The organism is Pseudomonas cyclaminis, from assembly GCF_015163715.1.
GTDB lineage: Bacteria > Pseudomonadota > Gammaproteobacteria > Pseudomonadales > Pseudomonadaceae > Aquipseudomonas > Aquipseudomonas cyclaminis.
Map to the genome: position 1 here is coordinate 1 of NZ_JADDUM010000040.1, position 57,671 is coordinate 57,671.

Consider the following 57,671-nt stretch of genomic DNA (forward strand, 5'->3'; position numbering starts at 1 on the left):
ATGTTTGATAAGAGGGGCTTGCCCCGATTGCAGTGTTTCAGTCAGCTCATCTGTAACTGAACACCGGTATCGGGGGCAAGCCCTCCCACATTTTGACCAGGTTTCTTCAGGAGAAAGCCAGGTTATTTACCTGGCGTCAGGGTCAACCGAGCTTTCCCATACACCTTCTCGAAGTTCTGCGGCTGCATCGGGAAGCTCAGGTATTGCGCCTTGAGCGACGGGTCGATGCCATTGGCGTAGCTCGGGCTGGCCGGGTTGCCGGATTGGCCGATGCCGCCCTGGCCCATCATCGGTTCCGGCTGGCCGAAGTCGACGATCATGCGCAGCGCAGGGACTTGGGTGGTATTGAAGTCCTGGCCCCAGCTGTAGGGCGCGGGGTTCAAGGTGTTGTGGTCGCCGCCGGACGCCAGCGGGCCACGGATGACTTGGCCGGCGGTGTTCTTCCAGGCGGTGCTGTGCAGCTTGCCCCACTGCCAGGCCTTGTGATCGGCGCCCAATTGGCTGTCGCCGGCGGTGATTGCGGCCGCGAGGCTGCGGGCGAGGATCGCCGGTTTGTCTTCTTTTTGCGGTGTGCGCACGTCGTCCCAGAACGGACTGTCTTCGCGGCTCAGCAAGTGGTCCGCCTGGGCGGCGTAGGACAGGTTGGCGTTGCTGACGAAGGCCTTCCAGCTGGCGCTGTTTTGCGGGCCGAGTTCGTCGAGGAAGATCTGCCTGGTGCTTTCCTGCAGGAACAGCTCATAGAGCGCAGCGTCGGCAGACGTCGCAACGAGGCGACCGTCAAAGGCCATCAGGCGATTCAACGCTTCGCGCGCCTTGACCTGTTCGGTCGCGGGCAATCCATCTATCGCCTGCTTCAGCGGCTGGGCCATGCCTGGGGCCTGGAACATGCTCTTGAGCTTGGCGGCGAAGGTGGTGGTCTGGTCGTATTGCATGGCGATCATGCTGCGGCTGTCATGCTTGCCGGCATTGGCCAGTTGCGCCAGGCGCTCGCTGCGCTCCGGGGCATCCCAGGAGTTGGACAACTGCATGCCGTAGCCACGCGGCGCGGTGCGCTGGTTGGCGGTGCCGATCCAGCCTTGGGCCGGGTCCTGGTCATAGGGGTGCAGCATTGCGTCGGCGTAACCGTCCCAATCAAAGCGCGCATCCCAGCCCGGCGACGGCAGCAAACCTTCGCCTTCGCGGCGGTTGGGAAAGCGGCCAGTGACCTGCCAGCCGATATTGGTGGCGTCGGCAAACACCATGTTCAACGCGATGGCGCGAATCTCGCGGGTTGCGTCCGAGGCCTTGCCGACGTTTTGCGCACGGGACAGGTCGAAAAACGCATCCAGGCTCTTGTCATCTTTAAAGTCGGCTGTTTGCAACGCCAGGCCCAGACCGCTGGTGAGCGCCTGGCTGCTGTTGAGCAGGGCGCCGTGACGGGTTTCGTAGACAACTTCGCGAATTGAGCGCTGGCCCTTGACGAAGAAGGTCTCGTTGCGCACGCCGGCCGGCAGCCATTTGCCATTGTTCTCGTAGTACAACGCGTTGCCCTGGCGTCTGACCTTTTCCAGGAACAGGTCCTGTGTGTCGCCCTTGACCGTGCTCATGCTCCACGCGACTTTGCCGTTGAACCCGGACAGCAGCGTCGGCAAGCCGGCAATCGAGGCGCCGACGGCCTGGTATTTCGGGGCACGGATCTGCACGTAGCTCCATGGCGACGGCGCTTGCGGTTGGGCGGCCAGGTCGTTGGCCAGCAGGCTCTTGCCACTGCGGCTGCGCTGCGGGCCTATGGCCCAGTTGCTCGATGTGGTCACGGCCAGGGCATTGAGGCTGCCCAGTTGCTGGGCCACGCTATCAAGCCCGGCCAGACCGGTGATCTGGCTGAAATTCACGCCCTTGAGTTTCTCGGCCTCGGCCAGTGGGATCGGCTCGTCCGGCGCGCTTGGGGTGAGCCAGGCGAGTTTGTCGACGCCGACTTTTTGCGCCAGCACCAGGGAGGCGATTTCTTCCTGCAGGTTGGCCGACTCGCTGAAATTCAGCAGGCAGAACAACAGCGCCGAATCTTCCGGCTTCCAGTACTCGGGCTTGTAGCCGGTCTGGGCCAGGTCCGGCGGCAGCTTGTCGCGGTAGCGGAACAGGTAGGCGTTGACGCCACGGGCATACACTTCGAAGAACCGCTTGAGCCGCGGCGACGAGGCGTTGTACAGCTCGCCGGCGCTTTTTTTCAGGTTGACCGCACGCATGAAGCGGTCGACATCCAGCACCTCTGGGCCGGACATTTCCGCCAGGCGGCCCTGGGCCAGCAGGCGCAGGCTGACCATCTGGGTGATGCGGTCACTGGCGTGCACATAGCCAAGACTGAACAGCGCGTCGTGGAAAGTGTTGCTTTCAATCAGCGGCATGCCTTGGGCATTGCGGCGCACCGACACGTTTTGTGCCAGGCCTTTGATCGGTTGCACGCCCGCAACGGGCGGCAGGGTGTCCTGGGTGCTCTGGAGCTGGCAACCGGCCAGGCTTAATGCACTGGCCACTGCCGCGGCAACGCCGAACCGGGGAAGAAAATGTGAGAGGGCTGGCGAGGCCATGGCAAAGCTCCTGCGGGGGGTAGCGTCAGTAAAGGCGCTACGTTAGTGAGCGCGGCGAAGCGACGCAAGCAGGAGTTTTGGGTTAAGCGTTAGATCTTGATACTGGCTCGGGTCATGTGGGGCGTGGTTGCTCCCACATGGAGATTTTCAGTGTGGCTCAGGCCCCGTGGCACTTCTTGAATTTCTTCTCGCTGCCGCATGGGCAAGGGTCGTTGCGGCCAACATCCTTCAGCGCGTTGCGCACGGGCTCCTGGTGAGCGTGGCCGCAGTTCGGGCCGTGGACATGGCCGTGATCGTGGTCATGGTGACTGTGATCGTGGTCGTGATCGTGGTTGCAGTCAGGACCATGGACATGGGGTTGCTGAGTCATCGATGTCGCTCCGGAATAAAATCGCCGGGGATTATCACGCCATTGTGGGCGACCTGCACGTCATAACCGATGAATAATCCGGTTTTGAGCTCGCCTTCCAGGCGATAGGGCACGGGTTGGTCGGGTTTTTTCAACAATTGCACCACATCGCGTATCTGCGGCCAGAGGTTGGTGCGCACCGAGACTTTAAAAAAAGCGTGGCCTCGGGGAGGCACGGTGAGCCACTCGTTGGACTCGCCTTCGGTCAGCACAAAGTCGTCCAGGGTGACCTTGTAGACCAGGCCGCGCACGGTCAGGTCGGCGTCGTCGCGGTTGTCCACGCGAAAGTACAGTTTGAATTTCTGCTCCAGCAACTTGGCCCGCACCACTTCGACCTTTACCAGGGAGATGTGGGGCGGCGGCGAGTCGTCCTCGAACCACGACGCACAGCCGCTCAGGCCGAAGGTTAACGCCAGCATCAAGCTGTAGATCCGGAGCATGGCGTGGGTCCTTGTAGGATTAGAAGTAGCTGGAACAGCACTTCTTGAATTTTTGCCTGCTGCCGCACAGGCACGGGTCATTGCGTCCGGCCTTCACCTCAACCGTGGGGTCGATGAAGTACCAGCGCCCATCATTCTGTACGAAAGAAGACTGTTCGCGGTGGCTATGTTCGCCGGTGCTGTCGTGCCAGCGCGCAGTAAAGGTCACGAAGGCATGTTCGGGCTGGCCGCCGAACACTTCCGAGCTTTCCACCTCAAGGCCGAGCCAGGTGCTCTGGGCGCTCCAGGCGCTGATGGCGTTGCGGTCCAGACCTGCTTGTTGCGCGGGCAACGTGGTCGCTACCAGATAGTCCACCAGGCCCAGCACATAGGCGCTGTAGCGTGAGCGCATCAACGCGCTGGCGCACGGCGCCGGATGGCCGGCGTGATAATGGCCGCAGCAGGCATCCAGCAGGTTGCCACTGCCGCAGGGGCAAATGGATGTACTCATTGGGTTACCACCAATACTTTCCGAAATTTTCCGGGTTGGCCCAGAAGCGGGCGTTGAGCCAGTCCGGCACCTGTTTATAGTCAAGCAGATCGTAGGTAAACAGCGTCAACACCTGTTCATCGCGCTGGAAACGCTCGCCGGCCTGCAGGGCCAGGGAGAAAAAGTCAGTGTCCTTCCAGTCGCAGGCACCCAGGTCCACCAGTACCGCAATGCGGCTGGCGTTGAGGTTGCGAATACCGCCGAGCAGGGTCAGGCCCAGCGGCTTCGACAGGTGCTCCAGGCAATCGACCACCAATGCCAGGTCAAAGCGCTGCGCCGCCAGTTCTGCGGGCAACGGCCCAGGCGTAGCCACGGACACTTGGGTGTCGGGGTGCGCCTCCTTAAAGGCATCCAGCGCCGGGAACTGGCTGGCGCCCAACAGCAACAGGCGTTTGGGCTGGTGCAGATCGAGCAGGGCGGCCAGGGCTTGCTGGGGGGTACGGGCAGAAATACCAGCGGTCATCAGAGATCCTCACATCAGGACCGTAGAGACTAGCGCGGCTGAGCGTGCGGGCCTAGAGCGGGCGATGGCGAAAAGTCCTACGCTGGTGATCATCCTCAATGAATACGGGGGTGTGGTGCAGTGGCAAAGATCATCGCGTAAATCCCGGCCTTCTCAAGTTTTTTGAACCTTCACTGGCAAATCGCCGGTAGAAGTCGTTACTGTGCGTCCAAAGAAAAATTTGAAAACATTCAGGAGCCCCATGATGCGTAAGGTTTTTCTGTTGGCCCTGTTGGTCAGCCCCGTTGCCCTGGCCCAGAGCGTCAGTGTCGAAACCAACTCGTTGATGCGCCTGCCCAGCAGCACCAGCGTGTTGCAACTGGAGCGTCTGGAGGTCGCGGACTACGGCACGTTGCTGATCCCGGCGACCATCAGCCAGGTCAACGTCGATGAGCTGCACCTGGGCCGCGACGCACGCATCGCTATTGTCCCCGGTGCTGTCGGGCTGCAATTGCAGGTGGGTCATGCGCAACTGGAGCATGGCAGCCAGATTACCTCACGCGGCGCGCCTGGCACCCATGAAAAACCGGCCAAGGCCGGACGAGACCTGACCTTGCGCATCAACTCGCTGTCGGCTGAAGAACTGTCGGTGGATGCCCGTGGCGGCGCCGGGGCCCAAGGGTATGCCGGGCTTGATGGCGCCAACGGCGTGGACCCTGGCTGCACCTGGGGCTCGGCAGGGCGCGGTTTTAATGGGGATAACGGCGGTGATGGCCTGCCGGGTGGCGCGGGCGCACAGGTACGCGTGGAGTTGCCGAAAGACTTCCCGGCTGAACATATCAAGGTCTGGGTGGACGGCGGCGCCGGTGGGTTGGCCGGTGTAGCAGGCAAGCCGGGCAAGGGCGGGGAATCCAAAGGCTGCCTGGTGTACCGCGCCGATGGTGGCGAAAAAGGCCGGCCTGGATTGGAAGGGCAGCCGGGGCCGGTTGGGCCGGCGGGGACTGTGACCATCCAGCGGCTTTGAGTCGAAAGGTCTGACGCCATCGGGGGCAAGCCTCCTACATTAGATGTATTCCAAATGTGGGAGGGGGCTTGCCCCGATTGGCGATGCAGGACTCGTCTCAGAACATCGGCCTAGCCGAAGCAATCGCCACCACCAGCAGCCCCACAATCAAGTTAACCCCCACCAACTTTCGGATCTGCCCCAGCGCAGCCGCGCCCGCCGGCCAATCCTGTGCCGCCACTGCTGCCTTCAACTGCGGAAACTTCAACGCCTGGATGCGGATAAACAGCGCCGTCATCACCAGATACAAGCCCATCATCACCTGCACGTAACGCGGTGCAGTCTCGAACCCGCTGAAGCGCAGGTGCAGCAGGCCGACACCGCTGATCGGCAAAATCAGCACCGCCACCCACACCCATACGAAAAAACGTTGAAACACATTCGCCCACAGCGTCAGCCGGGCAGGGCCCTCAAGTGCCGCCACAGCGGCGGGGCGCAGGATCATCCAGGCGAAAAACATTCCGCCCACCCATACCAGGGCGGCCAATACATGCAGGGTGTAAGCGAGGCTAAACGCGGTCATTGTGGTACTCCGTTCTGCGCGGGATTAATTAGCGGGGTATGATAGCGGCCGATCCGAACCACTGAAAATTTATCCAGCGTTTTTTGCGCCCGACTATCCATGATCAGCACTGAACTCAAAACCACGATCCAGGGCGCCTACTCGCGTTTTCTCGAAGCCAAGAGCCTGAAACCGCGCTATGGCCAACGCCTGATGATCGCCGAAGTTGCCAAGGTCCTCGGGGATATCGACACCGACGACGAAGGTCGCCGCGAGGGTGACCCTGCGGTCGTGGCCGTCGAAGCCGGCACCGGTACCGGCAAGACCGTGGCCTACAGCCTGGCCGCGATCCCTACCGCCAAGGCCGCGGGCAAACGCCTGGTGATCGCCACCGCCACCGTCGCCCTGCAAGAGCAGATCGTCTACAAAGACCTGCCTGACCTGATGCGCAACAGCGGCCTGAACTTCACGTTCGCCCTGGCCAAGGGTCGCGGCCGCTACATGTGCCTGTCCAAGCTCGACGTGTTGTTGCAGGAAGGCCACGCGCAGACGGCCACGGCGTCGCTGTTCGAAGAAGAAGGCTTCAAGATTGAGGTTGATGAAGTCAGCCAGAAGCTGTTCACCAGCATGATCGAGAAACTCGCCGGCAATAAATGGGACGGCGACCGCGACAGTTGGCCCACCGCCCTGGAAGATGCCGATTGGGCGCGCCTGACCACCGACCATAGCCAATGCACCAACCGCCATTGCCCGAACTTCGGCCAATGCGCCTTCTACAAGGCACGCGAGGGCATGGGCAAGGTCGACGTAATCGTCACCAACCACGATATGGTCCTGGCCGACCTGGCCCTGGGCGGCGGCGCTGTGTTGCCGGACCCCCGCGACACGCTCTATGTGTTCGACGAAGGGCATCACCTGCCCGACAAGGCCATCGGCCACTTCGCCCACTACACGCGCCTGCGCTCCACCGCCGACTGGTTGGAGTCCACCGCGAAGAACCTCACCAAATTGCTGGCCCAGCACCCGCTGCCCGGTGACCTGGGCAAGCTGATCGAGCAGGTGCCAGAGCTGGCGCGGGAGATCAAGACCCAGCAGCAGTTCATGTTCAGCGCCTGCGAGCAGGTTGCCGACTTCAAGCCCGGCGAAGATGTGGAAGGCCGTGAACGCCCTCGCCACCGCTTTGTCGGCGGGATGATCCCCGAGCATATGCGCGAAATGGGCATTGAGCTGAAGAAGGGCTTTTCACGCCTGACCGATCTGTTCACCCGTCTCACGGATCTGCTCAAGGAAGGCATGGATGGCGAGGTCAATATCGGCATCGCCAGCAACCAGGCCGAGGAATGGTACCCACTGTTCGGCAGCCTGTTGTCCCGTTCCCAGGGCAACTGGGAGCTGTGGACCGCGTTTACCGTCGAAGACCCGGAAGACAACCCACCGATGGCGCGTTGGCTGACCTTGTCGGAAAGCGGCGCGCTGTTTGATATCGAGGTCAACGCCAGCCCGATCCTTGCCGCCGAAATGCTGCGGCGCAACCTGTGGAACGTGGCCTACGGCTGCCTGGTGACCTCGGCCACGCTCACAGCCCTGGGCACTTTCGACCGCTTCCGCATGCGTGCCGGGCTGCCGAAAAAAGCCGTCACCGCCGTTGTGCCGAGCCCGTTCCACCACGCCGATGCCGGTGTGCTGCGGGTGCCGGACCTCAAGGCCGATCCTCGGGACGCGCCGGCCCACACTGCGGCGATCATTCGTGACTTGCCGGGCCTGGTCGAAGGCTCCCGGGGCACGCTGGTGCTGTTCTCCTCGCGCAAGCAGATGCAGGACGTGTTCGACGGCCTCGACCGCGACTGGCGCAAGCAAGTGTTTATCCAGGGCAACCTGTCCAAGCAGGAAACCCTGAACAAGCACAAGGCGCGCGTCGATGGCGGCGACTCCAGCGTACTGTTCGGCCTGGCGAGCTTTGCCGAGGGTGTCGACTTGCCGGGCGCGTACTGCGAGCACGTGGTGATCGCCAAGATCCCGTTCTCGGTACCGGATGACCCGGTGGAGGCCGCGTTGGCCGAGTGGATCGAAGCGCGGGGCGGTAACCCGTTCATGGAAATCTCGGTGCCGGATGCTTCCCTGAAGCTGGTGCAGGCCTGCGGGCGCTTGCTGCGTACCGAAGAAGACCGGGGCACCATCACCTTGCTCGACCGTCGTTTGGTCACCCAGCGCTACGGTAAAGCTATCCTTAATGCTTTACCGCCGTTCCGGCGCGAAATTTCTTAAGCCACCGTGGGCGGATTCGCCCACTTCGTGGTCTATCTCATCAATGTCATCAGGCCATTCACCGGCCGTCTGGGAGAACCTTGCTCGTATGATTCGCACGCTGCCCGCCCTTTTTGCCCTGCTGTTCACTGCGCCCTTGATGGCCGCGCCTGCTGGGCAACAAACCCTGTTCAACTTCGTCCGGCCTGCCGATGTGGTCAAGGTGGCGACCCAGGACGCCAGCCTGCCGCAATACAACGCCGAGCAAACCCCCGAAGGTGAGGTGTTGCGCCGCATCACGTTCAACCCGGCGGCCGAACCCAGCCTGGTGCTCAGCCCGCAGACCGGCGTGTGGGACTGGTCGCAGTCCGGCGCCATGAGCCTGCGTATCCAGAGCGCCATGGACTGGGCGCTGACCCTCTACGTCAAGGTGCAGAGCAGTGACGGCAAGACCTTGGTCAGCCGCATCGACCTGCCTGCCGGCCCGGCCCAGACCCTGCTGATCCCGCTGCAAGCCAACACGCCACTGAGCCAGGGCATGAAGGCCGGCCCGCCAATGCCGATCACCGTGGACGGCCAACGCGTATTGCTGGCCGGCAGCGCGGGGGAAATCGACCGCAGCCAAGTGGTTTCGGTGACGCTGTCGATGATCAAGCCCAATGCGGCCCAAAGCATTCTGCTGGAGCGCTTTGGTGTGCAGGACAGTGAGCCGGTTTTGAAGGCCGCCTACAGCGAACTGGTGGACACGTACGGGCAATCCACCCGTGCGCGCTGGCCGGAGAAAGTCAGCAGCGACGAGCAACTCAAGGCCGCCGCCGCCAAGGAGCAAGCCCAGCTCCAGGGCTGGCTGGCTGCGCGGGATAAATCCGCATTGGACAGGTTTGGTGGCTGGAACAAAGGCCCTGCATTCAAGGCCAGCGGCTTTTTCCACACCGAAAAGCGTGACGGCCGCTGGTACCTGGTGACGCCGGAGGGGCATCCGTTCTATTCCTTGGGCGTTAACACCGTGGCTGCGGACAACAGCCAGACCTACGTGGCGGGCCGCGAATGGATGTTCGCGGCATTGCCCAAGGCCGGTGAGCCTTTGGACAAGTATTACGGCAGCGGCGATAACCGCACTGGCAACGGCTCCGGTGAAGGTCGTAGCTTCGGTGCCGGGCGTTGGTACGATTTCTACGGTGCCAATCTGCAGCGCGCTTACGGCGGCGAAGGCTTCGACCAGAAGCGTTGGGTGACCCACACTCTTGATCGTCTGCAAGCTTGGGGTTTCAACACCGTAGGCAACTGGAGCGCTGGAGAATTGGCCCGCGCCGACCGTGTGCCGTACACCTTGCCGTTGTCGATCGTCGGCGATTACGCCAGCATCAGCACCGGCACGGACTGGTGGGGCGGCATGCCCGATCCGTTCGACCCGCGCTTCGCCATGGCCACCGAGCGTGCCGTGGCCATCGCCGCCCGCGATCACCGTGACGACCCGTGGTTGATCGGCTTCTTTGCCGATAACGAACTGGCCTGGGCGGGTCCGGGTGATGATCCGAAATCCCGTTACGCCTTGGCCTACGGCACGCTGCGAATGACCACTGACGTTCCGGCCAAACGTGCGTTCCTCAAGCAGTTACGCGACAAGTACCGTAACGAAGACGGCTTGTCGAAAGCGTGGGGCATCGAATTGGCGGGCTGGGAGCTGATGGAAGATCCAGGTTTTGAGCCACCCATGCCAAACCCGGAGCACCCGGAAATCGAGGCGGACTTCAAATACTTCCAGAAAACCTTCGCCGACGCCTACTTCAAGACCATCTCCGATTCCCTGAAATGGCACGCGCCGAACCAGTTGCTGCTGGGCGGTCGTTATGCGGTGAGCACCCCGGAAGCTGTGGCGTCGTGCGCGCAGTACTGCGATGTGCTGAGTTTCAACATGTACACCCTCAAGCCCCAGGACGGTTACGACTTCGCCGCGTTGCGCGCACTGGATAAACCGGTGCTGATCACTGAATTCAACTTTGGCTCTGCCGACCGAGGCCCGTTCTGGGGCGGTGTGACCCAGTTGGCCAGGGAAGAAGATCGCGCTGCGGCGTACGCCAACTTCCTCAAGCAGGCCATGGCCGAACCGTCGATTGTCGGCGTGCACTGGTTCCAGTACCTGGACCAGCCAGTGACCGGCCGTTTGCTGGACGGTGAAAACGGCCACTTCGGCCTGGTGGGCATCACCGATGTGCCTTACCAGGGGTTTGTCGACAGCGTGCGTAAAAGCAACCTGGCGACGGTAGAACAACTGGGTAAGGAAGCAGAAAAGGCCAAGGCGGCCAGCGCGGTTCGTGAGGGCGAAGGCGGTAAATCCGGGCATGACGGCAAAAGCGCGGGGCAGGGCGCCGGGCATGCCGGTGGGCACGCCGGAAACGGTCATTGATTGAAGGCTGACGGGTTCACAAAACCCACAAGGGCTGGAACAATGTCGGCCACTTTCCATGGTGTTTTTCGAGGCGGCTTACGTGCAGATTCAGGGTCATTACGAACTCCAGTTCGAAGCGGTACGTGAAGCGTTTGCCGCGCTGTTCGATGACCCGCAGGAGCGTGGTGCCGGGCTCTGCATTCAGATCGGCGGCGAAACCGTGGTCGACCTGTGGGCGGGCACGGCCGACAAGGACGGTGCCGAGGCCTGGCACAGCGATACCATCGTCAACCTGTTCTCCTGCACCAAGACCTTCACCGCCGTCACGGCCCTGCAATTGGTGGCCGAGGGCAAGTTGCAGCTCGACGCCCCCGTGGCCAGGTATTGGCCGGAATTTGCCGCTGCCGGCAAGGAAAGCATCACGCTGCGCCAGTTGCTCTGCCATCAGGCCGGTTTGCCGGCGATTCGCGAGATGCTGCCCACCGAAGCCCTGTACGACTGGCAATTGATGGTCGACACCCTGGCCGCCGAAGCACCTTGGTGGACGCCAGGCCAGGGCCATGGCTACGAAGCGATTACCTACGGTTGGTTGGTCGGCGAATTGCTGCGTCGCGCCGACGGGCGTGGGCCGGGTGAGTCGATTGTGGCGCGGGTGGCACGGCCGTTGGGCCTGGACTTTCACGTGGGCCTGGCAGATGAGGAGTTTTATCGTGTTGCCCATATTGCACGCAGCAAAGGCAATATGGGCGATGAGTCCGCGCAACGTTTACTGCAAGTAATGATGCGTGAGCCCACCGCCATGACTACACGGGCATTTGCCAACCCGCCGTCTATTCTGACCAGTACTAATAAACCTGAATGGCGACGCATGCAGCAGCCCGCGGCTAATGGTCACGGTAATGCACGCAGTCTGGCGGGTTTTTACAGTGGTTTGTTGGACGGTAGTTTGTTGGAAGCCGACATGCTTGAAGAGTTGACCCGTGAACACAGTATCGGGCTGGATAAAACATTATTGACACAAACTCGTTTTGGCCTGGGCTGCATGTTGGATCAACCGCAGTTGCCCAACGCCACGTTTGGCCTGGGCCCACGGGCTTTCGGGCACCCGGGCGCTGGGGGTTCGGTCGGCTTTGCCGATCCTGAGCATGATGTAGCGTTTGGTTTCGTGACTAATACATTGGGGCCTTATGTACTTATGGACCCCCGTGCACAGAAGTTGGTCGGAATATTGGCCGGTTGTCTGTAAACCCCTTGCTGTTTCACGTTTTTTTGTTACAAAGGCAACTATAAGAAGACGCTGAACGAAATTTTGTAACTTTAAAGTTCTGTAAGCGTCTGTTTAACGGGTCATCCAGACCCCCGTTTCTTTTCTCATTTTGTGGATATCTCATGTTATCGAACAAGTCCTTGGCACTGGCGCTTTGCCTCACCATTACTGGCTGCGCACAAACTCCACAGAATGATGCCGAGGGTGGGCATTGGTGGTCATTTGGATCTGATAAGGCGGCTACCAAGGACGCAGTGACCCAAACCGACGCCAAGCCGGATGCCAAACCTGCGGCTGGCGCCAAGCCTGCCGCACCTGTAGCTGCTGCACCTGCACCCGCACCCGCATCTGCTCCGGCAGCCAAGGCTGACACTGGCTCCAGCTGGTGGCCGTTCTCCTCCAAAAGCGCCGACGAAAAAGCTGCCGATGCCAAGGCTGCCGACCTGAAAGCCGACCTCAAGGCCGCCACTCCGGCACCTGCCGCCGCGCCAGCCGTGGCCAAGACTGACAGCGAAACCCATTGGTGGTGGCCGTTCGAAAGCAAACCCAAGCCATTGTCCAAGGTCGACGTGACCAACGTGCCGATGCCTGATCCTAAAATCACCCAGGCCTGGTTGGACGACTATGAGCCGCGCCTGCGCGCTGCCATCAAGGACAGCAACCTGCAACTGGAACGTCGCGACAACGTGCTCGTCGTGATTGCCCCGGTCGATGGCTCCTACAACCCGAAACGTCCAGCCATGCTGCTGCCGGTTACCCTTGGCCCGTTCACGCGTGTTGCCAAGGCTGTTGAAGCCGATCCAAAGACCGCCGTACTGGTTCTGGGTCACGTAGACGCCACCGGCACCGCCCCGGCGAGCCAGGCGTTGAGCAAGGAACGCGCACAATCCATCGCTTCGATTTTCAGCCTCAGTGGCTTGAAGCAGGATCGCCTGATGCTGCGTGGCATGGGTGACCTGATGCCACGTGCGGCCAACGACAGCACCCAGGGCCGTGCGCTGAATCGTCGCATGGAAATTATGTTCACTCAGCGTACAACTATGTTGGCGCTGCTGAGCAAGTACAACTCGGGCAAGACGCCGCCTGTGGCTGAAATGGTTGCGGTACAGAACGTACCTGCACCGGCTCCTGCTGCCAAAGCACCGGCGAAAAAAGCCCCGGCCGCCAAGAAAGCTGCCGCCAAGCCAGCCGCTAAAAAGGCGCCGGCCAAGCCAGCTGCCAAGAAAGCGGCCCCGGCCAAGGCCAAGGCTGCTGCACCGGCGAACGACCAGGCCAAAAACTGATCCGCTGAACCAGAAGGATAAAGCCGCATGACCCAGGCATTGGCCGATATGCGCCGTGACTACACACGGGACGGTTTGAGCGAGGCCCAGGCCCCGGCCGAGCCGTTTGCGTTGTTCCACCAGTGGTTTGCCGACGCGGTGAAAACCGAGCAGCCACCGGTGGAAGCCAATGCCATGACCCTGGCAACGGTCGACCAGGACGGTCGCCCGCACTGCCGGATCCTATTGCTCAAGGGCCTGGATGCGCAGGGCTTTACCTTCTTCACCAACTATCAGAGCGCCAAGGGGCAACAGCTCGCGGCGCGGCCGTTCGCAGCCATGACGTTTTTCTGGCCGACCCTGGAACGCCAGGTGCGCATCGAGGGCCGGGTGGTCAAGGTCACGCCGCAGGAGTCGGACGCTTATTACCAGGTCCGCCCTTTGGGCAGCCGCCTGGGTGCGTGGGCTTCCCCGCAAAGCCAGGTCATCCGTGACCGTGAAGAACTGCAAGACCTGCTCACGGCCACCGAACAGCGTTTCAGCGATACCCAGCCCGACTGCCCCGAGCATTGGGGTGGCTATCGTCTGCTGCCGGAGCGTATCGAGTTCTGGCAAGGCCGCGCCAGCCGCCTGCATGACCGCCTGAACTACCGCCTGCAAGGGACCGAATGGGCCCGAGAGCGCCTGGCACCCTGAGCGGCACCTTTCGTCACCTCACCTGAATGTTGTTCGCAGCACCGACGTCTCTAAGGGAGAGACTTCGGTCGCATGCGGCTGCCCGGCTACAATGATGAAACCGTCATGACATCTCTTGGCACAAGAACTGAGCTACCGTTTGTCGAGTTTTCTGGTGCGGGCAGTCTGTACTCAGGCTGAATGAAAGCAGTTTTCTGTGGTGCTTGCCGTGACAGGCGCCAAGCCGCAGCGTCTAATGAACACCTGTCCTTTGGAGTTGATGCTATGCGTAAGTCCGTTTTACTGGTTGCCTGCTTTACCACCCTGTCGCTGCTGCTGGGTGGCTGCGCCTCAAGTTTGACCGGCGATTCGTATTCCCGTGATGAAGCGCGTCGTGTACAGACCGTGCGCATGGGCACCATCGAATCCCTGCGTCCGGTGAAAATCGAAGGCACCAAGACCCCAATCGGCGCGCTGCCGGCGCAGTCATCGGCGGCGTTGGCGGCAGCGCCATCGGCGGCGGCCGTGGCAGCATCGTCACTGCGGTGATCGGTGCAGTCGCCGGCGGCCTGCTGGGTTCGGCCACCGAAGAAGGCCTGACTCGCACCCAAGGCGTGGAAATCACCGTTCGCGAAGACGATGGCAGCATGCGCGCCTACGTGCAGGCCGTGCAGGAGAATGAAATCTTCCGCATTGGCGACCGCGTGCGGATCATGACGGTGGATGGTACCAGCCGCGTTACCCGTTAAGCGGTAAGCAGCAGGCAAAGAAAAACCCCAGCCGGGTGACCGGTTGGGGTTTTTTGTGGGCGTTGTCCAAGGGGGATCAGGCTTTCTTGCGACTCGCCATCGCCGTCACCACATACCCGATACATGCCGCCAATATCGACCCGGTCAGAATCCCCATGCGATCCTCGCCGGCAAACTCGCTGACGCCTGGTACAAACGCCAGGGAGCCGACGAACAGGCTCATGGTGAAGCCGATGCCGCACAGGATCGCCACGCCGAAGACCTGGCCCCAGTTGGCGCCGTTGGGCAGTGTGGCGAGGCCTGTCTTGATAGCCAGCCAGGTGAGGCCGAACACACCGACGGTCTTGCCGATCAACAGGCCGGCGGCAATACCCATGGGCACGTGGTGGGTGAAGCTTTCCAGGCTGACACCGGTGAGGGATACGCCGGCGTTGGCAAAGGCGAACAGCGGCAGGATGCCGTAAGCCACCCACGGGTGCAGGGCGTGTTCGAGGGTCAGCAGCGGCGAGGGTTCGGCGTTCTTGGTGCGCATCGGGATGCAGAACGCCAGCGTCACGCCGGCCAGCGTGGCATGCACGCCACTCTTGAGGACACAGACCCACAGGATCAGGCCGACGATCAGGTAGGCCCAGAGCTTGATCACGCCGAGGCGGTTCATCGCGATCAAGGCCACCAGGCACGCGCCTGCGCCAGCCAGGGCTGCGCCAGACAAATCGGCGGAATAGAACACGGCGATCACGATGATTGCACCGAGGTCATCGATGATGGCCAGGGTCATCAGGAACAGCTTCAGCGACACCGGCACGCGTTTGCCCAGCAGCGCCAACACGCCCAGGGCGAAGGCAATGTCGGTGGCCATCGGAATCGCCCAGCCCGAGAGGGCGCTCGGGAAGTCCTTGTTGATCGCCCAGTAGATCAGCGCCGGCACCACCATACCGCCGATGGCAGCCGCGCCTGGCAGCACCACTTGTGATGGTTTGGACAGATGGCCGTCAAGCAGCTCGCGCTTGACCTCCAGGCCGATCAACAGGAAGAACAGCGCCATCAGGCCATCGTTGATCCACAACAAGGCCGGCTTGTCGATTTTCAACGCGCCGATCTGCGCCACCACTGGCACGTCGAGAAACGCACCGTACAGGTGCGACAACGGTGAGTTATTGATGATCAGTGCCAGGGCGGCAGCGGCGATCAACAACAGACCGCTGGCGGCTTCCAGCTGGAAGAAACGGGTGAAAGTGCTACGCAGAGCCAAGGGATGCTCTCCAATCCGGATTCAATAGGTGGGTACCCTAACCCGTACCGTTAGTTGTTAAAACAAAAGTTATATTCTTATTTGTTATAAGCAGCGGACCGGTTCAGTGTTGAGTTAGGGGCCGGGAATTGTGTGTCCAATTGAGTCGTTACTGTATCTGTGTCGAGTGTAGGAAAGATCCTAATATTGGCCTGGAAATCCTTAGAGAAACCCACCATGAGTGACCATCGTCCCTGGGCTCGCGAAGCCATTCGTATCATCGAAGCAGACTTCCAGCGCAGCGCTGACACCCACCTGATCCCCTTGCCGCTGCCGGGTTTGCCCGGTATCGAGTTGTACTTCAAGGACGAGTCGAGCCATCCCACCGGCAGCCTGAAACACCGCCTGGCCCGCTCGCTGTTTCTGTATGCGCTGTGCAACGGCTGGCTCAAGCCCGGAGCACCGGTGATTGAGGCCTCCAGCGGTTCCACTGCGATCTCCGAAGCTTACTTCGCACGGCTGCTGGGCCTGCCGTTTATCGCGGTGATGCCCGCCACCACCTCCCAGGAAAAAATCGCGCAGATTGCTTTCTATGGCGGCAAGAGCCATTTGGTGCAGGATCCGACGCAGATCTACGCCGAATCCGAACGCCTTGCGCAGGAAAGTGGCGGTCACTTCATGGACCAGTTCACCTATGCCGAACGCGCTACTGACTGGCGTGCGAACAACAACATCGCCGAGTCGATCTTCCAGCAGATGCGCTTTGAGCAGCATCCCGAGCCGAGCTGGCTGATTTCCAGCCCCGGCACCGGCGGCACCACGGCGACATTGGGCCGCTACGTGCGCTATCGCCAGCACTGCACCCGTGTGCTGTGCGCCGATGCCGAGCGTTCGGTGTTTTTTGACTATTACCAGACCGGTGATGCCAGCCTGCGCCTCGATTGCGGCTCGCGCATCGAAGGCATTGGCCGGCCACGGGTCGAGGCGTCGTTTTTGCCGAAGGTGATCGATGCGATGGTCAAGGTGCCGGACGCGCTGTCACTGGCAGCCATGCATTACCTGGCTGAGCGGCTGGGGCGGCGAGTCGGTGGTTCCAGCGGGACTAACCTGGTGGGTGCGCTGATGGCGGCGCAGCAGATGAAGGCTGCGGGGGAGTCGGGTTCTATCGTGGCGATCTTGTGCGATGGCGGGGAACGATACGCCACGACCTATTACGACCAGGCATGGCTGGCAGGGCAGGGGTATGAGTTGGCCGGGTTGATGGCGGCCGTGGCGGCCAGTGTGGAGCGGGGCGAACCGTTGCCGGCCAGCGTCTGCGCGCAAATATCTGACCCGACGCTCATCCAAATGTGGGAGTGGGGCTTACCCCTCCCACATTCAATTTGCGGTGTTATCAGGCCTGGATGCCGAGCATATCCCGCGCCAACGCTTCGGCAATCCGAATCCCGTCAACGCCTGCCGACAGAATCCCACCGGCATAACCGGCGCCTTCACCGGCCGGGAATAGACCCTTCACATTCAAGCTCTGCATCGATTCGTCACGGGTAATCCGCAGCGGCGATGAGGTGCGGGTTTCGATACCGGTCAAGACGGCGTCGTGCAACGAGTAGCCTTTGATCTGCTTTTCAAAGGCCGGCAGCGCTTCGCGGATAGCTTCAATAGCAAATTCCGGCAGCGCCAGCGCCAGATCGCCCAAGGACACGCCCGGTTTGTAGGACGGTTCCACACTGCCGATGGCGGTGGACGGCTTGCCGGCGATGAAATCACCCACCAGCTGTGCCGGGGCCTCGTAGTTGCTGCCGCCGAGGATGTAGGCGTGAGATTCCAGGCGTTCCTGCAACTCGATACCCGCCAGTGGGCCGCCTGGGTAATCCACTTCCGGCGTGATGCCGACCACGATGCCGGAGTTGGCATTGCGCTCGTTACGCGAGTACTGGCTCATGCCGTTGGTCACGACGCGGTTCGGCTCGGAGGTGGCCGCCACCACGGTGCCGCCGGGGCACATGCAGAAGCTGTAGACCGAGCGGCCATTCTTCGCGTGGTGCACCAGTTTGTAATCGGCGGCGCCCAGCTTCGGGTGCCCGGCGTATTTGCCCAGCCGCGCAGCGTCGATCAGCGACTGCGGGTGCTCAATGCGAAAGCCCACCGAGAACGGCTTGGCCTCCATGTACACGCCACGGCCGTGGAGCATGCGGAAGGTGTCGCGGGCGCTGTGGCCCAGGGCCAGGATCACGTGCCTGGACAGGATCTGCTCGCCGCCATCCACCACCACGCCGTTCAACTGGCCGTCTTCGATCAACACGTCCGTCACGCGTTGTTCAAAGCGCACTTCACCGCCAAGGGCGATGATCTGCTCGCGCATGTTTTCCACCACGCCGGTCAGGCGGAATGTACCGATATGCGGTTTGCTGACGTAGAGGATTTCTTCCGGCGCGCCGGCCTTGACGAATTCGTGCAGCACTTTGCGGCCGTGGAATTTCGGATCCTTGATCTGGCTATAGAGTTTGCCGTCGGAAAAGGTGCCGGCGCCGCCTTCACCAAACTGCACGTTGGACTCGGGGTTGAGCACGCTTTTGCGCCACAGGCCCCAGGTGTCCTTGGTGCGCTGGCGCACTTCCTTGCCGCGTTCGAGGATGATCGGCTTGAAGCCCATTTGTGCCAGCAGCAGCCCGGCGAAGATACCGCACGGGCCAAAACCGACGACGATCGGCCGCTCAACCAAACCTTCGGGGGCCTGGCCGACAACTTTGTAGCTGATGTCCGGCGCCGGATTGACGTTGCGGTCATCGGCAAACTTGAGCAGCAGGGCGGCTTCACCCTTCACGTCCAGGTCGATGGTGTAAATGAAGCACAGCTCCGACGTCTTCTTGCGGGCGTCGTAGCTGCGTTTGAACAGGGTGAAATCGAGCAGGTCATCACTGGCGATGCCCAGGCGCTGCAAGATGGCAGGCCGCAGGTCTTCTTCGGGATGGTCGATGGGCAGCTTGAGTTCGGTGATTCGTAACATGACAGGATCCGGTGTGCGGCGTTCGGTGAGGCCGGCGGTTTTGCAAACCGGCGATTATAAGCCCCAACCGTGGTTTCCCGTCATGCTAAAAAGCGCAGGATGCGATCAATCGTCCCGCGAACCACCGAAAGCCGCGCAGCCACGCTGGACTTGACCGTTGATCCGCAACTCGGCGGTCATGTGTTGCAGGCTGCCACTGACGCTGTCCACGCAGCGTTGCGGGGCCACCCACAGCTCGACGTGCTGGTTGTTGGCTTCGGTCATCAGGTTGAAGCGCCCGTCACCGATCTGCTCCTCTACATACGGCACCGCCAGTGGCGGCTGGCCTTCGCGCTCAAGCACCATGCCCTTGGCGGTGACGTTCATCGCCCAGGCGGGCTTGTGGCCGTTGGCGCGCAGGGTCATGCGCTTGAAGTCCGGGTCGTCGCAGGCGGAGGTCGAGCGCTCTACGCGATAGAGTTGTTGCAGGTCCACGCTGCCCTGAGTGCCACTGGCAACGCCGGAGAACTTGCCGCGCAGGTCGGCAAACAATGCACCTTGCTGACCGGCCAGGGAGGCCGCTTCCTGCAGGATGCTGGTGCCACCGGTGTCGTTGATCACATAGTTGCGTTTGTCGTTGCACGGCTGGAACAACAGCTTGCCACCGACGGCCGTGAGTTCACCCTGCATGCGGGTCAGCCCTGCGAGAGAGGGCTTCGCCGGCTCGCTTTCGAACATCTGGCAAGCGGCGAACAGGGGAAGCAAGGCAAGCAGGGCGAGGGTACGGGCGGCACGCATAAGGGGTCTCCAGACAAGTGCCACCACGTTACGCAGGCTGGCGATGCATCACAAGCCCGGACACAGTCTGAGAAAAATGTTTTCAACGCTATCGGAAGTGAGGCATCGCCAATAGAGAGATTTCCTACACTTAGGGTGGGAATACCGTGAGAGTGTCGACGCTTTTGGATGTGAAGCGGCCATGAAGATCAAATCAAGCCTCTACGTACTTCTATTCTGGACAAGTGCTGCTTTTTCAGATGATCCCGCCCGGCTCGTCTTCTCTTCAGCCAAAGACTTCACGCACATTTCGCTGGTGCTGAAAACGCCAGAGAATCCTGATCCCGCCTATGTAGAGGTGAATGTCACGTTGAGCCCGGAGGCGAAGGCAAGGACAGCAGCCACCACACTGCTTGTTTACCAGAAGTACATGACAGTCTACGTAGATGGTTATCCGCTCAATACGGCCAGGGTTCACGGGGTGCTGGGCGGGTATTTCAGGATTTCGGTGCCGCGCAAGTTGGTCCTTGAGTGGATGTCTCAGTTCGCCGGTGAGGCGGTTATCTCTCAGCCCACGAAGTAGGTCTGGCCGGTCTGCAAGCCCTCCACGCTTTTTGCGTAGGCCAGTGCCACATCAGCGCCCGGAGCCGGTTTATAGCCACGGAAATACGGTGCGTAGCTGCCCATGGCTTCCACCAGTACCGTCGGGCTGACGGCGTTGATCCGCAAGCCCCGGGGCAACTCAATGGCGGCAGCCTTCACAAAGGCGTCGATTGCACCGTTGACCAAAGCGGCCGAGGCGCCGGTACGAATCGGGTCGCGGTTGAGAATGCCGCTGGTGAAGGTGAACGAGCCTCCGTCGTTGGCGTATTCACGGCCAATCAGCAGCAGGTTGACCTGGCCCATCAGCTTGTCACGCAGGCCCAGTTCAAAGTCGCTTTCGCTCATCTCTCCCAGCGCCACAAAATTCACACTGCCAGCGGCGCAGACCAGGGCGTCGAACTTGCCGGTCTGCTCGAACAGCGTGCGGATCGACGCGCTGTCGCTGATATCCACCTGGAAGTCGCCGCTGCTGCGGCCGATGCTGATCACGTCATGACGCTGAGCCAGTTCGGTCTTGACGGCTGAACCGACGGTGCCGCTGGCGCCAATCAATAGGATTTTCATGGTGCTGTTCCTCCAGGGGTAAGTGAGGGTTCAGTCTAGAGTGGCTTTTTAAGTGGATAAACGTGCTAATAGGCAACCTTTGGTTTTCAAATGGAAACAATCCATGAGCGAGATGGATGACCTGGCGGCCTTTGCCGTACTGATCGAAGCGGGCAGCTTTACCGTGGCGGCCGAACAGCTGGGCTGCAGCAAAGGCCAGTTGTCCAAGCGCATCTCCCAGTTGGAAGCGCAGTTCTGCGTTGTGTTGTTGCACCGCACCACACGCAAGCTCAGCCTGACGGCCGCCGGCGCGGCCTTGCTGCCGCAGGCCCAGGCGTTGGTGGTGCAAGTAGAACGTGCGCGTCAGGCATTGGCGCGGCTCAAGGACGATCTGTCCGGGCCGGTGCGTATGACGGTTCCTGTTTCATTAGGCGAAACCTTCTTCGATGGCTTGTTGCTGGAGTTTTCCAGGCAGTATCCCCAGATGCAGATCGAGCTTGAGCTCAACAACAGCTACCGGGACCTGGCGCGGGACGGTTTTGACTTGGGGGTGCGTTCTGGGGCGATTGAAAACGAGCGTCTGGTGGCCAAGCCTTTGCTGGCCTGGCATGAGATGACCTGCGCCAGCCCCGCCTATCTGGAACAGCACGGCGAACCACTGACCCCGGCGGATCTTGCGGCGCACACCTGCTTGCTCAACAGCCACTACAGCGGCCGTGAGGAATGGCTGTATCACCAGCAGCACGAGTTGTTGCGGGTCAGGGTCAGTGGCACGTTCGCTTCCAACCACTACAACCTGTTGAAGAAGGCCGCGCTGGTAGGTGCCGGAATCGCCCGGCTGCCGTCCTACGTACTGCATTCGGAATTGGCTGACGGCCGATTGCGCTGGCTCCTGCGCGATTACCAGACGCGAAGCCTGCCGATGTACCTGGTTCACCCTTATCAAGGCGGCCTGCCCAGGCGTACCCAGGTACTGGCTGACTACCTGGTGGACTGGTTCAAGCGCAGCGGCGAGGCGCTGGATCGGCTTTAACGGGAGCGGCGGGCGATCAAGTGGTCGATGGACAAACAGCCTGGCCCCTTGGCAACCAACAGCAACAACAAGGCAAGCCACGTGCCGTGGGTGGGGTAGGCGTCCGGGTAGACGAACAATTGAATAACCAACGTCATGCCGATCAAGGCCAGGGCCGAGAATCGTGTGGCGAACCCCACCACGATCAGCACCGGGAAAAAGTGCTCGGCAAATGCCGCCATATGCGCGGCCACTTCCGGCGACAGCAACGGCACGTGGTACTCACTGCGAAACAGCGGCAATGTCGACGCGGCGAGTTTGGGTACGCCGAGCTGGAACGTGCCGCTGATCAGGTCTATCGCGAAACCTTCGACCTTGGTTTGCCCGGATTTCCAGAACACGGCTGCAATGGAGAACCGCGCAATAAACGCGATCAGGCTGTAGGGGATTTTCTCGAAAAGCACGATGGCCCGTCTGATCAGGCACGAAGGGGTGGTGTTCATGGCGATACCTTTTGTTCTGGGAGCAGGTGAGTGATGGCGTCGTGGTTGATCAGCAGTGACAGGCACTGGTGCAGGTCAAACTCGGCGCAGGCCTCAAGGGCGTCTGCCACGGCCGTTTCCAATGCAGCGCCGTGGATCAGGCTATTGATAAACGCGACCGAGCCGCCGTCGATGGCGAAGACCTTGACGCTCAGTCCGTGGCGCAGCACCAGTGCACTTTGTGCGTGCCAGGGATCAAGGGTGGCCAGGGCGCCCTCGGTCTGGTGCGCCGCCCAAACTGCGACCACGGCGTAGTCGCAGTTCAAGGTGGCGAGGGAGGGGTGCAGTTGCAGGCGCAATGCACCCAGCGCCGTTTGGGCCTGCAGGTTTTGCAGGACGAGCTGCTGATTAGCCGACGGCGTATCCGCTGCGTGATAGGCACGAACCCGCAGGCGTTCCAAACGGGCCACATCGGCCAGGTAAGGCACGCTGGCGGCGGGTTCGAAACCCTGGATGAAGTCGGCGAATGTGCTGCCGTAGTCGCTCATCAACGGGCTGGCGGGTGGTGACGCCTGGACGTAAACGCTGGCCATTGCGCGGAAAAATTCATCACCTACCAGTTGCATCGTTACGGGGTACGCCGTGGCCAGTGCATTGATCAGTGCGCTGTGGACGTTGTTGCGATACACCGCAAAACGACTGGTCGGGTCGGCGCCGTTATTGCTGAACAGGCCGTCCGGGCAGGGCTGATCGGGCGCCAGCAAGGCGCTGGTGAATGCGTCGTGAAGGCTCATGGGCGGACCTGGGATAAATAACGTTCGGCCTGATGGGCTTCAGCGTGCAATACGTTGAAGGCCGGCACTTGGTTGTCACGCTCAATCAGGGTGGCGACCGGGCCCGTGCGTGTGAGCACCTGCTCGTAAAGCTGCCACACCCTGTTGTCGATGGGGGCACCGTGGTCATCTATCAGCAGGCGATCACCCAGGCTGTCGGTGTCTTCGGCAAAACCTGCCAGATGAATCTCGCCCACGGCGTGCAACGGCAGGGCGTCGATGTAGGCCATCGGGTCGCGTTGGTGATTGATGCATGACACGTAGACGTTATTCACGTCCAGCAGCAAGCCGCAGCCGGTGCGGCGGATGATCTCGCTGATGAAGTCGGTCTCGTCCAGGGTGGAGCGCTGGAACTGCAGGTAGGTCGACGGATTCTCCAGCAACATCGGCCGCTTGAGGGTGCTCTGCACCTGATCGACGTGTTCGCAGACCCGGTTCAGGGTGCCGGCGTCGTAGGCCAGGGGCAGCAAGTCATTGAGAAACACCGGGCCGTGGCTGGACCAGGCCAGGTGTTCGGAAAAAGAATGGGGTTGGTAGCGTTCGATCAGCGCCGCAAGTCGTGCCAGATGCTCACGGTTGAGCGGGCCTTCGCCGCCGATGGACAGGCCCACGCCGTGCAGCGACAGCGGGTACTGTTGGCGAATCAACCCCAGGTAATGATGGAAAGGGCCGCCGGCGACCATGTAGTTCTCGGCGTGCACTTCAAAAAAACCGATATCGGGAAGGGTCTGGAGCACTTCGTTGAAGTGCTCGCTCTTGAGCCCCAGCCCGGCCCTGGAGGGAAGGCCGGGCGCCTGAGCCGTTGAGACCTTGTGCAGAGTGGAAAGCGTCATCGTCCGTACTCAGGCTGTGCGGGGTTTCAGGACTTGGCGGTGAAGGCCGCTTCCTGGCCGAAGCCGGTCGGCGAGGTGGAGCTTGGGGTTTGGGTGCAGGTGCCGGCAGGGACCAGCTTCCAGGCGTTGGCCTGGTCCTTGGTTTTGGAGGTGCCGGCACAGGAAGTGCCCGCGCCTGCGGCGCAATCGTTCTTGCCGGCTTCTGCGACGCCGAAGCATTTCTGCATGTCGTCAGCGGCGTGGGCGCTGGTGGTCAGGGCGGACAGGCTCAGGGCGGAACCCAGGGCCAGGATGAGGGCGGAGGCGGACAGTTTGGTGGTCATGGTGTATCTCCAGCAGTGGTTGTGTGGGCAGGCTTGAATGCCTGCATGCACCACTAGAGATGGGAGGACGATGTTCGTTACAAGGTCAGGCGAAATAATTTCAAACAGCGCAAAAAAAAGTGGGAGGGGGCCAGCCCCCTCCCACTTTTTTGACCCGGTTTAACCGCCCAGGTAGGCCTCACGTACTTTCGGATCCGTCAGCAACTGCTCACCGGTGCCCTGCATCACCACCCGACCGTTTTCCAATACATAGGCGCGGTCGGCGATTTTCAGCGCCTGGTTGGCGTTCTGTTCCACCAAAAACACGGTCACACCGTCTTTGCGCAGCTGTTCGATGATGTCGAAAATCTGCTGGATGATGATCGGTGCCAGGCCCAGGGACGGTTCGTCCAGGAGCAGCAGCTTGGGCTTGCTCATCAGCGCCCGGCCGATGGCGAGCATTTGCTGCTCGCCGCCGGACATGGTGCCGCCGCGCTGGCTGAAGCGTTCCTTGAGCCTTGGAAACAGGTGCAGCACTTTGTCCATCTGCTCCTGGTAGTCGCCCTTGTCGGTGAAGAACCCGCCCATGGCGAGGTTCTCTTCGACGGTCAGGCGCGAGAACACGCGGCGGCCTTCCGGCACTACCGCGATGCTCTTGCGCATGATGTGCGACGACTCCTGGCCCACCAGTTCTTCACCCATGTAGCGGATGCTGCCGCTGTGGGCCTGGGGTGAACCGCACAAGGTCATCAGCAAGGTGGACTTGCCGGCGCCGTTGGCGCCGATCAGGGTCACGATTTCACCCTGGCGCACTTCCACATTGACGCTGTGCAGGGCCTGGATCTTGCCGTAGAAAGTGGAAACGTTTTCGAATTGCAGCATTTTACGCTTCCCCCAAATAGGCTTTGATCACTTCAGGATTGTCGCGGATCTGCTCCGGCGTCCCGTCGGCCAGCGGCGTACCCTGGTTGATCACCACGATGTGGTCGGAAATGCTCATGACCAGTTTCATGTCGTGTTCGATCAACAGCACCGTGGCGTTGTTTTCCTCACGCAGCACGCCGATCAGCGCCTTGAGGTCTTCGGTTTCCTTGGGGTTCAGGCCGGCCGCTGGTTCGTCGAGCATGAGGATCCGCGGGCGGGTCATCATGCAGCGGGCGATTTCCAGGCGACGTTGCTGACCATAGGCCAGGGTGCCGGCAGGGCGGTTGGCGAACTCGGTCAAGTTGACCTTGTCCAGCCAGTACTCCGCGTATTCCATGGCCTCGCGCTCGCTTTTGCGGAACGCCGGGGTCTTGAACAGGCCTGCAAAGAAGTTGGTGTTCAGGTGACGGTGTTGGGCGATCAACAGGTTCTCGACCGCCGTCATGTCCTTGAACAAGCGCACGTTCTGGAAGGTCCGCACCACGCCCTTGCGGGCGATCTCGTGACCGGCCAGGCCCTGGATCGGCTGGCCGTCCAGCAGGATGCTGCCACCGCTCGGCTTGTAGAAGCCGGTCAGGCAGTTGAACACCGTGGTCTTGCCGGCGCCGTTGGGGCCGATCAATGCCACTACCTGTTTCTCCTTGACGGTCAGGGCCACGCCATTGACCGCCAGCAAACCGCCAAAGCGCATGCTCAGATTTTCGACTTTCAGGATCTCGCGGCTCATTTGCGCAGCTCCATGTGTGGACGTTGCATGGGCAGCAGGCCTTGAGGACGCCAGATCATCATCAGCACCATCATGGCGCCGAACATCAACATGCGGTATTCGCTGAACTCACGCATCATTTCCGGCAGCAGGATCATCACGATGGCCGCCAGGATCACGCCCAGTTGCGAGCCCATGCCACCCAGTACCACGATGGCGAGGATGATCGCCGACTCGATAAAGGTGAACGACTCCGGGGTGACCAGGCCTTGGCGCGCAGCAAAGAAGCTGCCGGCGAAACCGGCGAACGCGGCACCGAGGGTAAAGGCGGAGAGCTTGATGATGGTCGGGTTCAGGCCCAGGGCGCGGCAGGCGATCTCATCTTCGCGCAGCGCTTCCCATGCACGGCCAATCGGCATGCGCAGCAAGCGGTTGATCACGAACAGTGCTGCCAGTGCCAGCAACAGCGCGACCAGATACAGGAACACCACTTTGCTCACCGGGTTGTAGGCAATCCCGAAGTACTCGTGGAAAGTCTGCATGCCCTCGGCGGCGGTGCGGTCGAACGACAGCCCGAAGAACGTTGGCTTGGGGATGCTGCTGATGCCGTTGGGCCGCCGGTGATGTCCGTGAGGTTACGCAGGAACAGGCGGATGATTTCCCCGAAGCCCAGCGTCACGATGGCCAGGTAGTCACCGCGCAGGCGCAGCACCGGGAAGCCCAGCAGGAAGCCGAACGTGGCCGCCGCCATGCCGGCCAGCGGCAGGCAGATCCAGAAGCTCCAGCCCAGGTAGTGCGAGAGCAGCGCATAGGTATAGGCACCCACGGCGTAGAAGCCCACATAGCCCAGGTCGAGCAGGCCGGCGAGGCCCACCACGATGTTCAGGCCCAGGCCCAGCAGCACGTAGATCAGGATCAGGGTGGCGATGTCCACCGCCCCACGCGAGCCGAAGAAGGGCCAGATCAATGCGGCCACGATCAGGCCGATGATGATGTAGCGCTGGGTGCGCGGCAGGGTCAGGAATTGGCTGACCTTGGGCGATACCAGCGGGCCGCGGTTGCTCTTGAGCAAGGCACCGACCTGATCGCTGAACAGCACGCGCAGGAACATCAGCACCGAGCACAGGGCAATGATGGTCAGGGTCACGGGACCGGTGCCATGCACTTCCAGGTTGATGCCGACAATGCTCAGCTTGAGGCCGAGTACCGGGAAGGCCACGGCCCATACCAGCAAGGCGCTGAAAAACGCCGATTTAAGATATCTGCTCATACTTTCTCAACCTCCGGACGGCCCAGGATGCCGGTCGGACGGAACAACAGCACCAGAACCAACAGGCCGAACGCGACGACGTCCTTGTATTGGTCGCCGAAGATATCGGCACCAAACGCCTCGGCCACACCCAGCACCAGCCCGCCGAGCATCGCGCCCGGGATACTGCCGATACCGCCCAATACCGCCGCGGTAAAGGCCTTGAGCCCTACCAGGAAACCGGCGTTGGGGTTGATCACGCCGTACTGCATGCTCAGCAGCACCGCCGCAACAGCGGCCAGCGCGGCACCGATCACGAAGGTCAGGGCGATGATGTTGTTGGTGTTGATGCCCAGCAGGTTGGCCATCTTGATGTCTTCGGCGCAGGCCCTGCAGGCGCGCCCCAGACGGGAGCGGGAGATGAACAGGGTCAGGCCCAGCATCGCCACCAGTGTGACGACGAAAACCAGGACCTGCATGTACGAAATCAGCACTTCTTGTGCGCCACCCGGGCCGAAGGAGAAGCTCCCCGGAATCAGGTTGGGAATGGACTTGTCCTTGGAATCCTGGGACAGCAATACGGTGTTCTGCAGGAAAATCGACATGCCGATGGCGGAAATCAGCGGGATCAGGCGGTTGCTGCCACGCAAGGGACGGTAGGCAACGCGCTCGATACTGTAGCCATAGGCACTGGTCACGATGATCGATGCAAGGAACGCAGCGGTCATCAACAGCGGCAGGGAGTGGATACCCATCATGGCCAGCCCGGCAAGGGCGATGAAGGCCACGTAGGAACCAATCATGTACACCTCGCCATGGGCGAAGTTGATCATTCCAATGATGCCGTAAACCATTGTGTAGCCAATGGCTATCAAGGCATAGGTGCTGCCAACGGTCATCCCGTTAACCAGCGTTTGGAAAAAATGATAGATCTCAGGCATTACAGCGCTCCTAAAAACCCGATACGCATTTCACTGGTGGAGTCATGTTCCGGCCCTGTGCTGTGTTCTGTGAGCACATTTGCACAAAGCGTTTGCCAGCGAACCGCTGGTGACGGTTTTAAGATTTTCAGGTGAGCCAGCGCCCGGATCGCGGGTGACAGGCCCATAAACCTCGTAAAACAAAGCCCACTGCTCTCACAGTGGGCTTGTTGGACCAGTAACGCCTGGCTTACTGAGGGGAAACTTCGGTTTTTGGTTTGCCGAAGTGCCATTCGTAGACCACGAATTTGAAGTCCTTCAGGTCACCCTTGGCGTCGAAACTCAGTTCGCCGGTTGGGGTCTTGAAGGTGCCTGCGTGGATGGCCGCAGCCACTTTGGCGGTGTCTTCGCTCTTCGCGGCAGCGATACCACCGGCGATCACTTCAACAGCCGAGTAGGCCGGGAACACGAACGGACCGGTTGGGTCCTGCTTGTTCTTGGTGAACTCTTCAACGATGGCCTTGTTGGCCGGATCGGTGTCGAAAGACTTCGGCAGGGTCACCAGCAGACCTTCGGAAGCGTTCTGGGCGATTTGCGAGATGGAGTCGTTGCCGACGCCTTCAGGGCCCATGAACTTGGCGTTCACGCCTTTTTCCTTGGCTTGGCGCAGGATCAGGCCCAGCTCAGGGTGGTAGCCACCGTAGTAGACGAAGTCGACGTTGGCTTGCTTGAGCTTCTGGATCAGGGAGCCGAAGTCCTTGTCGCCAGCGTTGATGCCTTCGAAGAGGGCAACTTTCACGCCTTTCTTCTCGAGAGTCTGTTTAACGGCGGTGGCGATGCCTTCACCGTATTGCTGCTTGTCGTGGATGACAGCAACGACTTTGGGCTTCACGTGGTCGGCAATGTAGTTGCCGGCCGCTGGGCCCTGGGCGCTGTCCAGGCCGATGGTGCGGAACACCAGCTTATAGCCACGGGAAGTGATTTCCGGGCTGGTGGCCGCCGGGGTGATCATGATCACGCCTTCGTCTTCATAGATGTCGGACGCTGGCTGAGTGGAGCTGGAGCAGAGGTGACCGACCACGAACTTGACGCCGTCGTTGACCACTTTGTTGGCAACGGCCACGGCTTGTTTAGGGTCGCAAGCGTCGTCGTATTCCTTGGCTTCAAGCATTTTGCCGTCGACGCCGCCTTTGGCGTTGATGTCGGCGATTGCCTGCTTGGCACCCATGAATTGCATGTCGCCGTATTGCGTTACAGGACCAGTCTTCGGACCGGCGATGCCGATCTTGATGGTGTCAGCTGCGAACGAATGGCCGGCAACCCCAGCCAGGACCATAGCGGCAAACAGTTTGGAAATCTGCTTAGTAGCCTTATTCATAGTGCTCCACTCTTACTGTTGTATTTTTTATAGTTCTAGCGGCCTTGTGAGCTGCAGAACCGGATCAGATATCTCGGATATCCCCCCGGCCGTGCCCTGGCAACTGTACCGGTACAGTGTAGAGCGCCGGTTCATCGCTTGAAAAGCTGGCTGCTGGGGGCAAAACCGGGGTGTGTCGCTTTAATGAAAGAAAAAGACAGAATTGCGGCGGGGTGATGCCAGAGTTTCGGGCAATCCTTGGCTTTCCTGACACTTTCTATCGATGACTCATTTGCAACTGGGTTTTTCTACCTCGGCCGCGACGTTATGATTGCGCCGATTTTTTCCCAAGGTGAATTCCCATGACGCAAGAACCTAGCACCCTCTATGCCAAGCTGCTCGGTGAAACCGCCGAAATTTCCTGGAAGGAGCTTGAGCCGTTCTTTGCCAAGGGTGCCCTATTGTGGGTCGACGCCGGTCTGGATTTGATCGAAGCCGCCGAGGGAATGGCCGAGGACAACCGTGACAAAGTCGCTGCCTGGCTGGCCTCAGGTAGCCTGGGCGAGGTGTCTGCAACGCGGGCATTGGACCTTGTGGAGCGTGACCCGGGCTTGTGGGCGGTGGTGGTTTCGCCTTGGATACTGATCCAGGAAAGGGCGCCTCAATAGGCCTAAGCACCAAAACGGTGCGCGTTATCCCGCCGCAAAAGTGTGTAGCCGAGTAACCGCAGGCGCCGTGATGGCATGTTGCCGTGAAGAAAGGTCACAGCCCAGGGTGACGTGCGCGTCATGGGAACAGTTTTCCCGTGGGCGAACGGCTGGGAGAATTGTTTCTCGGTGTTAATAAAGGAGGTTGGATGTCAGAACATTCCGTAGGAGACGGTGAATTCCGGTAAAGTTCGCCGCTTGTTACCCGGAGCTAGTTATGCCGTCAGCGCTGCCCCCTTTAACCAAGCCCTCGCACCAACTGCTTTACCTTATCTACGGTAATCAGGACGTTTATCGGCGCGAAGCCAAGTTCAGCATCCTCACCGCCTTGTCCCGGCTGAAAGCGGACGAGTCGCTGTGCATCCGGGTCATGACCGATCGCCCCCAGGACTACCTCGGCTGGCCGGTTGAAACCATCACCCTGGATGAACAGACCCTGACCCAATGGCAGGGTGAAAATGGCTATACCCACCGCCGCAAGGCCTGCGCGATTGCCCATGGGCTGACGCTGGCGGACAAAACCCTGTTCGTCGACACCGACACCCTGTTCCTCAAATCCCCCCATCGCGTGTTCGAACTGATCGAGCCGGGCCAGTACGTCATGGATGGCTTCGAGTACGACTGGAGTTACGTCTGCCAGCGTGCGGACTACCTCAAGCTGGGCGAACACCTACGGGCCCATGGCATCTGCGCCGAGAACAGCTTCAAGCTCTACAACAGTGGCCTGTGCGGTGTGCGCGCCAGTGATGCGCCGCTGCTCGAAGCGTCCATCCGCCTGATCGACGAGTGGACCCAGCACACGTTCGATATCCATACCATCGAGCAAATCGCGATTTCCTTTGCGATGCGCGACCAGAAGGTGCGCGAGGCGCGCAAGTTCGTGCATCACTACTTTGCCGACAAGCGCTTCTTCCATGCCATGCAGGCGCACTTCTTCACCCTGCACGGTGAGGTATTCGGCCCTGAGCTGGTAGCGCGTTGCCTGGATGTGCCGCAGGTCAAGCCCGTGCCGTCGCCCTGGCAGCGGCTGCGTATCAAATGGAAGCTGCGCAATCAGCGCAAACACGTCAAAAAGGTCGGCCGCGATCTGCTCTACGGCAGTTCGGCGCCTGAGCATCCGTACTACGACGTGTGCCGACATGGCTGGTGGGAATCGGCATCGCGGGAGATTCGTGGCTGGAATGAGGCCGAGCAGAAGCGGTTTTTCGGTGCGAAAGACGCCGGCTGGCCGAAGCATATCCCCCGGCCTGCCAAGCGCGCTGACGAAAAGACCATCCTCGCGTTCCTGCGCCAACGCATGACGCACTGAGGCTGCGACGGCGCCACGCGGCGCCGTCGCACAGTGCTAGGCGGTTTTGCCGGTGTGGTTATTCAACGAAATAACCTTGGTCTTGCCGATACGGTGACGGTAGATCTCGCGCAGGTACTTGATCGCTTTCTTCACGCAGTCCCGTGACAGACGAATGTCATTGATCGACACGAACTTGTCTTTGTCGTTGATCAACTCGCGGTACTTCTTCTCATACATCGGCTTGATCGCGTACCAGTTGGTGTCGAGGATCTTCGCCGGGTTTTCAAACTCGTTGAGCAACTCGTCGATCCGGTCTTCGTCGAAGTCCTCGTGGATGATGAAGTCCAGCATCGAGTTGTCCAGGGTGTCGTCGAAGCGGTAAGGGTTGCGTGCGAAGCAGCGTTTGATAAAGGCCACGATCAGCGTCAGGAAGTCATCCGACAGGCACGGGCTCTTGGCGATCAAGGTGGTCAGCGACAGGTTGGCCGAAGCGCCGATCACCAGGGCATAACGCTTGAGGGTGGTGTTGGGGAACAGGCTGTTGAGGTGAGTCTTGAGCCGGTTCAGGTCCATGTAGGACAGCTTGTAGTCCTTGGGCAGCGAGACAATGGACACCACCGACGAGCAGTTCTTGAAGAAGTGCAGGTCGTGCAGCGCCGCCGCGTCATAGCCGGAGTTCTTGTACTGCTCCAGGGACGCCTTGTAGCGCTTGGACTCGATCGGCAACAGGCTGATGCCTTCGATGGCCTGGGTGACCTTGTTGAAGTGCGGCAGGTCGATGGAGCGGAAGAACAGGTCGTCGATGTTCAGGCGTTGCGGCTCTTTTTCGAAGACTTTGAACTTGTCATTCGATGGCACCGGGGTTTCCGGCACCACAGACTCGGCGTAGGCAATCGCCACCGGGCCGGCCAGGCTCATGAACAGGTCGTTGGCGTCCAGGCGGATAGTCTCCCCAATGTCGATCCCGGCGCGACGGAAGTAGTTCTGGTCGTAGTCGGTGGTCACGGCCTGGGCAGTGAGGATGTTGAAGATCTGCTGGGAGATGTACTGGTTGGCGTGTTTTTCCATGGCATTGACGTCAATGTTCTGGATGTTGCCGTCATCGCTTTCTTCGGCGTAACGCATGATGTCGTTGGAGATCAGCATCATCGCGTTCCACGGGCGGATACGCCCCTTCACGCTGGCTTCGCTGCTGTCCTCGTTGTCGAAGTTGTACGAGAAGTCCCATTCTTCCGACAGGTATTTACACAGAAGCCGTCCGGCATTGATGTGCAGCGCTTCGGACATTTCGCTGCGGTGATCGGAAATATTCGGCAGCACGCAAATGCCGCTGGTGAAGATCGGCTCGAAGACGAAAGCGTGGCCACTCTTGCTGTCGTGCTCGTCGGCGGGCTTGGTGTCGAACGTCTTGTTCATGTACGAGTGCTGCTGGGCCAGGCCGAATTCCGAGGCCATGCCCGAGCCGGTACCGCCACCGGCGCTGAAGATCGAAAAATACAGGCGCGACTGGTTGGCCTTGATACCGCAGGAGTCGATCAGGTACGAGTGGATCATTTTCCAGTCAGGGCTGGAAAAACGCTGGGTATCTTTATTGAGGATGATCTTGGCCAGGTACTGGCCGAGGATCGGCGCATTACCGGCGCCGCCGGCATGGACTTCCGACAGGTCCATGATTTTCATCTTGCTGTAATCGCGCAGGAAGCCGCTTTTTTCGCTCTTGCGCGAGAAGCGGATCCGTCCGGCAATGTCCTTGTCCAGGTCGCCGAGCATCACCAGCGGTTCCACCAGGAACACCGGCTTGCTGGTCTTGCCGCCCCCCAGGCGCAGGTTATTGCGGATCCACTGGGTGGGGCTGTAACCCTTGTCCAGAGGGCTCTTTTTAAATTGAAGCTTGTCTTCGTTGCTGAATTCGTTCAGGTAGAACTTGCGCGCGTTGTACACCAATTCCGCCACGTCCAGCGCAATGTTCGAACCGCAGCGCCCCAAGCCGATCAGGCACACCGACGGGAATTCCTGCTCGCTGCGCTGCTCGCCGTCGATTTCCAGCTGAGGCGGGCGCGGGAACACCATGTCGCGCAGGCCATCGAGGTTATCGAGGATGCGATCGGTATTGGTCTCGGTGAAGTACAGGTATTGCTGGGTGGACAACGGGCGGGCGCTGCTCGATGACTTTGAACCTGAGGGTTTTTCCGCAGGAGCTGTGGGCAACACGTCGGATACCACGGTGGCAGAGTTATTTTTAGAAGTCATGGTGCGCCATGTGCCTGGGCGGATGGCTGAAAGAATAAAACGGCCATCACGGAGTGGGAGTTCGCGACTTTGCAGTGCGTCCTTGTCCGGGATGATCGGGTTTGACCCTGTGTGTTCAGGACAAACCTGGCCGGACTCTGATGAATCGGCCGTTTGTCGGGAATCTTGAGGTAAATGATGGCGAAATGCCAAAGATTCGGCGTCAGCGAATTGGCCTGACGATGGAGGGCGGGCCTGAGCGCGCCGGGGAAGGTTCTTTCGACGGGCTGGTGTCCTTGGCCGCCGTGCCGCTGAACGCAGCGAGCGGGTTGCGCATATCGATACCCTGCATCACGCCGATAATGTCATTGGCGGGCACCGCCGGGCTCAGCAAGTAGCCCTGGACGTAATCACAGCCGTGCTTGAGCAGCAAGTCGAACTGGGCCTGGGTTTCCACACCTTCTGTCACCACCTGCAAGTGCAGGGTATGGGCCATGCCGATGATCGCCTGGACGATCTCGATATCGGCGGTCGACTTGGGAATGTCCTGGATAAACGAACGATCGATTTTCAGCGTGTTGAGCGGCAGGCGCTTAAGGTAGGCGAGGGAAGAGTAGCCGGTGCCGAAGTCGTCGATGGACAGCGACACACCCAGCGCCCGTATTTGCCGCAACAGCGCCAGGGTGCTGCTGATGTTGCCCATCAGCGCATTTTCAGTCACCTCCAGTTCCAGGCGGTTGGCGCCGATTCCGCTGAAGCGCAGGGCATCTTCGATCTCATCGGCCAGTTCGTCGCGGGCCAGGTTCAGGGCCGAGCAATTCACGGTCATAGTCAGGTCGGTATAGCCTCGGTCGCAGAGCAGCCTCAAGTCGTGGCAGGCCTGGCGCAGTACCCAGTGGTCGAGGTCGGCGATCAGCCCGTTGCTTTCGGCAATCGCGATAAACCGGTCCGGGGCCAGCAGACCATGTTGAGGATGTTGCCAGCGCACCAAGGCTTCCAGGCGCGTGACCTTGCCCAGTTTCATGTCAAAGATCGGTTGGTAGAACAGCACCAGTTGGTTCTGGGTGCGTAGGGCGCTGCGCAGTTCTTCTTCCAATTGCAGTTCGAGGAAGGCCCTGGTTTTCAGGTTGGAGCTGAAGAAGTTCAAACTGTTACGTCCCGTGTCTTTGGACTGGTATAGCGCCAGGTCGGCGGTCTTCAGCAGTTCTTCGCAGGTCGCACCGTCATCGGGAAACAGGCTGATACCGATGCTGGTGGTCATTACCATGCGGCGGCCGGCCAGTTCGATGGGCTCCTTCATTTTCTGCATGATGCGCTGGGCCAGGTGCCGCGCTTCGTCGCGGTGGTGGACGCTGATCAGGATGCAGAACTCATCGCCGCCAAACCGGGCGACCACGTCTGCATGGCTGCGCACCGAGCCTTTGATATGGCTGGCGAGTACGGTGAGCAATTGATCGCCGGCGTCATGGCCGAGGCTGTCGTTGATGCGCTTGAAGTGGTCGATATCCAGGAAGATCACCGCCATCATGCCGTTTGAGGCGGTCTTTTCGGCGATTTTTTCCGCAAAGATCTGATTGAAACCCCGGCGATTGAGCAGGCTGGTCAGGGCATCGTAATGGGCCACCTGTTGCAGGGAGGCGCGTGCCTGGTCCAGTTCGCTGAGCAGCGCGTTGACCCGTCGCAGGTCGCGTTCCTTGTGTTGCAGCTTCTTGTCCGCCAGGGCCGCACTGATGCTGCTGCCGATGACCAATAGGGTGATCACGGCGACCGACAGACCCAGTTGGATGGGGTTGTTGTCCTGCGTCAATGAAAGGTCGGCGCCCGTGGGCACGATCAGTTGCATCGCCGCCATGCCGGTAAAATGCATGCTCAGAATGCCCGCGCCCAGCACCAGGCTGGCGGCGTATTTGAGCAGTTGATGAAAGACCCCGGCGCCGGTGCGCAGGTAGCTGGACAGCAACAACGCCGCCAGACTGGCGCTCATGGCGATGCCCATCGAAGCAAAGAACAGCCCCGACTCGAAGTACATCTGAGCCTGGGAGCGCATGGCCGACATGCCGACGTAGTGCATCAGGGCGATGCCAAACCCCATCCACACCGCCGCCAGCAGGTACTGGTGCAAGCGCACGTTGGTATGACTGAGGGTTTTCATGGCGAACAACGAGGCGATCAGGGCGATCAGCAGCGACGCGAACGTGGTGATCAGTTCGTAGTGAATGGCAATGGGAGCCTGGAAGGCCAGCATGCTGATGAAGTGGGTGGACCAGATGCCACCCGCCAGGCATCCGGCACCCAGCCAGCGCCAGTGGCGGCGCGCGGTGGGGTCTTCGACATGGCCCACGCGTTCGGCCATGTCCAGCGTGCCGAACCCCGCCGCACAGGCGACCAGGTAGGCCAGTAGCACCAGGAAAGGGTTATGACTGCAATTGAGTAATAAGTGCCCGTTCTCTGGAAGGTCGGTAAAGAAGTGCAGACCCAGCCATTCCATAGCATGTCCTGTCATAGCGTCACGTCACAGCCTACGGCAGTGACCTATGAGGTCGAGTATAGAAGCCTCGAAGGATTTGCCAGGGATAATGGCACTTTGCTCTCAATGATTTTGGCATGCCACCCATAGCGATTAATGCTAAGCGCTGATGGGCAGCTCCAATTCGAATGGCGCTTGCAACGGCGGCAGGCCAAATGCGGCGCGGGCTGCATCGCAATCGACGTTCTGCTCGCCCTGGCTCCACGAGGCATCGAATTCTCGGCAAGGGCTGGAGCGTTGCTCATAAATTGAGCAACTGGTGCCTTTGCCGACTTCGCCTTCAAGGCTGCAGCAGCGCGCGGGCTTCTGGTCGGTGCCGATCATCGCGACGCGCGTCGGGTTGATCTGTACCACCAGGTCATCGGGCACTGTGCCACCCGACGAGGCGCACTCACCCCAGAAGAAAGACACACGGAAGTATGAACAGCAGGCACCGCAACTCAGACACGGACTGGCTTCGGACATGGGCGTCATCGATAAGAAAAGTAAGAAGGGGTGCTACGGGAAGGCTCGCCATTCTATCCGTGCCATGGCCATTGGGAAGAGGGGGGCGCACTTATATTTTTGTAGGTGAAGTCCCGTAGCGCCGGGTGAAATCATGCCCTATCAGCTTTACGAATCATTACAGACAACCTGGGCTCGCCTGACTATGTTGCAGGTACCGGGCAGGATGCATCGGGCATCGCAGCTCTCATAACAATAAAAGAGACGGACCCATGCAGAACTCGACCCAAGCGGCGAATGCCTGGCGCATTCTGTTCCTGCTGTTTCTGGCCAACCTGTTCAACTTCTTCGATCGCACCATTCCGGCGATCATCATCGAGCCGATCCGCATGGAATGGCACCTGAGCGACTTCCAGCTCGGCATCATCGGCACCGCCTTTACCATCGTCTACGCCATTGCCGGCCTGCCGCTCGGGCGCCTGGCCGATACCGGCTCGCGCAGCAAGCTGATGGGGTGGGGCCTGTTTGCGTGGAGCGGGCTGACGGCGGTCAACGGCCTGGTCGGCAGTTTCTGGACGTTTTTGCTGGTGCGCATGGGCATCGGTATCGGCGAAGCCAGCTATGCGCCGGCCGCCAACTCGCTGATTGGCGATCTGTTCCCGGCGCATCGTCGCGCCCGGGCCATGGGGATTTTCATGCTGGGCCTGCCGCTGGGTCTATTGCTGGCGTTCTTTACCATTGGTTGGATGGTCAAGGCCTTCGACAGCTGGCGCGCCCCGTTTTTTATCGCCGCCGTGCCGGGGATGATCCTCGCGGTGTTCATGTTCTATATCAAGGAACCCAGGCGCGGCGCCGCCGAAACCGTACAAGTCTCCCAGGAACGCGTCGACCGCCCGATCCGCCGCGTGCTGGCCGTACCGACTTTTCTGTGGCTGGTGCTGGCCGGGCTGTGCTTCAACTTTGCCACCTACGCCTGCAACTCGTTTCTGGTGCCAATGCTGCAACGTTATTTCCTTATGCCGTTACAGGATGCGGCCGTCGCCACCGGGGTGATTGTCGGTTTGACCGGCTTGGTGGGGCTGACCCTGGGCGGCTGGATCGCCGACAAGATTCACCAACGGGTTGCCAATGGCCGGCTGCTGTTTGCCGCGTGCAGCCTGATCATCTCCACCGTCACCACCGCCTGGGCCTTGCATGCCGGGCGCATCGAGATTGGTGTGTTTGTGGCGCTGTTCAGTGTGGGCTGGTTGTTTGCGTATAACTTCTACACCTGCGTGTACACGGCGATCCAGGACGTGGTCGAGCCACGCCTGCGCGCCACGGCGATGGCGTTGTTCTTTGCCGGGTTGTACTTGCTGGGCGGCGGCATGGGGCCGATCGTGGTGGGCGGATTGTCCGATCACTTTGCTCATTCGGCGATGTATGCCGATGGGGCTGCGCAGATGACTGAGGCTTATAAAGCCGTGGGTCTGCATGACGCCATGTACCTGATTCCGGTGGCGCTGTTCTTGACGATGCTGTTCTTGTTCCAGGCCTCGCGCAGTTTTGTGCGCGATGCCAAGCGCATGAAGGCCGGACTGGTGGCTGATGAGGTGCAGGCGGCGGCGGTGACGGCTTGAGATGGAGGTGATGCCATCGGGGGCAAGCCCCTCGCACATTGATCGGTGATAGACAGGACAACGCGGACAACTGTGGGAGGGGGCTTGCCCCCGATGACGCCCCCAAAGCCAATAAAAAAGGCCCGCATTGCGCGGGCCTTCTTGTTCAGCAGGGCAGGGCGGTAATCAACCCGCTACCAGCACCCGGATCGCCTCCAGTCGCAGCGCCGCCTTGTCGAGCATGGCCAGGCCTTGCTCGCGTTGGTTGCGCAGGGCAACCAGCTCGCTGTCACGCACGGTCGGGTTGACCGCTTGCAACGCAGTCAGGCGCGCCAGCTCTTCGTCGGTGTCCGCTGCCAGGCGACGCTTTGCCTCGGCCACCCGCTCGGCATGTTGCGGGGTGATCTTCTCTTCACCCGCGTTGATCCGTGGCGTCAACTGGTCGCGCTGGGCCTGGATGAACTTGTTGGCGCTGGCCCGCGGCACGCTTTCCAGTTGGTCGTTGAGGGTCACGAATGACACACGCCCCGACAGGTCATTGCCGTTCGCATCCAGCAGGCAGCGCAGTGCCGCCGGCGGCAGGTAGCGACCCAGTTGCAGCGCACGCGGTGCAACCACTTCGCTGACGTAGAGCAGTTCCAGCAACACGGTGCCCGGCTTGAGTGCCTTGTTCTTGATCAGCGCCACGGCGGTGTTGCCCATGGAGCCGGACAGCACCAGGTCCATGCCGCCCTGCACCATCGGGTGTTCCCAGGTGATGAACTGCATGTCTTCGCGTGACAGCGCCTGGTTACGGTCGTAGGTGATGGTCACACCTTCGTCGTCGCCCAGAGGGAAGCTGGCGTCGAGCATTTTTTCGCTGGGCTTGAGGATCAGCGCGTTTTCCGAATGGTCTTCGCTGTCGATACCGAAGGCGTCGAACAGGGTTTCCATGTAGATCGGCAGGGCGAACTGGTCGTCTTGCTCAAGAATGTCTTCAACCAGGGCATCGCCTTCGCCAGCGCCGCCGGAGTTGAGTTCCAGCAGGCGGTCGCGACCGGTGTGCAGCTCTTGCTCCAACCGCTCGCGCTCGGCACGGGCTTCGTCGATCAAGGCTTGCCACTCGCCGTCGTCGGCGTTTTCCAGCAGCGGCAGCAGGCGCGGGCCGAACTGGTGCTGCAACGCGTTGCCGGTCGGGCAGGTGTTGAGGAACGCGTTCAGCGCTTCGTGGTACCACTGGAACAGACGCTCTTGCGGGCTGGTTTCCAAGTACGGCACGTGCAGTTCGATCACATGTTTCTGGCCGATCCGGTCCAGACGGCCGATGCGCTGTTCCAGCAGGTCGGGGTGGGACGGCAGGTCGAACAGCACCAGGTGGTGGGAGAACTGGAAGTTGCGGCCTTCGGAGCCGATTTCCGAGCAGATCAGCACCTGGGCGCCGAACTCTTCATCGGCAAAGTAGGCGGCGGCGCGGTCACGTTCGAGGATGTTCATGCCCTCGTGGAACACCGTGGCCGGGATGCCGGAGCGCACGCGCAGGGCGTCTTCCAGGTCCATGGCGGTTTCGGCGTGGGCGCAGATCACCAGGACTTTGGTGCGCTTGAGCATTTTCAGCTGGTCGATCAGCCACTCGACGCGTGGGTCGAAGCGCCACCAGCGGTTCTCTTCGTCAATGTCCGGCTGCGACTGGAAGCTGACTTCCGGGTACAGCTCGGCGTGTTCGCCCAGCGGCAACTCCAGGTATTCATCCGGGTTCGGCATCGGGTAGGCGTGCAGCTTGCGCTCCGGGAAACCCTGCACGGCGGCACGGGTATTACGGAACAGCACGCGGCCGGTGCCGTGGCGATCGAGCAGCTCACGCACCAGGCGTGCACTGGCTTCGGCGTCGCCATCGTTGACAGCGGTGAGCAGCGCTTCGCCTTCGTTACCGAGGAAACCCTGGATGGTCTTGTGGGCGGTCGGCGACAGGCGGCCCTTATCGAGCAGTTCCTGCACGGCTTCGGCTACCGGGCGATAGTTTTCGCTCTCGGCGCGGAAGGCGTGCAGATCGTGGAAACGGTTCGGGTCCAACAGGCGCAGGCGTGCGAAGTGGCTGTCCTGGCCCAGTTGCTCCGGGGTCGCGGTGAGCAGCAGCACGCCTGGAATCACTTCGGCGAGTTGCTCGACGAGGGAGTATTGCGGGCTGGCTTTTTCTTCATGCCAGACCAGGTGGTGGGCTTCGTCGACGACCAGCAAGTCCCAGCCGGCGGCAAACAGCGCGTCCTGGGCCTTCTCGTCGTCCACCAGCCATTCCAGGGCCACGAGGGCCAACTGGGTGTCTTCGAACGGGTTGGCGGCATCGCTTTCGATGAAGCGTTCTTCGTCGAACAGCGCAACCTGCAGGTTGAAGCGGCGGCGCATTTCCACCAGCCACTGGTGTTGCAGGTTTTCCGGGACCAGGATCAACACGCGGTTGGCGCGGCCCGAGAGCAACTGGCGATGGATCACCAGGCCGGCTTCGATGGTCTTGCCCAGGCCTACTTCGTCAGCCAGCAATACCCGCGGCGCGATACGGTCAGCGACTTCACGGGCGATGTGCAGTTGGTGAGCAATAGGTTGCGCACGTACGCCACCCAGGCCCCACAGCGTGGACTGCAACTGGCGGCTGGTGTGTTCCAGGGTGTGGTAGCGCAGCGAAAACCAGGCCAGCGGGTCGATCTGGCCGGCGAACAGACGGTCGCTGGCCAGGCGGAACTGGATGAAGTTGGAGAGTTGGGTTTCCGGCAGGGTGACCTGCTCGTTCTGGCCATTGAGGCCGTGGTAGACCAGCAGGCCGTCGACATCGTCGACTTCCTGCACGGTCATTTTCCAGCCTTCGAAATGGGTGATGGAGTCACCGGCGAGAACCTCACACGGGTGAGGGGCGCATTCCGTAGCGCATACTGGCGAGTGTCGCCAGTGGCCGGATAGAGCACGGTCAACAAGCGGCCGTCCTGTGCCAGAACGGTGCCTAACCCCAGCTCTGCTTCGCTGTCACTAATCCAGCGTTGCCCCGGTTGATACTGCTGCGCCATGCTGCCTGACTCCCGCCGTGAAAAAGCCGACTATCTTAACGGAACAAGGCCCTCAGCCAAAGGACTCTGACAAAAACTACTCCGTTTGAGTGCGGGGGGAAGCGCTGAATCGACGGGTGGCGGGCACTTGCGAGTGTCGACTGGGTCACAGGTTGGCGAGTCCGCGCTCAAGTCGCCGTGGCCCCCGCCGACAGCCTGCTGACAGGAGAACAACTACCATGCTGCCACCTATGCTGCCCGTCAGCGTTATACCGGTTACGTCGCAACTCGACCCGGTCCGCCAGAAACCGGACATTCCGCCCGTGGTCCCTGTGCAAGCGGGCTCCAATGAAAGCACCATCGACTTGAAAAAAGGCGATGCCGAGCAGTCGACCTTTCTGCTGCGCGAAGAGCAGCGCCGCCAGCAGGAAGAGCAGAAACGCCGGCGCGAAGCCGATGAGGATCCGGACCAGCACCTGGCGATCCCGGGCGACCTGCTCAATGCCGACAACACCGTACCGGTTGTGCCGCTGATCGAAGACGCGCCGCGCCAGGGCCTTTGGGTGGACGTCGAGGTTTAAGCGCGCAGTTGCCTCAAGGCCGCTAGCAGCGACTCGATGTCGTGATCGTTGTTGAGGGGGCTGACGGAGATTCTCGCAACGCTTGCCAGGCCTCGCGCCTGCATATCCAGCGGGGTGTAGGCCACGCCGTTGGCGCCAATATTGATGTGCCTGAGTCCCAATTGTCGTTTCAGCTCGAAGGCGTCCCAGCCGGCGAGGTTGAAAGCGATCAGTCCTGATTGAAACGTGCCCAGGTCATGCAGGGAAACCCCCGGAATCTCACACAATGCCGCACGAATTTGCGCGCTGGTCTGTGCGACGTGTTCCCATACCCGCTCAATCCCCCAGCTATTCATCTCGTGCAGCGCATTCCCCAACCCCGCTAGCAGGGCGAAGGACACTTCGCTTGTTTCAAAGCGCCGTGCGTCGTCGCGCAGGTCGAAACCGGCGGCGGTCCAGGGGGCTGAAAACACATCGCGCTGGGCCGGGTTCAGCTGTTGGAGAAAGTCCGGGCGCACATACAGCAGCGCTGTGCCACGCGGCCCGCGCAGGTGTTTGCGGCCTGCCGACTTGAGCACATCGCACTGCAACGCCTGCACATCCACCGGCACCTGGCCGACCGCTTGGCCGGCGTCGATAAAGTAGGGGATGCCATGACGCCGGGCCACTGCGCCGATGGCCTGGGCGGGGTTGATCAGGCCGCCGTTGGCCGGCAGCCAGGTGAGGTCGATCAGCTTTACCCTGGCATCGATCATTGCCTCCAGCGCCACCGGGCACACCGCGCCGGTGGCGTCGCAGGGGATGACATCCACCCGCGCCCCCGCTTGCACGGCCAATTGCATGCTCGCCAGGTTGCCGCCCCATTCGTGGCGCCCCACCAGAATGCGATCACCCGGTTGCCACGGTGCCAAGGCTTGGAACGCCATGCTCCAGGCAGTCGAACCGCTGCCGGCAAAGGCTATCGATGCGACGGGCGCGTTGAGCAGCTGCGCGGCGGCGTGGCGGGCTTTTTCCATGAGCATGGCGCCATGCTCACCGGCTTCCATCGGACCTTCCCGTGCTTCGCGCTGTAGTTGGTCGATGATGGCGTCAAGTGTCGCCTGGCTGGGCAGCGAGGCGCCGGCAGGGTTGAAGTGCACGAGGCCCGACTGGCAGCCGGGCGTGGCCTCCCTTAATCGTTGGATATCGAGCGGGCTCACGGTTGCAGCTCGAAAATCGCGTCAACCTCCACTGCCACACCGGCTGGCAGGCTGGCAACACCCACTGCTGTGCGCACATGCCGGCCTTGTTCACCGAGGGCATTCACCAGCAGGTTCGACGCACCGTTGGCCACCGCGCCCTGGCGCTGGAAATCGGCGCTGCTGGCGATAAACACCCCCAGGCGCACAGTGCGCACCAGCCGCGACAGGTCATCGCCCAAGGCATCGCTCAATTGCGCGAGCAAGCTCAGTGCCGCCAGTTCTGCGGCCTGGACACCTTCTTCTTCACTGAGGGATTCGCCCAGTCGGCCGAGGTAAGCAGGCCTTCCGTCGAGCAGGGGGATTTGCCCTGAGATAAACAGCTGGTTCTGGCTGATGACATGGTTGATGTAGTTGGCAATCGGCTGGCTGGGGGCTGGCAGCGTCAGGCCAAGGGCGTGCATACGTTGGCGCAGGGAGTTGCTCATGCTGAGTCCTCTGGTTTCATGAGGTTTGAGCATGTTGTTCCGCGAGGGGCTGCGACAAACGGATAGATCTCACTCGACGTATCGAAATAACTCACGCGTCGGCGCAGATCTCCTTCAGCCACTGGCTGAAGCATTCGACCGCTTGGTGGGCTGGGCCTTGAGGGGTGATCAGCCAATAGCCGATATCGCTGTGGTAGGGCGGCCAGTCGAAGGCTTCCACCAGGCTGCCGTCCTGGAGCCGGCGTTGGATGAGGTGGTGACGACCCATCGCTATGCCCTGGCCGGCCACGGCGGCTTCGACCACGATGTTGTAGTCGTGCAGCATGACGCGCGGGTGATGTTCAAGGCTGACTTGATAGTGCCGGGACCAGTCCGTCCATTCGAACGGCCGGTGTGAGGTAGCCATCAGCAAGGGGCCGTTGCCCAGTTGGCTGGCCTTGAACGCCGGGCTGCATACCGGTGAAATGACCTCAGTCATCAGGCGCGTGGCCTGCACGTCCGGCCAGTCGCCCTTGCCATAACGGATGGCCAGGTCGACCTCGGCGGCGGCGACGTTGGCCAGTTGAATTGACGGCAACAGCTCCACCTGGATGTGTGGGTAGCGGTTGAGAAACCCCGCCAGGCGCGGGGCGAGCCACAAGGTGGCGAAGGACGCCAACAGCCCGATGCGCAATACCGTGGCGCTGGGCACCTGCCGTTGGGCGCGTGTCGCGGTAGCGATGGCATCGAGGGCCGGGCGGATTTCGTCGTAGTAACGCTGCCGTCTGCGGTCAGATCAATGGCGCGGGTGCGTCGGATAAACAGCGGTTTGCCCAGGTGCTGTTCGAGTTTCTGGACCTGATGGCTGAGGGCGCTTTGGGTCACTGACAGCTCCTGGGCCGCCTTGATAAAGCTCAAGTGCCGGGCCACGGCTTCAAAAGCACGAAGGGCCAGCAGAGGGGGAAGATCCTTGTGCAGTGCCACCTGAGTGCGCGTCCTGGGTTGGGCGGAAAGTGCCGATTCTGGGCGACGGTCTGCCTTTTGTCGCGCGCTGATTTGCCGTCGGGCGCGGGAGCCCGCATTATTGAGCCCTACCTGCCACGACGTAAGACAAGCCATGAGTGATGACGACAAGCTGATCGACCTGAATGCCGAACGCGCCAAGCGCGTGCATGACCTCAATGACAAACGCCTGAATGAAGTGCGCCAGGCATTTGAACAGGCAATGCCGCTGGGGAAGGTCAAGAAGAAATCCAAGAGCAAGCCGAAAAAGCGTTGAAGCTGCCTCCATCCTTTGATGCAGGTCAGTTACTGCACTTCTTTACGCCCCGTTGCGGGCGACATTGATCCTCGTCAATTTTTCAATCCACCGTCTCCAGTAACTTAGCCCTATCGCAACAGGGCAAGTGCAGGAGGCCGGTCATGTTTATCGATAATGTGGTATTTGCCGGGGTGCTGACTGTCAGCCTCATGGTGCTGTTTTTTGTAGGGTTTGGGATTTTTATCTGGAAGGACGCTAATAAGCGTAAAGAACCGTAAGTCTTTCTGGATTACATGAGCACGCAAGGCATTTTGGGCGACTTCGGTCGCCTTTTTTTTTGCCCGGTATTTAATGATGTCGGTTAATACTGATCCATAAAAAAAAGGTGCGGTCCTCACAGAGGCCGCACCTTTTTTTCAGCGCCTGGCTATCAGGTGCCCAGTGCCTTGGACGCCAGCCAGAACAACCCGGCCGACAGGCCAACGGTCGCAGGCAGCGTCAACACCCAAGCCATCAGGATGGTCTTGACCGTGCCACCTTGCAGGCCGCTCTTGTTCGCGACCATGGTGCCCGCCACGCCGGAAGACAGCACATGCGTCGTGGACACCGGCAAGGCAAAGATATTGGCAAAACCAATCATGGTAGCGGTGGTGATCTGCGCCGACATGCCCTGGGCATAGGTCATGCCCTGCTTGCCGATCTTCTCACCGATGGTCAGTACCACACGCTTCCAACCCACCATGGTGCCCAGGCCCAAGGCCAGTGCGACGGCGAGGATCACCCAGAACGGCGCGTACTCGGTCGTCGCGGTCAGGTCTTTGCGAAGCTTGTCGAGGTCGGACTTCTCACGCGCATCCAGGCCCGGCAGCTTGCCGACTTTCTTCGCGGTGTCGTCCAGGCAGAGCAGGTAGCGACGCACTTCGATACGCTGGTCCGAGGTCAGCGAATGGTAGTCCGAGACGCCGCTCAACGTACTGACGAGCGCTTTGATAGTGGGCTCGGTCTGCTGCGGGTTGCACTGGAACTTGCCCGGCAGATCGTCCTTCACGCTTTTGCCCAGGGCGAGGAATTCGCCGAGGGTGGCGTTATTGCGCTGGTAGAACTGGCTCAAATGCACGGTGGCGTCGCGGGTACGCTCGATCTGGTAGGTGGTGCTGCCCAAGTCGAGTACGAACTGCGCCGGCACGATACCGATCAGCACCAGCATGATCAGGCCGATGCCTTTCTGACCATCGTTGGAACCGTGCACGAAACTCACGGCCATGGCGGAGATCACCAGGACCAGACGGTTCCAGAACGGCGGGTGCTTTTTGTCGTCGAGCTTGCGGCGCTGGTCCGGGGTCTTGTGCATCTTCGACAGCGGACGCCACCATTTCAGACCGATCAGCACCAGGGCTGCGACGAGGAAACCCGCCATCGGCGAGAACACCAGGGAGGCACCGATATCAACTGCCTTCTGCCAGTTCACACCGTCAGCCAGGGGGATGTCGTTGATCAGGGCATTGGCCAGGCCGACACCGAGGATCGAGCCGATCAGGGTGTGGGAGCTGGAAGCAGGGATACCGAAGTACCAGGTGCCCAGGTTCCAGGTGATCGCCGCGGCCAATAACGAGAAGACCATCGCCAAACCATGGCCGGTGTTCACATTGATCAGCAACTCCACCGGCAGCAAATGCACGATGGCGTAGGCGACACCCACACCACCGAGCAACACGCCGAGGAAGTTGAACACCCCGGAGAAGAACACGGCCAGATGCGGCGGCATGGCTTTGGTATAGATGACTGTGGCCACCGCGTTAGCGGTGTCATGAAAGCCATTGATGAACTCGAAGGCGAGGACAAAGGCCAGGGCGAGCAACAGGCTCACGAGAACCCAAGCATCCAGTCCGCTGAATAAATCGATCATGAAGGTTTTCTGACCCGGTCGTAAGGGGGCGCGATTATGCCAGAAAACCTCAGTAATCGATGCACTAGCTGCTCATCGGTAAGAATCTTCATTGAAATGCCAGGGGCGAAACCGGGCGATCCCAGGGTTTTCGGGGCTTTGGCAAGTCTTTGATTTATAAAGTACAGGGCTGAAAAGACAGGGTTTTGTCACCGAATCGTCATTCCTGAAACATTTGTATGAAATTTTACTGGTGATCGTAGGACCCAGGCCCGAGCTGCTGGCTAAGCGCTAGCAGCCCGGGCCGAGCCCTTGGCTCAATCCGAAGCGCTCATCGCTCTTCGGCCTTGAGTTCCTGTTCAATCTTTTGGATTTCCTGGGTAAACGCCTGGTCGAGCAGGCTGGCTCGCTTGCGCCAGGGTTTGCGCTCAGGTTCAGGCTGGGCGGCGTAGGTGGTGACTTCCCCGCCGTAAACGTCCTTGTAACGTTGCTCCTGGCGCTCAAGTTCCGCGCGCAGTTCATCTTTCGTCACATTGTTACCTAATTGAGTTGAGTGTAATTACGCTGCAGCGTTATGCCTGAATGTCGCCCTCGGAGTGTTCAATGTTGAACCAATGATGCGTTCAAGTTTGAACAGCTGATACTAAAGACCGCTGTCATTCAAAGCAGGTAGTTGCGAGTCCGTGCACGGCATGTGCCTGGTCTGGCGAGCTCTGGTCTCGATAATGAAGCCGGGCTGACCTGCACACAGGGTGCATTATAGCGGCGCATTTGAATAACACTATCGGCATAAAGTTAAAAAGCGTCAACTTTGTGTGAGTGTTTTGTTACACGGGCACGTCGGTATTTGCTGAATTCTGGCGCCATAAATTCAACAAGGAATTAAAGATTCAATATGCTCAACGCTACTTAACGTTGCCATGGCAGGCGAGGGAGGGGCCGGCCGCTCAGGCATGGCGAAATTGCGATAATCGCATGATCGTCCGATAATCGCCCAATGTTGCCGGCCCTGCCTTGTGCATGGCGGCCGGTGCGGCTTGTAATACCCGCCCAATCCCTGCGGTTGACAATAAGAGAAAGGAACCCGAGATGAACGATCAATTGCGCAACTCTTTCGCGTCAGTGGCGCCGCCGATCGTTGCCTCGCCGGCCAAGCGGATCCAGGCGTTTACCGGTGACCCCGACTTCATGACCTCCCTGGCCCGTGGCCTGGCCGTAGTGCAGGCATTCCAGGAGCGCAAGCGCCACCTGACGATTGCCCAGATCAGTCACCGCACCGAAATCCCCCGCGCCGCCGTGCGCCGTTGCCTACATACCCTGATCAAACTTGGCTACGCCACCACTGACGGGCGTACCTATTCACTGTTGCCCAAAGTCTTGACCCTGGGCCATGCCTACCTGTCATCCACGCCACTGGCGGTGTCTGCCCAGCCGTACCTGGACCGCATGAGTGAACAACTGCACGAAGCCTGCAACATGGCCACCCTGGAAGGCGATGACATTCTCTATATCGCCCGCTCGGCCACCACCCAGCGCCTGATTTCCGTGGACCTGTCGGTGGGCGGCCGTTTGCCGGCCTATTGCACCTCCATGGGCCGCATCCTGCTCGCGGCGCTGGACGACGCCTCGCTGCAGGACTACCTCGACCACGCCGACCTGCAAACCAAGACCAGCCGCACCCTCACCACGCCCGAAGCCTTGTTCGAATGCTTGCAACAAGTGCGTCAGCAGGGGTGGTGCATCGTCGACCAGGAACTGGAACAGGGCCTGCGCTCCATCGCGGTGCCGGTGTATGACGCCTCGGGCCAGGTATTGGCGGCACTCAATGTCAGCACCCATGCAGGGCGGGTCAGCCGCAGCGAGTTGGAACAGCGCTTCCTGCCGAGCATGCTCAGCGCCAGCCGTGAGCTGAGTGCGCAGTTGTTTGCCTAAGCTGTTCGGTGACCGCACAGATCCCGGCTTGATCAATTGACGGTGTTTCACCCGGCTTATTATTGTGCGGCAGCGCTCTTAAGGGCGCCCCAATAATAATGACGACCCCAGGTCGTTGGCCCGCCCTCGGTGTGGAATAAAAATAATGAATCAGCCTTCTGTCGGTACCACGCTGGACGTGCAGTCCTTCATCAACACCCAGCCACTGTCGCGCTATCAGTGGCGCGTGGTCATCCTGTGTTTCCTGATTGTTTTCCTCGACGGCCTCGACACCGCAGCCATGGGCTTTATTGCGCCTGCGCTGTCCCAGGACTGGGGCATCGACCGCGCCAGCCTCGGCCCGGTGATGAGCGCCGCGTTGATCGGCATGGTATTCGGCGCACTGGGGTCAGGCCCGCTGGCCGACCGTTTTGGCCGTAAAGTGGTGCTGGTTGGCGCCGTACTGGTGTTTGGTGCGTTCAGCCTCGCTTCGGCCTACAGCAGCAACGTCGACCAATTGCTGGTGCTGCGTTTCCTCACCGGGCTGGGACTGGGCGCGGGTATGCCCAACGCCACCACGCTGCTGTCCGAATACACCCCCGAGCGCCATAAATCGTTGCTGGTGACCAGCATGTTCTGCGGTTTCAACCTGGGCATGGCCGGTGGCGGGTTTATCTCGGCCAAGCTGATCCCGGCGTTTGGCTGGCATGCGTTGTTGATGATCGGCGGCATCCTGCCGTTGATTCTGGTGGTGGTTCTGCTGCTCTGGCTGCCGGAGTCGGCGCGTTACCTGGTGGTGCGCAACCGTGGCACCGACAAGGTGCGCAAAACCTTGTCACCCATCGAGCCCACTATTGTTGCCCAGGCCACGGCCTTCAGCGTACCCGAACAGAAAACCGTCAAGGCCCGCAATGTGTTCGCGGTGATTTTCTCCGGCACCTACAGCGCCGGCACCTTGCTGCTGTGGCTCACCTACTTCATGGGCCTGGTGATTGTGTACCTGCTGACCAGTTGGCTGCCGACGCTGATGCGTGACAGCGGCGCGAGCATGGAGCAGGCCGCGTTTATCGGTGCGCTGTTCCAGTTCGGTGGTGTACTGAGCGCCGTTGGCGTGGGTTGGGCGATGGACCGGTTCAATCCCCACAAAGTCATCGGCATTTTCTACCTGCTGGCTGGGGTGTTTGCCTACGCGGTCGGACAGAGCCTGGGCAATATCACGGTGCTGGCGACCTTGGTGCTGATCGCCGGGATGTGCGTCAACGGTGCGCAATCGGCGATGCCATCCCTGGCGGCGCGTTTCTACCCGACCCAAGGTCGCGCCACCGGCGTGTCGTGGATGCTTGGCATCGGCCGCTTTGGCGCGATCCTCGGCGCCTGGATGGGCGCCACCTTGCTGGGCCTGGGCTGGAACTTCGAGCAGGTGCTCACCGCCCTGGTGATCCCGGCCGCAGTGGCCACGGCGGCAGTGGTCATCAAGGGCATGGTCAGCCATGCGGATGCGACCTGAGAACGGGCACATTTGACCGAGTTCAGATGAAGGTTAGCTAGGCAACAATCGGTTCGATAATCGAACGCTTAGTCGATTATCGGATTGTTTGGCCCATTTCCCCGGCTTAATCTTCAAGCACTTCGGCGCCACCTCAGCGCCTTTTTCGATAACCCCGGGAGCCCAAACCCCATGGCTGACATTCTCACCCTGCGTGATGCGGTCAAGCGCTTCGTGAACGACGGCGATACCGTCGCCCTCGAAGGCTTCACCCACCTGATCCCTACGGCCGCAGGCCATGAAATCATTCGTCAGGGCAAGAAAGACCTGACGCTGGTGCGTATGACACCTGACCTGATCTACGACCAGTTGATCGGGGCCGGCTGTGCACGCAAGCTGATTTTCTCCTGGGGCGGCAACCCAGGCGTGGGCTCCCTGCATCGCCTGCGTGACGCGGTCGAGAAGCAATGGCCGCAGCCGCTGGAGATCGAAGAACACAGCCATGCCGACCTGGCGAATGCCTACGTCGCTGGTGCTTCCGGCCTACCGTTCGCCGTGCTGCGTGCCTACGCGGGTTCCGACTTGCCCAAGGTCAACCCGCTGATCAAAAGCGTGACCTGCCCATTTACCGGCGAAGTGCTGGCGGCGGTGCCGTCGGTGCGTCCGGACATCACCGTGATCCACGCCCAGAAGGCCGACCGCAAGGGCAACGTGTTGCTCTGGGGCATTCTCGGCGTGCAGAAGGAAGCGGCCTTGGCGGCCAAGCGTTGCATCGTCACCGTCGAGGAAATTGTCGACGACCTGAACGCACCGATGAACAGCTGCGTGTTGCCCACCTGGGCCTTGACTGCCGTCTGCCATGTACCCGGCGGCGCGCATCCGTCCTACGCTCACGGTTACAACGAGCGCGACAATCGCTTCTACCAGGCGTGGGACCCTATTGCCCGTGACCGTGGGACGTTTACCGCCTGGATTGATGAATACATCCATGGCACTGCCGATTTCAGTGAATTCCAGGCCAAACTGGCCACCGCGCAGGAGGCCAAGTAATGGCTTACTCGACCAATGAAATGATGACCGTCGCCGCCGCACGCCGCCTCAAGAACGGCTCGGTGTGCTTCGTCGGCATCGGCCTGCCCTCGAAAGCGGCCAACCTGGCGCGCCTGACTTCGTCGCCCGACGTGGTGTTGATCTACGAGTCCGGCCCGATTGGCGCCAAGCCTTCGGTACTGCCGTTGTCCATCGGTGATGGCGAACTGGCCGAAACCGCTGACACCGTGGTGCCAACCGGTGAGATTTTTCGCTACTGGCTGCAAGGCGGGCGCATTGACGTCGGCTTTCTCGGTGCGGCCCAAGTCGACCGTTTCGGCAACATCAACACCACCGTGGTCGGTGACTACCACCAGCCCAAAGTACGCCTGCCGGGTGCCGGTGGTGCGCCGGAGATTGCCGGTTCCGCCAAGAGCGTGCTGATCATCCTCAAGCAGTCGTCCCGTTCGTTCGTGGACAAGCTGGACTTCATCACCTCCGTCGGCCACGGCGAGGGCGGCGATTCACGCAAGCGCCTGGGCCTGCCGGGCGCCGGCCCGGTCGGCATCATTACCGACCTGTGCATCATGGAGCCGGAAGAGGGCACCCATGAATTTGTGGTTACCGCGCTGCACCCTGGCGTAACCCGCGAGCAAGTGGTGGCCGCTACCGGTTGGGCGATCCGCTTTGCCGACCAGGTCAGCACCACTGCCGAACCGACGGACATCGAACTCACCGCCCTGCGCGACCTCGAAGCCCGCACGGCCGCCGCCCATGGCCAAGCACCCGGAGAAGCCTGATGCGCGACGTGTTTATCTGTGATGCCATCCGCACACCCATCGGCCGTTTCGGCGGTGGCCTGGCCACGGTGCGTGCCGACGACCTGGCCGCGCTGCCGATCAAGGCGCTGATGGAACGCAACCCGTCGGTGGACTGGCGTGCGGTCGACGAGGTGTTCCTTGGCTGCGCCAACCAGGCCGGCGAAGACAACCGCAACGTTGCGCGCATGGCGCTGTTGCTGGCCGGCCTGCCGCAGAGCATTCCCGGCGTGACCCTCAACCGCTTGTGCGCCTCGGGCATGGACGCCATCGGCACCGCGTTTCGCGCCATCGCCAGCGGCGAAATGGAGCTGGCGATTGCCGGCGGCGTCGAGTCGATGTCCCGCGCACCGTTCGTGATGGGCAAGGCCGATGCGGCGTTTTCGCGCAACATGAAGCTGGAAGACACCACCATCGGCTGGCGTTTTATCAACCCGTTGATGAAGGAACAATACGGCGTGGATGCGATGCCGCAGACTGCCGATAACGTGGCCGACGATTACAACGTGTCCCGTGCTGATCAGGACGCCTTCGCCCTACGCAGCCAGCAACGCACGGCGGCCGCTCAGGCGGCCGGATTCTTTGCCGAAGAAATCGTGCCGGTGCGGGTCGCCCATAAAAAAGGCGAAACCGTGGTGGAGCACGATGAGCATCCACGGGACACCACCCTTGAAGCCCTGACCAAGCTCAAACCGGTCAACGGCCCTGACAAAACTGTCACCGCTGGCAATGCTTCGGGTGTGAATGATGGCGCCGCCGCGCTGATCCTGGCGTCCGCCGAAGCGGTCAAGAAACACGGGCTCACCGCCCGTGCCCGCGTGTTGGGCATGGCCAGCGCCGGTGTCGCCCCGCGTGTGATGGGCATCGGCCCGGTGCCGGCGGTGCGCAAACTGGTCGAGCGCCTGGGTTTGGCGGTCACCGATTTTGACGTGATCGAACTCAACGAAGCCTTCGCCAGCCAAGGCCTGGCGGTGTTGCGTGAACTGGGGATCGCCGACGACGCGCCCCAGGTCAACCCGAACGGCGGCGCCATCGCCCTGGGGCACCCGCTGGGCATGAGCGGTGCGCGGTTGGTCCTGACAGCCCTGCATCAGTTGGAAAAAACCGGTGGCCGTAAAGGCCTGGCGACCATGTGTGTCGGCGTCGGCCAAGGCTTGGCCCTGGCGATTGAACGCATCTAATAAGAGAGGACTGCTCCATGAGTGACAAGCCCGGTTACCGCGCCCGCAAGCGGGCACTCAACCTGATTACCTGCACCCGGCCTACCAGTCGACGAACCTGCGTTCGCCGTCCCAGCCGTTGGTGTTCCTGCCCCATTCCTTGTCGGAAATCACCGGCCCGACCATCGGCGCCGAGCGAATCAACGAGAAGGACAACGACCTGACCGCGCAGCATGAAGGCGAGCCTCAGGGCGAACGCATCATCATTCACGGCCGCGTACTGGATGAAAACGGCCTGCCGGTACCGGGCATCCTCGTCGAGATCTGGCAAGCCAACGCCGCCGGTCGCTACAACCACAAGCGCGATGTGCACGACGCGCCGCTGGACCCGAATTTCACCGGCACCGGCCGCACCGTCACGGACGCCGATGGCTGGTACCAGTTCCAGACCATCAAGCCCGGCGCCTACCCGTGGGGCAACCATCACAACGCATGGCGCCCGGCGCATATCCACTTTTCGCTGTTTGGCCCCAGCGTGCTGACGCGATTGGTCACGCAGATGTATTTCCCCGGCGACCCGTTGCTGGAATACGACCCGATCTATAACTGCGTGCCGGATACCAGTGCCAAGGAACGCTTGATCGCCAGCTTCGACCTGGAAAAAACCATTCCTTCCTATGCCCTCGGCTACCGCTGGGACATCGTCCTGCGCGGCCGCGACGCCACGCCGATGGAGAAATGAGATGAGCCTTTACGCAACCACGTCCCACACCGTCGGGCCGTATTACCACATCGGCCTGACCTGGCTGAACCGCGAAGACCTGACCGTCGCCGCCACCCTTGGCGAGCGCGTGGCGATCAGCGGGCAAGTGGTGGATGGCAACGGTGATGTGGTCAACGACGCCATGCTCGAAGTCTGGCAGGCCAACGCCGCCGGCAAGTACGACCACCCGGAAGATGAGCAGGACAAGGCCGTCGACCCGAACTTCGAAGGTTTCGGCCGGGTACCGGTGGACGCCGAAGGGCGCTTCCGGTTTACCACCATCAAGCCGGGCGCGTCCCGGGCCTGAAGGGCATGACCCAGGCGCCGCACCTGGTGGTGCTGGTGTTTGCCCGTGGCTTGGTGAAGCACTTGCTGACGCGGATTTATTTTGACGGTGAGGCACTCAATGGCGATGACGCGCTGCTGGCGTGTGTGCCGGCTGAGCGGCGTAGCACCTTGATTGCCAGGCAGGATGAGCAGGGTGTGTATCAGTGGAATGTGATTTTGCAGGGGACGGATAAGGAGACGGTGTTTTTTGATTATTGAGTAAGGCTTGGGGGCCTCTTCGGGGGCAAGCCCCCTCCCACAGTTGATCGAGTTGTCTGAGCCTTACTCGGTTAAATGTGGGAGGGGGCTTGCCCCCGACAGGGCCGGTTCAGGCAACCCATTATCCAAATGTCTGCTTGCGGAACATGGTTGTTGCAAAGTATGTCTAGGCTATAACCGTTCCCACTGAGTGAAAAATCATGACAACAACCACCAGTCACTACACCGGAGAAGAACGCAGCAAACGGATCTTTGCGATTGTCGGTGCCTCCTCCGGCAACCTGGTCGAATGGTTCGACTTCTACGTCTACGCCTTCTGCGCGATCTACTTTGCTCCGGCATTTTTCCCGTCGGATGATCCCACGGTCCAACTGCTCAACACCGCCGGCGTATTCGCCGCCGGGTTCCTGATGCGCCCCATCGGCGGCTGGCTGTTCGGCCGGGTTGCCGATAAACACGGTCGCAAAAATTCGATGATGATCTCGGTGCTGATGATGTGCGCCGGCTCGCTGGTCATCGCCTTCCTGCCCACCTACAAAGACATCGGCGCCTGGGCCCCGGCGTTGCTGCTGGTGGCGCGGTTGTTCCAGGGTTTGTCGGTGGTGGCGAGTACGGCACCACCGCGACCTACATGAGTGAAGTCGCACTCAAAGGGCAGCGCGGCTTCTTCGCCTCGTTCCAATACGTCACCCTGATCGGCGGACAACTGCTGGCGGTGCTGGTGGTGGTGATCCTGCAACAGATCCTCACCGAAGAGGAATTGCGCGCCTGGGGCTGGCGGATTCCGTTCGTGATCGGCGCCATTGCGGCGGTGATTTCGCTGCTGCTGCGTCGCACCCTCAAGGAAACCACCAGCAAGGAAATGCGCCAGGACAAGGACGCCGGCAGCATCGCTGCGCTGTTTCGCAACCATAAAGCGGCGTTTATCACCGTGCTCGGCTACACCGCCGGCGGCTCGCTGATTTTCTACACCTTCACCACCTACATGCAGAAGTACCTGGTGAACACCGCCGGGATGCACGCCAAGACCGCCAGCTACATCATGACCGGCGCGCTGTTCGTGTACATGTGCATGCAGCCGCTGTTCGGCATGCTCTCGGACAAGATCGGTCGACGCAACTCGATGCTCTGGTTCGGCGCCCTCGGTACCCTGTGCACGGTGCCGATCCTTTTGACCCTGAAAACCGTGACCAGCCCGTTCCTGGCGTTTGTGCTGATTTCCCTGGCGTTGGCTATCGTAAGTTTCTACACCTCGATCAGCGGACTGGTGAAAGCGGAAATGTTCCCGCCCCATGTGCGCGCCTTGGGCGTAGGCCTGGCCTATGCGGTGGCCAATGCGATCTTCGGCGGCTCGGCGGAATACGTGGCCTTGGGTCTGAAATCCATGGGCATGGAAAACACCTTTTATTGGTACGTCACCGGCATGATGGCCGTGGCTTTCCTGTTCAGCTTGCGTCTGCCGAAACAGGCGGAGTACTTGCACCACGATTTGTAAGGAACGCGTTATGACACTGCGCACGAGCAACCAGCTGTTCGACGCTTACTTCACCGCTGACAGCATGGCCGAGGTCTTCTGCGACCAGGGGCGCTTGCAGGGCATGCTGGATTTTGAGGCAGGTTTGGCCCGCGCCGAGGCGCGGGTTGGGTTGATTCCCCAGGCCGCCGTTGCACCGATTGCCCAGGCATGCCTGGCGTCGTTGTACGACGTCGACGCACTTGGCGCGGCGATTGCCACCGCGGGTAATTCGGCGATTCCGTTGGTCAAGGCGCTGGGTAAATTGATCGCCAGTGAAGATGCCGGGGCCGAACGCTACGTGCATCTGGGCGCGACCAGCCAGGATGTGATGGACACCGGCCTGGTGCTGCAATTGCGGCGCGCACTGGTATTGATCGAAACCGACCTTGTTCGCTTGGGCGATGTACTCGCCGCCCAGGCCCAGCGTTATGCGACCACACCGATGGCCGGGCGTACCTGGCTGCAGCACGCAACGCCCGTCACCTTGGGGATGAAAATCGCCGGCTGGCTGGGCGCCGTGACCCGCAGTCGCCAGCGCCTGACGGAGCTGAGACCGCGCCTGCTGGTGCTGCAATTCGGCGGTGCCTCCGGAACCCTGGCGGCGCTGGGCGAACAGGCGCTGCCGGTGGCCGAGGCGTTGGCGGCTGAGCTACAACTGACCCTGCCCGAACAGCCCTGGCACACACAGCGTGATCGCCTGGTGGAGTTCGCCAGCGTGCTGGGGTTGATCGCCGGCAGCCTCGGCAAGCTGGGCCGCGACATCAGCCTGTTGATGCAGACCGAAGCCGCGGAGGTGTTCGAGCCGTCGGCACCGGGCAAGGGTGGCTCGTCCACTATGCCGCACAAACGCAATCCAGTCGGTGCCGCCGTGTTGATCAGTGCGGCCACCCGCGTGCCTGGGTTGGTCTCGACGATGTTCAGCGCCATGCCCCAGGAGCACGAACGCAGCCTGGGCCTGTGGCATGCCGAGTGGGAAACCCTGCCGGAGATCTGCCGGTTGGTGTCGGGTGCCTTGCAACAGGCCGTGCAGGTGAGCGAAGGGTTGGAAGTCGACCCCGAGCGCATGAAACAGAACCTCGACCTGACCCAGGGCCTGGTCCTGGCCGAAGCTGTCAGCATTGTGCTTGCCCAACGCCTGGGCCGCGAAACCGCGCACCATTTGCTGGAGCAGTGCTGCAAGCGAGCAGTCGCCGAAGGGCGCCATCTACGCGCCGTATTGGCCGACGAACCGCAGGTCAGCGCCGAGCTGTCCGCCCGCGAACTCGACCGTCTGCTCGACCCGGCCCACTATCTGGGCCAGGCGCACACTTGGGTTACCCGTGCTGTCACCGAACATTTTGAACGGACTGCCTAAGGAGGCCGCCATGCCATCTGTACAACTCGCCGAGGGCGCCCTGCATTACCAACTGGATGGGCCCGTGGACGCGCCAGTATTGGTGCTGTCCAACTCGTTGGGCACCGACCTGCATATGTGGGACATCCAGATTCCGGCCTTCACCCAGCATTTTCGCGTGTTGCGTTTCGATACCCGTGGCCATGGCAAATCCCTGGTTACCGAGGGCCCCTACAGCATCGAACAGCTCGGCCGTGATGTGCTGGCGCTGTTGGACGCACTGGATATTCAACGCGTGCATTTTTGCGGCCTGTCCATGGGCGGCCTGATCGGCCAATGGCTGGGCATCAACGCCGGCGAGCGTTTGCTGAGTCTGGTGGTGTGCAACACCGCCGCCAGGATCGGCACGCCGGAGATCTGGAACCCGCGCATCGAGATGGTGTTGCGCGACGGTGCAGCGGCGATGGTGGCCTTGCGTGATGCCTCCATTGCGCGCTGGTTCACCGCTGACTTCGCAGCGGCCAACCCGCACCAGGCCCAGCAGATCACCGACATGCTCGCGTCCACCTCGCCCGAGGGGTACGCGGCCAACTGCGGCGCGGTGCGGGATGCGGATTTCCGTGAGCAACTGCGCACGATCAAAGTGCCGACCCTGGTG

General features: G+C 61.0%; 47 protein-coding genes and 7 pseudogenes (1 of these 54 running past the window's edge). 26 read left to right on the plus strand and 28 right to left on the minus strand.

All coding sequences use genetic code 11. The annotated features are described in order from the left end of the window. Positions 1–122: 122 nt before the first annotated feature. The 5 genes from IQK56_RS06810 to IQK56_RS06830 form a co-directional block, all read right to left on the minus strand. Positions 123–2,564, minus strand: a complete 2,442-nt coding sequence (locus IQK56_RS06810; protein WP_193863473.1) for a penicillin acylase family protein — start codon at positions 2,562–2,564, stop codon at positions 123–125. Positions 2,565–2,721: 157 nt separating this feature from the next. Beyond that, positions 2,722–2,934 carry an SEC-C metal-binding domain-containing protein gene (locus IQK56_RS06815; protein ID WP_099583330.1) on the minus strand — a complete coding sequence of 71 codons (213 nt, stop codon included), beginning with the start codon at positions 2,932–2,934 and terminating at the stop codon, positions 2,722–2,724. After that, on the minus strand, positions 2,931–3,413 hold the full coding sequence (locus IQK56_RS06820) for an LEA/WHy family protein (RefSeq protein WP_099583329.1): 483 nt from the start codon (positions 3,411–3,413) through the stop codon (positions 2,931–2,933). The genes IQK56_RS06815 and IQK56_RS06820 overlap by 4 nt, the downstream gene beginning before the upstream one ends. 19 nt (positions 3,414–3,432) lie before the next feature. Continuing rightward, positions 3,433–3,903 (minus strand): YchJ family protein, encoded by a 471-nt coding sequence (locus tag IQK56_RS06825; RefSeq protein WP_122307605.1) that lies wholly within the window; start codon positions 3,901–3,903, stop codon positions 3,433–3,435. A 4-nt stretch (positions 3,904–3,907) separates the two neighbouring features. Then, the gene (locus IQK56_RS06830) at positions 3,908–4,405 is read right to left on the minus strand and encodes a DUF6231 family protein (protein ID WP_122307604.1); all 498 of its coding nucleotides are present in this window, start codon (positions 4,403–4,405) and stop codon (positions 3,908–3,910) included. 244 nt (positions 4,406–4,649) lie between these two features. Between IQK56_RS06830 and IQK56_RS06835 the strand changes: the two genes are divergently transcribed. Next, a complete protein-coding gene (locus tag IQK56_RS06835) occupies positions 4,650–5,408 on the plus strand; it encodes a collagen-like protein (protein ID WP_122307603.1) in 759 nt (252 codons plus the stop codon). A gap of 97 nt (positions 5,409–5,505) precedes the next feature. On the opposite strand, the gene IQK56_RS06840 is transcribed toward IQK56_RS06835, so the two are convergent. After that, entirely contained in the window at positions 5,506–5,970 is a 465-nt protein-coding gene (locus IQK56_RS06840) for a CopD family protein (RefSeq protein WP_150761129.1), read from the minus strand. Positions 5,971–6,069: 99 nt separating this feature from the next. Here IQK56_RS06840 and dinG point away from each other — a divergent pair, with 99 nt between their 5' ends. The 6 genes and pseudogenes from dinG to IQK56_RS06870 all read left to right on the plus strand — a co-directional run bounded on the left by dinG (position 6,070) and on the right by IQK56_RS06870 (position 14,535). Then, a complete protein-coding gene (gene dinG / locus IQK56_RS06845; RefSeq protein WP_099583324.1) occupies positions 6,070–8,214 on the plus strand; it encodes an ATP-dependent DNA helicase DinG in 2,145 nt (714 codons plus the stop codon). Positions 8,215–8,302: 88 nt separating this feature from the next. Further along, a complete protein-coding gene (locus IQK56_RS06850; protein WP_193863475.1) occupies positions 8,303–10,600 on the plus strand; it encodes a beta-galactosidase in 2,298 nt (765 codons plus the stop codon). An 82-nt stretch (positions 10,601–10,682) separates the two neighbouring features. Next, the gene (locus IQK56_RS06855; protein WP_122307608.1) at positions 10,683–11,828 is read left to right on the plus strand and encodes a serine hydrolase; all 1,146 of its coding nucleotides are present in this window, start codon (positions 10,683–10,685) and stop codon (positions 11,826–11,828) included. 143 nt (positions 11,829–11,971) lie between these two features. Beyond that, positions 11,972–13,132 (plus strand): OmpA family protein, encoded by a 1,161-nt coding sequence (locus tag IQK56_RS06860; protein ID WP_193863477.1) that lies wholly within the window; start codon positions 11,972–11,974, stop codon positions 13,130–13,132. A 27-nt stretch (positions 13,133–13,159) separates the two neighbouring features. Then, positions 13,160–13,807 (plus strand): pyridoxamine 5'-phosphate oxidase, encoded by a 648-nt coding sequence (pdxH, locus tag IQK56_RS06865; RefSeq protein WP_193863479.1) that lies wholly within the window; start codon positions 13,160–13,162, stop codon positions 13,805–13,807. A gap of 264 nt (positions 13,808–14,071) precedes the next feature. Next, a pseudogene (locus tag IQK56_RS06870) lies at positions 14,072–14,535 on the plus strand (outer membrane lipoprotein). Between the two features lie 76 nt (positions 14,536–14,611). On the opposite strand, the gene nhaA reads toward IQK56_RS06870, so the two are convergent. Next, positions 14,612–15,787, minus strand: coding sequence for a Na+/H+ antiporter NhaA (gene nhaA / locus IQK56_RS06875; RefSeq protein WP_150674770.1), 1,176 nt, complete (start codon positions 15,785–15,787; stop codon positions 14,612–14,614). Positions 15,788–16,003: 216 nt separating this feature from the next. Between nhaA and IQK56_RS06880 the strand changes: the two are divergent. Then, a pseudogene (locus IQK56_RS06880) lies at positions 16,004–17,097 on the plus strand (PLP-dependent cysteine synthase family protein). Positions 17,098–17,159: 62 nt separating this feature from the next. On the opposite strand, the gene IQK56_RS06885 reads toward IQK56_RS06880, so the two are convergent. Together IQK56_RS06885 and IQK56_RS06890 are read right to left on the minus strand one after the other, a co-directional pair. Beyond that, positions 17,160–18,773, minus strand: a complete 1,614-nt coding sequence (locus IQK56_RS06885; RefSeq protein ID WP_099583318.1) for an NAD(P)/FAD-dependent oxidoreductase — start codon at positions 18,771–18,773, stop codon at positions 17,160–17,162. A gap of 105 nt (positions 18,774–18,878) precedes the next feature. Continuing rightward, positions 18,879–19,550: a COG3650 family protein gene (locus tag IQK56_RS06890; RefSeq protein WP_122308712.1), complete on the minus strand. Its 672-nt coding sequence runs from the start codon at positions 19,548–19,550 to the stop codon at positions 18,879–18,881. Positions 19,551–19,731: 181 nt separating this feature from the next. On the opposite strand from IQK56_RS06890, the gene IQK56_RS06895 reads away from it, so the two are divergent. Further along, positions 19,732–20,112 carry a hypothetical protein gene (locus IQK56_RS06895; RefSeq protein ID WP_193863481.1) on the plus strand — a complete coding sequence of 127 codons (381 nt, stop codon included), beginning with the start codon at positions 19,732–19,734 and terminating at the stop codon, positions 20,110–20,112. Here IQK56_RS06895 and IQK56_RS06900 read toward each other — a convergent pair. Beyond that, entirely contained in the window at positions 20,097–20,696 is a 600-nt protein-coding gene (locus tag IQK56_RS06900) for a short chain dehydrogenase (protein WP_150674767.1), read from the minus strand. The genes IQK56_RS06895 and IQK56_RS06900 overlap by 16 nt on opposite strands. Before the next feature lie 103 nt (positions 20,697–20,799). On the opposite strand from IQK56_RS06900, the gene IQK56_RS06905 reads away from it, so the two are divergent. Then, a complete protein-coding gene (locus IQK56_RS06905; RefSeq protein ID WP_193863483.1) occupies positions 20,800–21,708 on the plus strand; it encodes a LysR family transcriptional regulator in 909 nt (302 codons plus the stop codon). Here the strand turns inward: IQK56_RS06905 and IQK56_RS06910 are convergent. The 9 genes and pseudogenes from IQK56_RS06910 to IQK56_RS06950 form a co-directional block, all read right to left on the minus strand. Beyond that, positions 21,705–22,190, minus strand: coding sequence for a DoxX family protein (locus tag IQK56_RS06910; RefSeq protein ID WP_122308704.1), 486 nt, complete (start codon positions 22,188–22,190; stop codon positions 21,705–21,707). The two genes, IQK56_RS06905 and IQK56_RS06910, sit on opposite strands and share 4 nt — an antisense overlap. Then, positions 22,187–22,963 (minus strand): HvfC/BufC N-terminal domain-containing protein, encoded by a 777-nt coding sequence (locus tag IQK56_RS06915; protein WP_193863484.1) that lies wholly within the window; start codon positions 22,961–22,963, stop codon positions 22,187–22,189. Before IQK56_RS06915 ends, IQK56_RS06910 begins: the two co-directional genes overlap by 4 nt. Further along, positions 22,960–23,835: an MNIO family bufferin maturase gene (gene bufB / locus IQK56_RS06920; RefSeq protein WP_150674764.1), complete on the minus strand. Its 876-nt coding sequence runs from the start codon at positions 23,833–23,835 to the stop codon at positions 22,960–22,962. Before bufB ends, IQK56_RS06915 begins: the two co-directional genes overlap by 4 nt. 26 nt (positions 23,836–23,861) lie before the next feature. Continuing rightward, entirely contained in the window at positions 23,862–24,158 is a 297-nt protein-coding gene (locus IQK56_RS06925) for a BufA1 family periplasmic bufferin-type metallophore (protein WP_122308698.1), read from the minus strand. Positions 24,159–24,317: 159 nt separating this feature from the next. Continuing rightward, positions 24,318–25,019 carry an ABC transporter ATP-binding protein gene (locus IQK56_RS06930; protein WP_078731918.1) on the minus strand — a complete coding sequence of 234 codons (702 nt, stop codon included), beginning with the start codon at positions 25,017–25,019 and terminating at the stop codon, positions 24,318–24,320. 1 nt (position 25,020) lies between these two features. Beyond that, positions 25,021–25,788 carry a high-affinity branched-chain amino acid ABC transporter ATP-binding protein LivG gene (livG, locus tag IQK56_RS06935; protein ID WP_012722652.1) on the minus strand — a complete coding sequence of 256 codons (768 nt, stop codon included), beginning with the start codon at positions 25,786–25,788 and terminating at the stop codon, positions 25,021–25,023. Continuing rightward, positions 25,785–27,037: pseudogene (locus tag IQK56_RS06940) on the minus strand (high-affinity branched-chain amino acid ABC transporter permease LivM). The gene livG and the pseudogene IQK56_RS06940 overlap by 4 nt, the downstream one beginning before the upstream one ends. After that, positions 27,034–27,957 carry a high-affinity branched-chain amino acid ABC transporter permease LivH gene (livH, locus tag IQK56_RS06945; protein ID WP_025855194.1) on the minus strand — a complete coding sequence of 308 codons (924 nt, stop codon included), beginning with the start codon at positions 27,955–27,957 and terminating at the stop codon, positions 27,034–27,036. Before livH ends, IQK56_RS06940 begins: the two are co-directional and overlap by 4 nt. A gap of 229 nt (positions 27,958–28,186) precedes the next feature. Continuing rightward, entirely contained in the window at positions 28,187–29,314 is a 1,128-nt protein-coding gene (locus IQK56_RS06950; RefSeq protein WP_122308694.1) for a branched-chain amino acid ABC transporter substrate-binding protein, read from the minus strand. A gap of 341 nt (positions 29,315–29,655) precedes the next feature. On the opposite strand from IQK56_RS06950, the gene IQK56_RS06955 reads away from it, so the two are divergent. Both IQK56_RS06955 and IQK56_RS06960 read left to right on the plus strand, forming a co-directional pair. Then, complete coding sequence (locus IQK56_RS06955; protein ID WP_122308692.1) at positions 29,656–29,961, plus strand: DUF2288 domain-containing protein; 306 nt, start codon at positions 29,656–29,658, stop codon at positions 29,959–29,961. A gap of 256 nt (positions 29,962–30,217) precedes the next feature. Beyond that, positions 30,218–31,309 (plus strand): hypothetical protein, encoded by a 1,092-nt coding sequence (locus IQK56_RS06960; RefSeq protein ID WP_193863485.1) that lies wholly within the window; start codon positions 30,218–30,220, stop codon positions 31,307–31,309. A gap of 36 nt (positions 31,310–31,345) precedes the next feature. Here the strand turns inward: IQK56_RS06960 and IQK56_RS06965 are convergent, their stop codons facing one another. The 3 genes from IQK56_RS06965 to IQK56_RS06975 form a co-directional block, all read right to left on the minus strand. Next, positions 31,346–33,541: a hypothetical protein gene (locus IQK56_RS06965; protein ID WP_193863486.1), complete on the minus strand. Its 2,196-nt coding sequence runs from the start codon at positions 33,539–33,541 to the stop codon at positions 31,346–31,348. A 202-nt stretch (positions 33,542–33,743) separates the two neighbouring features. Beyond that, on the minus strand, positions 33,744–36,008 hold the full coding sequence (locus tag IQK56_RS06970) for a putative bifunctional diguanylate cyclase/phosphodiesterase (RefSeq protein ID WP_193901608.1): 2,265 nt from the start codon (positions 36,006–36,008) through the stop codon (positions 33,744–33,746). A 138-nt stretch (positions 36,009–36,146) separates the two neighbouring features. Then, entirely contained in the window at positions 36,147–36,512 is a 366-nt protein-coding gene (locus IQK56_RS06975) for a YkgJ family cysteine cluster protein (protein ID WP_122308684.1), read from the minus strand. A 251-nt stretch (positions 36,513–36,763) separates the two neighbouring features. Here IQK56_RS06975 and IQK56_RS06980 point away from each other — a divergent pair, with 251 nt between their 5' ends. Further along, on the plus strand, positions 36,764–38,110 hold the full coding sequence (locus IQK56_RS06980; RefSeq protein ID WP_122308682.1) for a spinster family MFS transporter: 1,347 nt from the start codon (positions 36,764–36,766) through the stop codon (positions 38,108–38,110). A 165-nt stretch (positions 38,111–38,275) separates the two neighbouring features. On the opposite strand, the pseudogene rapA reads toward IQK56_RS06980, so the two are convergent. Continuing rightward, positions 38,276–41,121, minus strand: a pseudogene (rapA, locus tag IQK56_RS06985) (RNA polymerase-associated protein RapA). Positions 41,122–41,339: 218 nt separating this feature from the next. On the opposite strand from rapA, the gene IQK56_RS06990 reads away from it, so the two are divergent. Further along, the gene (locus tag IQK56_RS06990; protein ID WP_122308678.1) at positions 41,340–41,681 is read left to right on the plus strand and encodes an aspartate-semialdehyde dehydrogenase; all 342 of its coding nucleotides are present in this window, start codon (positions 41,340–41,342) and stop codon (positions 41,679–41,681) included. Here the strand turns inward: IQK56_RS06990 and IQK56_RS06995 are convergent. The 3 genes and pseudogenes from IQK56_RS06995 to IQK56_RS07005 form a co-directional block, all read right to left on the minus strand. Then, the gene (locus IQK56_RS06995) at positions 41,678–42,859 is read right to left on the minus strand and encodes an aminotransferase class V-fold PLP-dependent enzyme (protein ID WP_193901610.1); all 1,182 of its coding nucleotides are present in this window, start codon (positions 42,857–42,859) and stop codon (positions 41,678–41,680) included. The two genes, IQK56_RS06990 and IQK56_RS06995, sit on opposite strands and share 4 nt — an antisense overlap. Beyond that, positions 42,856–43,326: a RidA family protein gene (locus IQK56_RS07000; RefSeq protein WP_122308674.1), complete on the minus strand. Its 471-nt coding sequence runs from the start codon at positions 43,324–43,326 to the stop codon at positions 42,856–42,858. Before IQK56_RS07000 ends, IQK56_RS06995 begins: the two co-directional genes overlap by 4 nt. Before the next feature lie 91 nt (positions 43,327–43,417). Continuing rightward, positions 43,418–44,289: pseudogene (locus IQK56_RS07005) on the minus strand (LysR substrate-binding domain-containing protein). A gap of 133 nt (positions 44,290–44,422) precedes the next feature. Between IQK56_RS07005 and IQK56_RS07010 the strand changes: the two are divergent. Next, on the plus strand, positions 44,423–44,584 hold the full coding sequence (locus tag IQK56_RS07010) for a hypothetical protein (protein ID WP_183140557.1): 162 nt from the start codon (positions 44,423–44,425) through the stop codon (positions 44,582–44,584). A 143-nt stretch (positions 44,585–44,727) separates the two neighbouring features. After that, a complete protein-coding gene (ccoM, locus tag IQK56_RS31385) occupies positions 44,728–44,844 on the plus strand; it encodes a cytochrome c oxidase subunit CcoM (RefSeq protein WP_276145525.1) in 117 nt (38 codons plus the stop codon). 152 nt (positions 44,845–44,996) lie between these two features. Here the strand turns inward: ccoM and IQK56_RS07015 are convergent, their stop codons facing one another. Then, complete coding sequence (locus IQK56_RS07015; protein ID WP_150761143.1) at positions 44,997–46,472, minus strand: inorganic phosphate transporter; 1,476 nt, start codon at positions 46,470–46,472, stop codon at positions 44,997–44,999. A 310-nt stretch (positions 46,473–46,782) separates the two neighbouring features. Next, on the minus strand, positions 46,783–46,983 hold the full coding sequence (locus IQK56_RS07020; RefSeq protein WP_122308668.1) for a hypothetical protein: 201 nt from the start codon (positions 46,981–46,983) through the stop codon (positions 46,783–46,785). Positions 46,984–47,540: 557 nt separating this feature from the next. Between IQK56_RS07020 and pcaR the strand changes: the two genes are divergently transcribed. From pcaR to pcaD, 10 genes and pseudogenes are all read left to right on the plus strand, one after another. After that, the gene (gene pcaR, locus IQK56_RS07025; protein WP_025855315.1) at positions 47,541–48,383 is read left to right on the plus strand and encodes a pca regulon transcriptional regulator PcaR; all 843 of its coding nucleotides are present in this window, start codon (positions 47,541–47,543) and stop codon (positions 48,381–48,383) included. 145 nt (positions 48,384–48,528) lie between these two features. After that, positions 48,529–49,869: a 4-hydroxybenzoate transporter PcaK gene (gene pcaK, locus IQK56_RS07030; RefSeq protein ID WP_112193937.1), complete on the plus strand. Its 1,341-nt coding sequence runs from the start codon at positions 48,529–48,531 to the stop codon at positions 49,867–49,869. Between the two features lie 171 nt (positions 49,870–50,040). Then, complete coding sequence (locus tag IQK56_RS07035) at positions 50,041–50,898, plus strand: CoA transferase subunit A (RefSeq protein WP_112193939.1); 858 nt, start codon at positions 50,041–50,043, stop codon at positions 50,896–50,898. After that, on the plus strand, positions 50,898–51,677 hold the full coding sequence (locus IQK56_RS07040; protein ID WP_122308664.1) for a CoA-transferase subunit beta: 780 nt from the start codon (positions 50,898–50,900) through the stop codon (positions 51,675–51,677). Before IQK56_RS07035 ends, IQK56_RS07040 begins: the two co-directional genes overlap by 1 nt. After that, on the plus strand, positions 51,674–52,876 hold the full coding sequence (gene pcaF / locus IQK56_RS07045; RefSeq protein WP_191629707.1) for a 3-oxoadipyl-CoA thiolase: 1,203 nt from the start codon (positions 51,674–51,676) through the stop codon (positions 52,874–52,876). Before IQK56_RS07040 ends, pcaF begins: the two co-directional genes overlap by 4 nt. A gap of 70 nt (positions 52,877–52,946) precedes the next feature. Further along, complete coding sequence (gene pcaH / locus IQK56_RS07050) at positions 52,947–53,597, plus strand: protocatechuate 3,4-dioxygenase subunit beta (protein WP_193901612.1); 651 nt, start codon at positions 52,947–52,949, stop codon at positions 53,595–53,597. A gap of 1 nt (position 53,598) precedes the next feature. Beyond that, a pseudogene (gene pcaG / locus IQK56_RS07055) lies at positions 53,599–54,164 on the plus strand (protocatechuate 3,4-dioxygenase subunit alpha). Between the two features lie 200 nt (positions 54,165–54,364). Beyond that, positions 54,365–55,659 (plus strand): annotated as a pseudogene (locus tag IQK56_RS07060) (MFS family transporter). A 10-nt stretch (positions 55,660–55,669) separates the two neighbouring features. Further along, entirely contained in the window at positions 55,670–57,034 is a 1,365-nt protein-coding gene (locus IQK56_RS07065) for a 3-carboxy-cis,cis-muconate cycloisomerase (RefSeq protein WP_193863651.1), read from the plus strand. A gap of 10 nt (positions 57,035–57,044) precedes the next feature. Next, positions 57,045–57,671, plus strand: the 5' portion of a protein-coding gene (gene pcaD, locus IQK56_RS07070; RefSeq protein WP_193863652.1) for a 3-oxoadipate enol-lactonase. It continues 165 nt past the right edge of the window; 627 of the gene's 792 nt are visible here — the first part of the coding sequence; it begins with the start codon at positions 57,045–57,047; the stop codon falls past the right edge of the window.

Coding starts and splice junctions, on each gene's coding strand:
- IQK56_RS07065 (WP_193863651.1), top strand. CDS start 55,670: ATGACACTGCGCACGAGCAACCAGCTGTTCGACGCTTACTTCACCGCT.
- IQK56_RS07040 (WP_122308664.1), top strand. CDS start 50,898: ATGGCTTACTCGACCAATGAAATGATGACCGTCGCCGCCGCACGCCGC.
- IQK56_RS06900 (WP_150674767.1), bottom strand. CDS start 20,696: ATGAAAATCCTATTGATTGGCGCCAGCGGCACCGTCGGTTCAGCCGTC.
- IQK56_RS06860 (WP_193863477.1), top strand. CDS start 11,972: ATGTTATCGAACAAGTCCTTGGCACTGGCGCTTTGCCTCACCATTACT.
- IQK56_RS06960 (WP_193863485.1), top strand. CDS start 30,218: ATGCCGTCAGCGCTGCCCCCTTTAACCAAGCCCTCGCACCAACTGCTT.
- IQK56_RS07035 (WP_112193939.1), top strand. CDS start 50,041: ATGGCTGACATTCTCACCCTGCGTGATGCGGTCAAGCGCTTCGTGAAC.
- IQK56_RS06955 (WP_122308692.1), top strand. CDS start 29,656: ATGACGCAAGAACCTAGCACCCTCTATGCCAAGCTGCTCGGTGAAACC.
- IQK56_RS07015 (WP_150761143.1), bottom strand. CDS start 46,472: ATGATCGATTTATTCAGCGGACTGGATGCTTGGGTTCTCGTGAGCCTG.
- pcaR (WP_025855315.1), top strand. CDS start 47,541: ATGAACGATCAATTGCGCAACTCTTTCGCGTCAGTGGCGCCGCCGATC.
- IQK56_RS06965 (WP_193863486.1), bottom strand. CDS start 33,541: ATGACTTCTAAAAATAACTCTGCCACCGTGGTATCCGACGTGTTGCCC.
- IQK56_RS06905 (WP_193863483.1), top strand. CDS start 20,800: ATGAGCGAGATGGATGACCTGGCGGCCTTTGCCGTACTGATCGAAGCG.
- bufB (WP_150674764.1), bottom strand. CDS start 23,835: ATGACGCTTTCCACTCTGCACAAGGTCTCAACGGCTCAGGCGCCCGGC.
- IQK56_RS06810 (WP_193863473.1), bottom strand. CDS start 2,564: ATGGCCTCGCCAGCCCTCTCACATTTTCTTCCCCGGTTCGGCGTTGCC.
- IQK56_RS06990 (WP_122308678.1), top strand. CDS start 41,340: ATGCTGCCACCTATGCTGCCCGTCAGCGTTATACCGGTTACGTCGCAA.
- IQK56_RS06915 (WP_193863484.1), bottom strand. CDS start 22,963: ATGAGCCTTCACGACGCATTCACCAGCGCCTTGCTGGCGCCCGATCAG.
- IQK56_RS06835 (WP_122307603.1), top strand. CDS start 4,650: ATGCGTAAGGTTTTTCTGTTGGCCCTGTTGGTCAGCCCCGTTGCCCTG.
- pcaK (WP_112193937.1), top strand. CDS start 48,529: ATGAATCAGCCTTCTGTCGGTACCACGCTGGACGTGCAGTCCTTCATC.
- livH (WP_025855194.1), bottom strand. CDS start 27,957: ATGCCTGAGATCTATCATTTTTTCCAAACGCTGGTTAACGGGATGACC.
- IQK56_RS06910 (WP_122308704.1), bottom strand. CDS start 22,190: ATGAACACCACCCCTTCGTGCCTGATCAGACGGGCCATCGTGCTTTTC.
- IQK56_RS06840 (WP_150761129.1), bottom strand. CDS start 5,970: ATGACCGCGTTTAGCCTCGCTTACACCCTGCATGTATTGGCCGCCCTG.
- IQK56_RS06820 (WP_099583329.1), bottom strand. CDS start 3,413: ATGCTCCGGATCTACAGCTTGATGCTGGCGTTAACCTTCGGCCTGAGC.
- livG (WP_012722652.1), bottom strand. CDS start 25,788: ATGAGCCGCGAGATCCTGAAAGTCGAAAATCTGAGCATGCGCTTTGGC.
- ccoM (WP_276145525.1), top strand. CDS start 44,728: ATGTTTATCGATAATGTGGTATTTGCCGGGGTGCTGACTGTCAGCCTC.
- IQK56_RS07010 (WP_183140557.1), top strand. CDS start 44,423: ATGAGTGATGACGACAAGCTGATCGACCTGAATGCCGAACGCGCCAAG.
- IQK56_RS06930 (WP_078731918.1), bottom strand. CDS start 25,019: ATGCTGCAATTCGAAAACGTTTCCACTTTCTACGGCAAGATCCAGGCC.
- IQK56_RS06885 (WP_099583318.1), bottom strand. CDS start 18,773: ATGTTACGAATCACCGAACTCAAGCTGCCCATCGACCATCCCGAAGAA.
- IQK56_RS06925 (WP_122308698.1), bottom strand. CDS start 24,158: ATGACCACCAAACTGTCCGCCTCCGCCCTCATCCTGGCCCTGGGTTCC.
- IQK56_RS06850 (WP_193863475.1), top strand. CDS start 8,303: ATGATTCGCACGCTGCCCGCCCTTTTTGCCCTGCTGTTCACTGCGCCC.
- pdxH (WP_193863479.1), top strand. CDS start 13,160: ATGACCCAGGCATTGGCCGATATGCGCCGTGACTACACACGGGACGGT.
- IQK56_RS06970 (WP_193901608.1), bottom strand. CDS start 36,008: ATGGAATGGCTGGGTCTGCACTTCTTTACCGACCTTCCAGAGAACGGG.
- IQK56_RS07000 (WP_122308674.1), bottom strand. CDS start 43,326: ATGAGCAACTCCCTGCGCCAACGTATGCACGCCCTTGGCCTGACGCTG.
- IQK56_RS06895 (WP_193863481.1), top strand. CDS start 19,732: ATGAAGATCAAATCAAGCCTCTACGTACTTCTATTCTGGACAAGTGCT.
- IQK56_RS06830 (WP_122307604.1), bottom strand. CDS start 4,405: ATGACCGCTGGTATTTCTGCCCGTACCCCCCAGCAAGCCCTGGCCGCC.
- IQK56_RS06825 (WP_122307605.1), bottom strand. CDS start 3,903: ATGAGTACATCCATTTGCCCCTGCGGCAGTGGCAACCTGCTGGATGCC.
- IQK56_RS06950 (WP_122308694.1), bottom strand. CDS start 29,314: ATGAATAAGGCTACTAAGCAGATTTCCAAACTGTTTGCCGCTATGGTC.
- IQK56_RS06890 (WP_122308712.1), bottom strand. CDS start 19,550: ATGCGTGCCGCCCGTACCCTCGCCCTGCTTGCCTTGCTTCCCCTGTTC.
- IQK56_RS06815 (WP_099583330.1), bottom strand. CDS start 2,934: ATGACTCAGCAACCCCATGTCCATGGTCCTGACTGCAACCACGATCAC.
- dinG (WP_099583324.1), top strand. CDS start 6,070: ATGATCAGCACTGAACTCAAAACCACGATCCAGGGCGCCTACTCGCGT.
- IQK56_RS06975 (WP_122308684.1), bottom strand. CDS start 36,512: ATGTCCGAAGCCAGTCCGTGTCTGAGTTGCGGTGCCTGCTGTTCATAC.
- IQK56_RS06980 (WP_122308682.1), top strand. CDS start 36,764: ATGCAGAACTCGACCCAAGCGGCGAATGCCTGGCGCATTCTGTTCCTG.